This is a genomic window from Streptomyces sp. NPDC043896, from assembly GCF_056435605.1.
In genome coordinates this window covers 67,923-124,576 of record NZ_JBWKEE010000008.1, presented here as the reverse complement: position 1 = coordinate 124,576, position 56,654 = coordinate 67,923, and the positions used below count along the sequence as shown (strand labels likewise).

Annotated in this window: 52 protein-coding genes (1 of these 52 only partly in view); 27 read left to right on the top strand and 25 right to left on the bottom strand. The window is 73.6% G+C overall.

The window, feature by feature from the left end:
* The 4 genes in view from AC069X_RS14090 to AC069X_RS14075 are tightly spaced (each overlapping or abutting the next) and all read left to right on the top strand, a layout consistent with a single transcriptional unit that may run on beyond the window.
* Positions 1-110, top strand: the 3' portion of a protein-coding gene (locus AC069X_RS14090; protein WP_478728413.1) for a hypothetical protein. It extends 196 nt beyond the left edge of the window; only the last 110 of its 306 coding nucleotides appear in the window; the start codon falls outside the window, past its left edge; the stop codon is at positions 108-110.
* On the top strand, positions 110-1,282 hold the full coding sequence (locus tag AC069X_RS14085; RefSeq protein WP_478728411.1) for an arginase family protein: 1,173 nt from the start codon (positions 110-112) through the stop codon (positions 1,280-1,282). The genes AC069X_RS14090 and AC069X_RS14085 overlap by 1 nt, the downstream gene beginning before the upstream one ends.
* Positions 1,282-2,142, top strand: a complete 861-nt coding sequence (locus AC069X_RS14080; protein WP_478728409.1) for a thioesterase II family protein — start codon at positions 1,282-1,284, stop codon at positions 2,140-2,142. The genes AC069X_RS14085 and AC069X_RS14080 overlap by 1 nt, the downstream gene beginning before the upstream one ends.
* The gene (locus AC069X_RS14075; RefSeq protein ID WP_478728407.1) at positions 2,139-3,740 is read left to right on the top strand and encodes an MFS transporter; all 1,602 of its coding nucleotides are present in this window, start codon (positions 2,139-2,141) and stop codon (positions 3,738-3,740) included. The genes AC069X_RS14080 and AC069X_RS14075 overlap by 4 nt, the downstream gene beginning before the upstream one ends.
* Before the next feature lie 57 nt (positions 3,741-3,797).
* Here AC069X_RS14075 and AC069X_RS14070 read toward each other — a convergent pair whose 3' ends face one another.
* Complete coding sequence (locus AC069X_RS14070; protein WP_478728405.1) at positions 3,798-4,196, bottom strand: VOC family protein; 399 nt, start codon at positions 4,194-4,196, stop codon at positions 3,798-3,800.
* Positions 4,197-4,418: 222 nt separating this feature from the next.
* Between AC069X_RS14070 and AC069X_RS14065 the strand changes: the two genes are divergently transcribed.
* Positions 4,419-4,748 carry a VOC family protein gene (locus AC069X_RS14065; RefSeq protein ID WP_478728403.1) on the top strand — a complete coding sequence of 110 codons (330 nt, stop codon included), beginning with the start codon at positions 4,419-4,421 and terminating at the stop codon, positions 4,746-4,748.
* A gap of 55 nt (positions 4,749-4,803) precedes the next feature.
* Here AC069X_RS14065 and AC069X_RS14060 read toward each other — a convergent pair whose 3' ends face one another.
* The gene (locus AC069X_RS14060; RefSeq protein ID WP_478728401.1) at positions 4,804-5,394 is read right to left on the bottom strand and encodes a TetR/AcrR family transcriptional regulator; all 591 of its coding nucleotides are present in this window, start codon (positions 5,392-5,394) and stop codon (positions 4,804-4,806) included.
* Positions 5,395-5,754: 360 nt separating this feature from the next.
* On the opposite strand from AC069X_RS14060, the gene AC069X_RS14055 reads away from it, so the two are divergent.
* Positions 5,755-6,939: an alcohol dehydrogenase catalytic domain-containing protein gene (locus tag AC069X_RS14055; protein ID WP_478728399.1), complete on the top strand. Its 1,185-nt coding sequence runs from the start codon at positions 5,755-5,757 to the stop codon at positions 6,937-6,939.
* 17 nt (positions 6,940-6,956) lie between these two features.
* On the opposite strand, the gene AC069X_RS14050 is transcribed toward AC069X_RS14055, so the two are convergent.
* The 11 genes from AC069X_RS14050 to kdpF all read right to left on the bottom strand — a co-directional run bounded on the left by AC069X_RS14050 (position 6,957) and on the right by kdpF (position 19,591).
* Positions 6,957-8,147, bottom strand: coding sequence for a cytochrome P450 family protein (locus AC069X_RS14050; protein ID WP_478728397.1), 1,191 nt, complete (start codon positions 8,145-8,147; stop codon positions 6,957-6,959).
* A complete protein-coding gene (locus AC069X_RS14045; RefSeq protein ID WP_478728395.1) occupies positions 8,144-9,337 on the bottom strand; it encodes an MAB_1171c family putative transporter in 1,194 nt (397 codons plus the stop codon). Before AC069X_RS14045 ends, AC069X_RS14050 begins: the two co-directional genes overlap by 4 nt.
* Positions 9,334-9,861 carry a regulator component gene (locus AC069X_RS14040; protein WP_478728393.1) on the bottom strand — a complete coding sequence of 176 codons (528 nt, stop codon included), beginning with the start codon at positions 9,859-9,861 and terminating at the stop codon, positions 9,334-9,336. The genes AC069X_RS14045 and AC069X_RS14040 overlap by 4 nt, the downstream gene beginning before the upstream one ends.
* 280 nt (positions 9,862-10,141) lie before the next feature.
* Positions 10,142-10,597 (bottom strand): helix-turn-helix domain-containing protein, encoded by a 456-nt coding sequence (locus tag AC069X_RS14035; RefSeq protein ID WP_478728391.1) that lies wholly within the window; start codon positions 10,595-10,597, stop codon positions 10,142-10,144.
* A gap of 464 nt (positions 10,598-11,061) precedes the next feature.
* Positions 11,062-11,289, bottom strand: coding sequence for a CbtB domain-containing protein (locus AC069X_RS14030; RefSeq protein WP_478725071.1), 228 nt, complete (start codon positions 11,287-11,289; stop codon positions 11,062-11,064).
* A gap of 329 nt (positions 11,290-11,618) precedes the next feature.
* The gene (locus AC069X_RS14025) at positions 11,619-14,162 is read right to left on the bottom strand and encodes an ATP-binding protein (protein WP_478728389.1); all 2,544 of its coding nucleotides are present in this window, start codon (positions 14,160-14,162) and stop codon (positions 11,619-11,621) included.
* A 24-nt stretch (positions 14,163-14,186) separates the two neighbouring features.
* Positions 14,187-14,873, bottom strand: a complete 687-nt coding sequence (locus AC069X_RS14020) for a response regulator (RefSeq protein ID WP_478728387.1) — start codon at positions 14,871-14,873, stop codon at positions 14,187-14,189.
* Between the two features lie 136 nt (positions 14,874-15,009).
* Positions 15,010-15,687: a potassium-transporting ATPase subunit C gene (locus AC069X_RS14015; RefSeq protein WP_478728385.1), complete on the bottom strand. Its 678-nt coding sequence runs from the start codon at positions 15,685-15,687 to the stop codon at positions 15,010-15,012.
* A 6-nt stretch (positions 15,688-15,693) separates the two neighbouring features.
* Positions 15,694-17,832, bottom strand: coding sequence for a potassium-transporting ATPase subunit KdpB (kdpB, locus tag AC069X_RS14010; protein WP_478728383.1), 2,139 nt, complete (start codon positions 17,830-17,832; stop codon positions 15,694-15,696).
* Positions 17,829-19,493, bottom strand: coding sequence for a potassium-transporting ATPase subunit KdpA (kdpA, locus tag AC069X_RS14005; protein ID WP_478728381.1), 1,665 nt, complete (start codon positions 19,491-19,493; stop codon positions 17,829-17,831). Before kdpA ends, kdpB begins: the two co-directional genes overlap by 4 nt.
* An 8-nt stretch (positions 19,494-19,501) precedes the next feature.
* Positions 19,502-19,591, bottom strand: a complete 90-nt coding sequence (gene kdpF / locus AC069X_RS14000) for a K(+)-transporting ATPase subunit F (RefSeq protein ID WP_478728379.1) — start codon at positions 19,589-19,591, stop codon at positions 19,502-19,504.
* 425 nt (positions 19,592-20,016) lie between these two features.
* On the opposite strand from kdpF, the gene AC069X_RS13995 reads away from it, so the two are divergent.
* Positions 20,017-21,924, top strand: coding sequence for an APC family permease (locus AC069X_RS13995; protein WP_478728377.1), 1,908 nt, complete (start codon positions 20,017-20,019; stop codon positions 21,922-21,924).
* Between the two features lie 89 nt (positions 21,925-22,013).
* Here the strand turns inward: AC069X_RS13995 and lysA are convergent, their stop codons facing one another.
* A complete protein-coding gene (gene lysA / locus AC069X_RS13990; protein ID WP_478728375.1) occupies positions 22,014-23,351 on the bottom strand; it encodes a diaminopimelate decarboxylase in 1,338 nt (445 codons plus the stop codon).
* 16 nt (positions 23,352-23,367) lie between these two features.
* A complete protein-coding gene (locus AC069X_RS13985) occupies positions 23,368-23,754 on the bottom strand; it encodes an SAV_915 family protein (protein WP_478728373.1) in 387 nt (128 codons plus the stop codon).
* Positions 23,755-24,021: 267 nt separating this feature from the next.
* Here AC069X_RS13985 and AC069X_RS13980 point away from each other — a divergent pair, with 267 nt between their 5' ends.
* The 4 genes from AC069X_RS13980 (at position 24,022) to AC069X_RS13965 (ending at position 28,071) form a co-directional block, all read left to right on the top strand.
* Positions 24,022-24,516, top strand: coding sequence for a hypothetical protein (locus tag AC069X_RS13980; RefSeq protein ID WP_478728371.1), 495 nt, complete (start codon positions 24,022-24,024; stop codon positions 24,514-24,516).
* A gap of 99 nt (positions 24,517-24,615) precedes the next feature.
* A complete protein-coding gene (gene tsaD / locus AC069X_RS13975; protein ID WP_478728770.1) occupies positions 24,616-25,674 on the top strand; it encodes a tRNA (adenosine(37)-N6)-threonylcarbamoyltransferase complex transferase subunit TsaD in 1,059 nt (352 codons plus the stop codon).
* A 122-nt stretch (positions 25,675-25,796) separates the two neighbouring features.
* The gene (locus AC069X_RS13970) at positions 25,797-26,336 is read left to right on the top strand and encodes an EF-hand domain-containing protein (protein ID WP_478728369.1); all 540 of its coding nucleotides are present in this window, start codon (positions 25,797-25,799) and stop codon (positions 26,334-26,336) included.
* 106 nt (positions 26,337-26,442) lie between these two features.
* On the top strand, positions 26,443-28,071 hold the full coding sequence (locus AC069X_RS13965; RefSeq protein WP_478728367.1) for an NAD(P)/FAD-dependent oxidoreductase: 1,629 nt from the start codon (positions 26,443-26,445) through the stop codon (positions 28,069-28,071).
* 112 nt (positions 28,072-28,183) lie between these two features.
* Here AC069X_RS13965 and AC069X_RS13960 read toward each other — a convergent pair whose 3' ends face one another.
* From AC069X_RS13960 to AC069X_RS13930, 7 genes are all read right to left on the bottom strand, one after another.
* Positions 28,184-28,810 (bottom strand): TetR/AcrR family transcriptional regulator, encoded by a 627-nt coding sequence (locus tag AC069X_RS13960; protein WP_478728365.1) that lies wholly within the window; start codon positions 28,808-28,810, stop codon positions 28,184-28,186.
* A 78-nt stretch (positions 28,811-28,888) separates the two neighbouring features.
* The gene (locus tag AC069X_RS13955; protein WP_478728363.1) at positions 28,889-30,079 is read right to left on the bottom strand and encodes an acyl-CoA dehydrogenase family protein; all 1,191 of its coding nucleotides are present in this window, start codon (positions 30,077-30,079) and stop codon (positions 28,889-28,891) included.
* Between the two features lie 30 nt (positions 30,080-30,109).
* Positions 30,110-31,288 carry an acyl-CoA dehydrogenase family protein gene (locus tag AC069X_RS13950; protein WP_478728361.1) on the bottom strand — a complete coding sequence of 393 codons (1,179 nt, stop codon included), beginning with the start codon at positions 31,286-31,288 and terminating at the stop codon, positions 30,110-30,112.
* Positions 31,289-31,324: 36 nt separating this feature from the next.
* Positions 31,325-33,424, bottom strand: a complete 2,100-nt coding sequence (locus AC069X_RS13945) for an acetate--CoA ligase family protein (RefSeq protein WP_478728359.1) — start codon at positions 33,422-33,424, stop codon at positions 31,325-31,327.
* Position 33,425: 1 nt separating this feature from the next.
* Positions 33,426-33,617, bottom strand: a complete 192-nt coding sequence (locus AC069X_RS13940) for a ferredoxin (protein WP_478728357.1) — start codon at positions 33,615-33,617, stop codon at positions 33,426-33,428.
* Complete coding sequence (locus AC069X_RS13935) at positions 33,614-34,945, bottom strand: NADH-ubiquinone oxidoreductase-F iron-sulfur binding region domain-containing protein (RefSeq protein WP_478728355.1); 1,332 nt, start codon at positions 34,943-34,945, stop codon at positions 33,614-33,616. The genes AC069X_RS13940 and AC069X_RS13935 overlap by 4 nt, the downstream gene beginning before the upstream one ends.
* Positions 34,942-35,373 carry a hypothetical protein gene (locus tag AC069X_RS13930; protein ID WP_478728353.1) on the bottom strand — a complete coding sequence of 144 codons (432 nt, stop codon included), beginning with the start codon at positions 35,371-35,373 and terminating at the stop codon, positions 34,942-34,944. Before AC069X_RS13930 ends, AC069X_RS13935 begins: the two co-directional genes overlap by 4 nt.
* Positions 35,374-35,859: 486 nt before the next feature.
* On the opposite strand from AC069X_RS13930, the gene AC069X_RS13925 reads away from it, so the two are divergent.
* The 7 genes from AC069X_RS13925 to AC069X_RS13895 all read left to right on the top strand — a co-directional run bounded on the left by AC069X_RS13925 (position 35,860) and on the right by AC069X_RS13895 (position 43,841).
* Positions 35,860-37,026, top strand: a complete 1,167-nt coding sequence (locus AC069X_RS13925; protein ID WP_478728351.1) for an aromatic ring-hydroxylating oxygenase subunit alpha — start codon at positions 35,860-35,862, stop codon at positions 37,024-37,026.
* 94 nt (positions 37,027-37,120) lie between these two features.
* Positions 37,121-38,251: a polyamine ABC transporter substrate-binding protein gene (locus tag AC069X_RS13920; protein ID WP_478728349.1), complete on the top strand. Its 1,131-nt coding sequence runs from the start codon at positions 37,121-37,123 to the stop codon at positions 38,249-38,251.
* 1 nt (position 38,252) lies between these two features.
* Complete coding sequence (locus tag AC069X_RS13915; RefSeq protein WP_478728347.1) at positions 38,253-39,134, top strand: ABC transporter permease; 882 nt, start codon at positions 38,253-38,255, stop codon at positions 39,132-39,134.
* Positions 39,131-39,979: an ABC transporter permease gene (locus tag AC069X_RS13910; protein WP_478728345.1), complete on the top strand. Its 849-nt coding sequence runs from the start codon at positions 39,131-39,133 to the stop codon at positions 39,977-39,979. Before AC069X_RS13915 ends, AC069X_RS13910 begins: the two co-directional genes overlap by 4 nt.
* A gap of 5 nt (positions 39,980-39,984) precedes the next feature.
* Positions 39,985-41,094: an ABC transporter ATP-binding protein gene (locus AC069X_RS13905; protein ID WP_478728343.1), complete on the top strand. Its 1,110-nt coding sequence runs from the start codon at positions 39,985-39,987 to the stop codon at positions 41,092-41,094.
* A 25-nt stretch (positions 41,095-41,119) separates the two neighbouring features.
* Positions 41,120-42,448 (top strand): flavin monoamine oxidase family protein, encoded by a 1,329-nt coding sequence (locus tag AC069X_RS13900; RefSeq protein WP_478728341.1) that lies wholly within the window; start codon positions 41,120-41,122, stop codon positions 42,446-42,448.
* Entirely contained in the window at positions 42,441-43,841 is a 1,401-nt protein-coding gene (locus AC069X_RS13895) for an aminobutyraldehyde dehydrogenase (protein ID WP_478728339.1), read from the top strand. Before AC069X_RS13900 ends, AC069X_RS13895 begins: the two co-directional genes overlap by 8 nt.
* A 55-nt stretch (positions 43,842-43,896) precedes the next feature.
* Here the strand turns inward: AC069X_RS13895 and AC069X_RS13890 are convergent, their stop codons facing one another.
* Together AC069X_RS13890 and AC069X_RS13885 are read right to left on the bottom strand one after the other, a co-directional pair.
* Positions 43,897-45,063, bottom strand: coding sequence for an agmatine deiminase family protein (locus AC069X_RS13890; RefSeq protein WP_478728337.1), 1,167 nt, complete (start codon positions 45,061-45,063; stop codon positions 43,897-43,899).
* 176 nt (positions 45,064-45,239) lie between these two features.
* Positions 45,240-45,872 (bottom strand): TetR/AcrR family transcriptional regulator, encoded by a 633-nt coding sequence (locus AC069X_RS13885; RefSeq protein WP_478728335.1) that lies wholly within the window; start codon positions 45,870-45,872, stop codon positions 45,240-45,242.
* A gap of 217 nt (positions 45,873-46,089) precedes the next feature.
* Between AC069X_RS13885 and AC069X_RS13880 the strand changes: the two genes are divergently transcribed.
* From AC069X_RS13880 to AC069X_RS13845, 8 genes are all read left to right on the top strand, one after another.
* A complete protein-coding gene (locus tag AC069X_RS13880; RefSeq protein WP_478728333.1) occupies positions 46,090-46,668 on the top strand; it encodes a TetR/AcrR family transcriptional regulator in 579 nt (192 codons plus the stop codon).
* A gap of 289 nt (positions 46,669-46,957) precedes the next feature.
* A complete protein-coding gene (locus AC069X_RS13875; protein ID WP_478728331.1) occupies positions 46,958-47,974 on the top strand; it encodes an agmatine deiminase family protein in 1,017 nt (338 codons plus the stop codon).
* Positions 47,975-48,087: 113 nt separating this feature from the next.
* A complete protein-coding gene (locus AC069X_RS13870; RefSeq protein ID WP_478728329.1) occupies positions 48,088-49,758 on the top strand; it encodes an ABC transporter substrate-binding protein in 1,671 nt (556 codons plus the stop codon).
* Positions 49,755-50,714, top strand: coding sequence for an ABC transporter permease (locus tag AC069X_RS13865; RefSeq protein ID WP_478728327.1), 960 nt, complete (start codon positions 49,755-49,757; stop codon positions 50,712-50,714). The genes AC069X_RS13870 and AC069X_RS13865 overlap by 4 nt, the downstream gene beginning before the upstream one ends.
* Complete coding sequence (locus tag AC069X_RS13860) at positions 50,711-51,565, top strand: ABC transporter permease (RefSeq protein ID WP_478728325.1); 855 nt, start codon at positions 50,711-50,713, stop codon at positions 51,563-51,565. Before AC069X_RS13865 ends, AC069X_RS13860 begins: the two co-directional genes overlap by 4 nt.
* A complete protein-coding gene (locus AC069X_RS13855) occupies positions 51,562-52,638 on the top strand; it encodes an ABC transporter ATP-binding protein (protein WP_478728323.1) in 1,077 nt (358 codons plus the stop codon). Before AC069X_RS13860 ends, AC069X_RS13855 begins: the two co-directional genes overlap by 4 nt.
* Positions 52,628-53,443: an ABC transporter ATP-binding protein gene (locus AC069X_RS13850; RefSeq protein ID WP_478728322.1), complete on the top strand. Its 816-nt coding sequence runs from the start codon at positions 52,628-52,630 to the stop codon at positions 53,441-53,443. Before AC069X_RS13855 ends, AC069X_RS13850 begins: the two co-directional genes overlap by 11 nt.
* A 238-nt stretch (positions 53,444-53,681) precedes the next feature.
* A complete protein-coding gene (locus AC069X_RS13845; RefSeq protein WP_478728320.1) occupies positions 53,682-54,206 on the top strand; it encodes a DM13 domain-containing protein in 525 nt (174 codons plus the stop codon).
* 12 nt (positions 54,207-54,218) lie between these two features.
* Here AC069X_RS13845 and AC069X_RS13840 read toward each other — a convergent pair whose 3' ends face one another.
* Positions 54,219-54,977: a hypothetical protein gene (locus AC069X_RS13840; RefSeq protein WP_478728318.1), complete on the bottom strand. Its 759-nt coding sequence runs from the start codon at positions 54,975-54,977 to the stop codon at positions 54,219-54,221.
* Between the two features lie 232 nt (positions 54,978-55,209).
* Here AC069X_RS13840 and AC069X_RS13835 point away from each other — a divergent pair, with 232 nt between their 5' ends.
* Entirely contained in the window at positions 55,210-56,535 is a 1,326-nt protein-coding gene (locus AC069X_RS13835; protein WP_478728316.1) for a polysaccharide deacetylase family protein, read from the top strand.
* The last annotated feature ends 119 nt before the right edge of the window (positions 56,536-56,654 follow it).

Here is a 56,654-nt window from a genome sequence, read left to right as displayed (position 1 = left end):
AGACGACGCTGAGCACCAAGCGCACACCGGACGAGGAGCGCGAGTACTACCTGCGGTACATCGAGAAGGTCGCCGGGATCAGCCGGGCCTCGCTGGGCGTGTCCGTCTGATGAGCCCCTCCCGTCTCGCGTGGTACAGCCACGAGATCTGCTTCTGGCACGACCCCGGTCCCGGATCGGGGTACGTGCCGGTCGGACCGGGCATCGAGCCGCTGCGCCAGTTCGCGGTCGACCCCGACCTCCGGCGTGCCGAAGGACTGGTGAAGGCGTCCGGGGTGATGGACCGGTTTACCGCCCTCACCCCGGCGCCGGCCTCCGACGAGGAACTGCTGCTCGTGCACGTACCCGAACACATCGAGCGGGTCGAGGCGGCCTCGGCGGCCGGCGCGGGTGACGCGGGCGTCTACGCGTACGTCAACTACCACAGCGCACAGGCCGCACGGCTCGCCGCCGGCGCCTGCGTGCAGGCCGCCACGGGCGTCATGGAGGGCCGCTTCGACCGGGCGTACTGCCTCGTGCGGCCGCCCGGCCACCACGCGGAGCCGGACCGGGCGATGGCCCTGTGCCTGTACAACAACCTGGCGGTGGCCGCCCGCGCCGCCCAGCGCCGCGGGGCCCGCCGGGTGCTGATCCTGGACTGGGACGTCCACCACGGGAACGGCATCCAGCGGACGTTCTACGAGGACCCCGACGTGCTGTACGTATCGGTGCACCAGGACGGGCTGTTCCCGGCGGCGTCCGGCCGCGTCCTGGAAACCGGCTCGGGCGACGGAGCGGGCAGCACGCTCAACGTGCCGCTGCCCGCCGGCTCGGGCGAGGGCGCCTACCTCGCCGTGATGGACCGGATCGTGGAGCCGGCCGCCCGGGCGTTCCGCCCGGACCTGATCCTGGTGGCGGCGGGGGTCGACGCGAGCGGCCACGACCCCATGGGCCGGATGATGTGCACCAGCCGCACCTTCCACACCATGACCTCGGCGATGTGCCGGCTCGCGGACGAACTGACCGGGGGCAGGATCGTCTTCGCCCACGAAGGCGGCTACTCGGCGTGGTACCAGCCGATGCTGGTCCTGGGCACGGCGGCGGCGATCGCCGGTCTGCCGGCCCCGCAGGACCCGTTCCTGCACTCCCTGGAGCACCTTCCCGGCCAGCGCCTCCAGCGGCACCAGGAGCGGGTGATCACCCACCTGGAGGAGCACCACCCGCTGCTGGCGGGCTCCTCGTCCGGGGCCGTGCCGAGGGCCGCCGCGGCGCCTGCGGCCGTGCCCGCGAACGGGGGGCCCTGATGGGCGGCTGGTGGATGACGGTCGGCAGCGGTGCCCGCCGGGCGGCCGGTGCCGGCCCGGTGCCGGGCCCCCGGGCCCGCCCCCGGTTCCGGGTCGTGGCGCTCCCGCACGCCGGCGGGTGGCCCTCCGCGTTCCGCTCCTGGTGGCAGGTGCTGGCCGAGGACGTCGAGTGCGTGATCGCCCAGCTGCCCGGCCGGGGCGCCCGCATCAACGAGCCGCCCCTGACCCGCGTCGAGCCGCTGGTGGAGGCCCTCGCGCGGGACCTCGCGGAGCTGGAGCCGCTGCCTTACGCGGTCATCGGGCACAGCTTCGGCAGCGTGCTCGGATACGAACTCACCCGCGCCATGGAGCAGAAGGGACTGCCGCCCACCCTGCTGGCCGTCTCGGCCCGCCAGCCCCCCTGCTTCCCCAGCGAGCCCCCGTTCGCGCACCTGCGCGACGACTCGGAGCTGATGGGGCACCTGACGGACATCGGAGGGATGTCCCCGGGGCTGACGGAGCGCGCCGACCTGATGGGTCCGTCGCTCCGCGCGATCCGTGCCGACCTGGAGGCGATGGAGACCTACCGGCGCCCCCTGACCGGCACCCGCGTCCCCATCCTGGCGCTCAGCGCCGTCGACGATCCGGTGGTCATCGACGACCGGATGCACCTGTGGTCGCTGGAGACCTCGGGCGGATTCGGCCGGCAGACCTTCACCGGAGGCCACTTCTACCTCTACACACCCGCCAACGCGGCGACGGTCGCCGCGCGCCTCGTGCCCGCCCTCGACGACCCCCCGCCGAGGACGCCCCCCTCCGCACCCCCGCCGAGGACGCTCCCCTCCACACCCCCGCCCTATGACCGTGTCGGGCACCGATGAGCACCACCCCGAAAGGAACTACCGTGAGCACCCACGCTGAGACCCCCTTACTGGCCGGACCCCGGGAGTGGCTGGGCCTGGCCGTACTGGCGCTGCCCACCCTGCTGCTGTCCATCGATGTGAGCGTGCTGCACCTGGCGGTACCGCACATCAGCGAGGGCCTGAACCCCTCGGCCTCGCAGATGCTGTGGATCATCGACATCTACGGCTTCCTGATCGCCGGCTTCCTGGTGACGATGGGGACGCTCGGCGACCGCATCGGCCGCCGCAAGCTGCTCCTCATCGGCGCGGCCGCGTTCGGCCTCGCCTCCCTGGCCGCCGTCTTCGCCGACGGACCGGCCACGCTGATCGCGGCGCGGGCGGCGATGGGCATCGCCGGAGCCACGCTGATGCCCTCGACCCTCGCCCTGATCATCAACATGTTCGCCGACGCGCGGCAGCGCGGCGTGGCGATCGCGGTCTGGGTCACCATGTTCTCGGTGGGCATCGCCCTCGGCCCGGTGGTCGGCGGCGCCATGCTCGAGTACTTCTGGTGGGGTTCGGTCTTCCTGCTCGGGGTGCCCATCATGGCGCTGCTCCTGGTGGCGGGTCCCGCCCTGCTGCCGGAGTACCGTGACGAGGAGGCCGGCCGGCTCGACCTGGCCAGCGTGCTGCTGTCGCTCGCCGCGATCCTGCCGGTGATCTACGGCCTGAAGGAGATCGCCAACGAGGGGGTCGGTCCGGTCCCGCTCGGGGCGCTCGTCGTGGGGCTGGCCCTCGGCGTGGTGTTCGTCCGCCGGCAGCGCACGCTGGAGAGCCCGCTGCTGGACCTCGGCCTCTTCCGCAGCCGGACGTTCCGCACCGCGCTGGTGACGCTGCTGCTCAGCATGCTCGTGGCCGGCGGCACCTACCTGACGGTGACGCAGTTCCTCCAGCTCGTCGGCGGACTGTCCCCGATGACGGCCGGCCTGTACCTGCTGCCCGCGGCCTTCGCCCTGATCGTGACGGCGGTGGTGTCCCCGATGGCGGCGGCCAGGTACCGTCCCGCGTACGTCGTCGCCGCCGGCGTGGTCCTGTCCGGCATCGGTCACCTGGTGCTGGCCTTCGCCGACAGCTCCTCGGGCATCGCCCAGGTGGTGACCGGCTTCGCCCTCGTCTACGCCGGAGGCGGTCCGCTGATCGCCCTGGGCACGGACATCGTCGTCGGATCGGCCCGGCCCGAGCAGGCCGGATCGGCCGCGGCCCTCTCCGAGACGAGCACCGAACTCGGCATGGCGCTGGGCGTGGCCCTGCTCGGCAGTCTCGGGACCGCCGTGTACCGCAGCGGGGTGGACGTCCCCGCGGGTGCGCCGGAGGGCGCCGGTGAGACCCTCGCCGGAGCGGTCGAGGCGGCACGGGACCTCTCCGGCGACGCGGCGGCCACCCTGCTGGCCTCTGCCCGGGAGGCCTTCACCGACGGCCTGAACCTCATCGGCGGCATCGGGGCGCTCGTGGCGTTCGCCTCCGCCGTGCTGGTGGCGGTCGTCATCAAGCTGCCGGCCACCGGAGCGGGCGGGGACCCCGCCGCTTCCGACGGTGAGGCCGACGCCGCCGTCCCCGCGGTGAACGTGGAGGCCTGACGCGCCTCGCCCACGCTGCCGGTGCGGTCCGCGTCCCAGGACGCGGACCGCACCGGCCTAGGCCGTGGGGGCGATCGGCGTGATGACGTCGATCAGGACGCCGTCGGGGGCGGCCACTATGAAGTGCCTCTGGCCGAACGCCTCGCTGCGCAGCGGGAGTTCGGGCCGCAGCCCGGCCTCGCCCACGAGGCGCGCGTACTCGGCGTCCACGTCGGCCACCTCGAAGTTGAGGAGCAGCCCCCGCGCCGGCCGGCGGAAGGCCTCCGGCACGGACTCGTGCCCGGCGGCGACCAGGGCGAGTTCGTAGTGCGGCGGCTCGGGCCGCCGCAGGCTGACGTACCAGTCACTGGTGTAGGTCGTCTCGAATCCGAACAGCGAGGTGTAGAACGCCGCGGACTCGCCGAGCCGCTCGGTGCAGAGCACGGGATAGAAGCTGGTCAGGGCGGAGGAGGTCATCGCGGCACCGTTCTGGGGCGGGTAGGCGGTCGTCTCATCCCAACGACGCGGCCCGCCCGTGCGTCACGCCCGCCGGGGGACGGGCGGGTCATGTCCGGGACGTGGCCCGCCCGTTGAGGGGGCGGGCCGTGTTGACATGCCGACGGTACGTCACTAGCTTCAGTTCGCGTACTGTTGGTACGCGAACGGAGATGGCGTTCCATGCTGAGCAGCTTCTGTCCCGTGATCTGCACCTCGAGGCCGGAGGAATCCCGCAGTTTCTACAACAGACTGTTCGGTTTCACCGCCACCTACGTGACCCCGTGGCACGCCGGCCTGAGCCGGCCCGGCTCGCCGCGCCACGAGCTCACCCTGCTCGACCACACGCATCCGGACCTGCCCGAGGCCCTCCGTCGGCCGGTGCGCGCCGCACGGCTCGTCCTCACGGTGGAGGACCGGCCGCAGGAGTGGGCGCGGCTCGCGGCCCTGGGGGCGGTGGGACGCCCGGGCCGCAAACACCTGGTCGTCACGGATCCCAGCGGGGTCCGGATCGACATCGTCGCCGCGGCCTGACCGGACCGGACCGAGCTGTTCCGGATGCGGGCCCGGCGGCGGCGCGTGCGTGCGCTCACTCCGCCCGCAGCGCCTCCAGCATCCGCGCCAGCGCCCGCCGGGTGTCCTCCAGATCGGCGGGGTCCTCCGACGCCGCCAGCCACAGCGCCGCCTCGTTCATCGCCCCCGACAGGAGGTGGGTGAGCGGCGCCACCGGCTGGGCCGCGATGGTGCCCTCCGCGATCAGGACGGTGAGCGCCTCCGCCAGGTGCCGGCCCGAGGTGGCCTCGTTCATCGCCCGCCACTCCCGCCAGCCGAGCACCGCCGGCCCGTCGACGAGCATGATGCGCTGGAGCGCGGGGTCGGTGGAGGCGCTGAGGAACGCCTGGCACCCCGCGGCGAGCTGCTCCCAGGCGTGCTCCTGGGCGTCCGCCGTCGCCGCGACGTGCGCGGCGACCTCCTGCTGCACCTGCTCCAGCACCGCCCGGAACAGCTCCGCCTTGCTGCCGAAGTGGTGGTAGAGCGCCCCCTTGGTGACCCCGGCGGCCCGGACGATCTCCGACAGTCCCACGGAGGCGTAGCCCAGGGTCGAGAAGAGCCGCCGGCTTTCCAGGAGCAGGGTCTGCCGCGTCTGTTCGCGCTGCTGTGCCCTGACCCCGCTCGTCATCGTGGTACCCCCCGTCTCCGGCCCGTCCATGGCATCGGCACACCGTACTTCGCCGCCGCGGGCACGGGCGAGCCGCCCGGGCCCTGACCAGGACACCGCCGTCCCGGCCGTCCGCCTCGCCCGTTTCCCCGGCCCACCGCCGTGGGACACCTGCCCGCCCTCACCCGGCCCGGAGGCGGCCGGGCGTACCCCGCGCCCGGCCCGTGTCGCACCGAACGAACCGGGCGCGGGCCGCTTGAAGAGCCCGGCACCGGGCAGGCGTGCCGGTACGGGTGCCGACGACGCCGTTGCCCGGCGCACAGGTCGGTGAACTCCCCGGAGCCCTCTCCAGCCGACGTGTGACCGAGGAGGCGAGGTGCGATGAGAGCCGTGACCTGGCAGGGCCGCCGCAAGATCGAGGTGGTGACCGTCCCGGACCCGCGGATCGTCGATCCCACCGACGCCGTGATCGAAGTGACGACGACGGGCCTGTGCGGATCGGACCTGCACCTGTACGAGGTGCTCGGCCCGTTCCTGGACGCGGGGGACGTCCTCGGCCACGAGCCGATGGGAGTCGTCGCCGAGGTGGGGCCCGGGGCACGGGAACTGAAGGCCGGAGACCGGGTCGTCGTCCCGTTCAACGTGTCCTGCGGCAGGTGCTTCATGTGCGAGCGGGGCCTGCACTCGCAGTGCGAGACGACTCAGGTCCGCGAGCACGGCAGCGGCGCGAGCCTCTTCGGGTACACGAAGCTCTACGGTCAGGTGCCCGGCGGACAGGCCGAGTACCTGCGCGTCCCCTTCGCGGACACCCTCCCCATCCGGGTTCCCGAAGGGCCGCCGGACGAACGGTTCGTGTACCTGTCGGACGTCCTGCCGACCGCCTGGCAGGCCGTCGTCTACGCCGGAGTCCCGCCCGGAGGCAGCGTCGCCGTCCTGGGCCTCGGGCCGATCGGCGACATGTGCACCCGCGTCGCCGCCCATCGCGGGGCCGGCAAGGTGATCGGCGTCGACCTGGTGCCCGAACGCCTGGCCCGCGCCTCCGGCCACGGCGTACAGGTCTACGACCTGTCCCAGTACGGGGACCAGCTCGTCGACGCCGTCCGCGACGCGACCGGCGGCCGCGGCCCGGACGCCGTGATCGACGCCGTCGGCATGGAGGCCCACGGCGGCGTGGCCGCCAGGGCCGCGCAGACCGCCACCGGCCTGCTGCCGGACACCCTGGCGTCCGCCCTCATGAAGAAGGCCGGCGTGGACAGCCTGGCCGCCCTGAGGCTCGCCGTCGAACTCGTACGCCGCGGCGGCACCGTCTCCCTCTCCGGCGTCTACGGCGGAGCCGCCGATCCGCTGCCGCTGCTCACCATGTTCGACAAGCAGATCCAGCTGCGCATGGGCCAGGCCAACGTCCGCCGGTGGGTCGACGACCTGCTGCCCCTGCTGACCGACGCAGACCCCCTCGGCGTCGAGGGCTTCGCCACCCACCACCTGCCCCTGGACGACGCCCCACAGGCGTACGCAGACTTCCAGAAGAAGCGGGACAACATGGTGAAGGTCCTCTTCCACCCCTGACGCGTACGCGCTGTCGGTCAGCCGAGCACGAGGGGGAGGGCGGTCAGCCCGCGGGTCAGGCGGGTCCGGCTCCAGGTCAGGGCCTCCTCCGGGACGGCCAGGCGGGTGTCGGGGAAGCGGGTCAGCAGGGCGCGCAGGGCGATCTCCGCCTCGGCCCGGGCCAGGGGCGCGCCCGGGCAGCGGTGGATGCCGTGGCCGAAGGAGAGGTGGCCGCCGGCGTCGCGGTCCAGGTCGAGGCGGCCGGGGGCGGGGAACGCCGCCGGGTCGCGGTTCGCGGCGCCCGGGGCGATGAGCACCGGGCAGCCCGCCGGGATCCCGACGCCGCCGACGCTCAGGTCCTCCGTACTGTGGCGGAACGTGGCCACGCTGACGGGGGAGTCGAAGCGCAGCAGTTCGTCGAGGGCGCCGGGGATCAGGTCCGGGTCCCGGCGCAGCCGGTCGAGGGCCTCCGGGTGCCGGAGCAGGGCCAGGACGGCGTTGCCGATGAACCGCGTGGTGGTCTCGTGCCCGGCGACCAGGAGGAGGACGGCCAGGGACACGGCCTCCTCCCGGTCGAGGCCGCCCTCGTCGCAGGCGCGCAGGAGGGAGTGGAGTGGGCCGTCGCCGGGGTTCGCGCGGGCGGTGTCGGTCAGGTCGGTGAGGTAGTCGCCGATGCGGTGCGAGGCGGCGTCGATCAGCGCGGTGTCGGTCGCGTCGAAGAGGTCGTGGGACCAGCCGGCGAGCGTGGCGCGGTCGGCTTCGGGTACGCCCAGCAGCTCGCAGACGACGGTGACCGGCAGCGGTACCGCCAGCTCCGCCACCAGGTCGACCCGCGCGCCCGGCTGCCACGCCGCCGTGAGGCGGTCCACGACCGCGGTGATGAACGGGCGCAGCTCCCGGACGCGGCCGGTCGTGAACAGCGGGGTCGCCACCCGCCGGTGGCGCGTGTGTGCCGGAGGGTCGCTCGCCAGCATGTTGCGGGAGACCGCCGGGTGCAGGTTGCGGTCCGACGGGCGGCCGGCGAAGAAGCGGGCCGTGTCCTTGGACAGGCGGGGGTCGGTGAACGCCTCGCGGGCCTCGGCGTGACCGGTGATCAGGTACGCGTGGTGGCCGCCGGAGCCGGTGGGGACCCGCTGGACGGGGCAGCGTTCGCGCAGCCCGTCGTACGTGGGGTAGGGGTCGGTGAAGAAGCGCGGGTCGCGCAGCGGGTCCTGCCGCGGGGCGGTCACGAGGCCGCTCCGGCGTTCTCGGGTGCGGGGCGGCGCGCGTAGGCGGCGGCCACGAGCAGCAGCCACGCCGTCTCCGCCGGGAGGTCGCCCTTGCGGGAGCGGGTGCCGGCGGCGGGCGGGGCCTCGTCGCCGTCGAGGGGGAGTCCGGTGCGCTTCGCGTGGACGGCCGCGGCGATGACGGCCGCCTCCACCTCGGCGTCGCCCTCGGGGGTGCCGGCCGTGCCCCGGCGGGCGGCCTCGGCGGCCGCGGCGTCCTGTACCGACGCCTGACGGTGGCGGCGCAGGGCCAGCACGCAGTCGTTGATCTCGATGACCCGGCGGTGGAGGTGGAAGTCGAGGTCGTGGGCGTCGGCTCCGTCGCCGTCCGGGTCGAGCACCACTTCGGGCACCGCCGAGGTGACCTCGCGCCACAGGGGTTCCAGCGCGGCGAAGGACTTCCGTTCCCAGCGGCGGCGGCGCAGCTGGCCGAGCGGCCACAGCAGGGCGGGCAGGGTGAGCCCGACGGTGATGAGGAGCACGGCGACGGCGGGCGCGGTCACGCTGAACGCGCACCGGAAGGGGGTCAGCGGGGTCGAGCACCGGGCGCCGTCGGGCACGAGCCCCAGCCCGAGGCCGATGGAGACCAGGGCGAAGAGCTTGTACGCGGCGTAGACGAGGGCGAAGCCGCAGCCGACCGAGGTCGTGCGCAGGCCCCAGCGCTGACTGCGGCGCGTCGACCGCTTGGACTGGGCCCAGGTCTGCAGCAGGAAGTCCTTGGCCGTGTAGCCGAGGTAGGAGATGTAGATCAGTACGTAGCAGGCGTACAACGCCGGGTTGCGTCCGGTGAGTTGTTCGGCGGTGAAGAAGGCGGTCATGCCTGCGGCGCAGGCCGCGAGGGCGATGACGCGCAGCCGGATCTGCCGCCGGGCGCTCTCGCGGTCCAGGTTCAGCTGGAAGAGGAAGGCGAGCACCGAGGTGGCCGCCGTCAGGGTGAAGGTGTTGCTGAGGAGCCGGGCGACGTGCGGGACCACCGACTCGACGGCGTGTTCCACGGCGGGGGCGTACGAGGCGAAGGCGAGGGCGAACGAGGTCAGCAGGGCCGCCATCGCCCAGGTGCCCGTGGGGCGTCGTCCCCCGCGTCCCCGCGCCACCCAGTAGGCGGCGAAGCACAGCAGCACGACGGCCGTGCCCGTGAAGAGGATGTTGATCATTTCCGGTGGCGCTTCTTCCTGTGTGGCTTGGCGAACAGCGCGTCCCAGCTCTCGGCGCCGCTGGCGGGCCGGCTCGGCGGGCCTTCGCGTCCCCGGTACATGAGCTGCCGGATCACGCTGGCCATCACCTCGGCCTCGCGTTCGTCCTCGCTGGTGTAGCTGGTCCGGCCGGACATGCGCTGGACGAGGGTCGGGTTGAACCCGATCGCGCGCAGGGTGTCCTGGTCCAGTTCCAGACTGCCGGGGTGGTCGCAGATGATGTGGCTGATCTCGTGGGCGAGGATGTGGTTCTGGTGGAGGGGGGAGGTGGCCTCCTCGTAGAACAACAGGTCGGCGTCCGGGGTCTCCAGACGGATGCCGCACGGGGCGTCCAGGGCGCCCAGCGTGCTCAGCGGACGCAGGATGATGGGGCGTCCGCGTTGTTCGGCCACGGCGTCGCGGAGGTCGCGGGTGCTGAAGCGGTGCGGGAGCCGAAGGGCCTCGACGCGCGCCTCACACGAGGCGCGGAGCTGCTCGAAGTCCATGTCCTCACTCTGGTGAAGCCGGTCGGGGGTGGTCGGCCGGGGCGAACCCCTCCCTGGAATCCCTGGAATCCCGCGGATCCCTGGAAGTCCGGTTGCGCGCCCCATGCTGACATGTTCGCGACTTCGCTTCGAGCGCGGGGTGCCGCCGAGTCCGGCCCGCGCGGCGCGGGATGCCGGGCTTGTGCCGGGAAACGCCGGATGCCCCCCTGCGGTCGGGCGGTCGCAGGGGGGTGTGCCGTACCGGGGCGGGGGGCCGAACAGAAGCCGCCCGGCGCGCGGTTCAGTCGTCCAGGTCGAGGTCCTGCGGGAAGTCGTCGGTGGTGAGCCCTTCGAGCTTGCGGGCCTGCTCGATCACGGTGGACAGCATCTTCAGGCTGTCGACGCTCAGGCCGTTGGCGCGCAGGGCCACCTTGCGGACGTCCTGGTCGCGCATGGCGGCGAGGAGGTCGATCTCCGCCCGGGTGCGTTCGGCCGCCGCGCTGTCGACGAAGTAGCCCGCCGGTACGCCGAAGAAGTCGGCCAGGGCCTTGATGGTGTGCCGTGTCGGGTTCTTCTTGGCCCCGGTGCGCAGCTGCTGGATCGCGCTCGCGGTCACCCCGCGCCCCTCGCCGGTCGCGGCCTTGCGGATTCCTTCCGCGACCTCCGCGTACGTGTAGGGCCCCCGGGACGGGGGGTGCACCTCGCGGAAGAGGTGGTCCAGGAGTTGGGCGAAGCTGGGCGGCTGTTCGTTCTCCACGTACACGACCTCCTTGCGTGATGCCGAGCTCTTGCCCACCACAGTGTTTCTCGAAGCCCGTCGGGCCGGCACCGGCAACACTTTGGTTGACGCCGGATAGTCACTCTGGTGTACGTTACCAATGCTTCGTCACCACTGAAGTGTTGCGCGGGAAGTGGGTGGCGTGGCCGGACGGGTCGCGGTCGAGCTTCACGGGGGTGAGCTCGGCCCGCGGCCCGGTACGCGGTGGCCGCGATCCGTCGTGGCCCGTGCGCCGGACTGCCCTCGCGCGGGGCCCGGAGCGGGCTATGGTGGGGGCGAGGCCCCGCGTCATCCCCCGTGCGCGGGGCCTCACTTGCCGCCCGGAAACGGCCAGAGCCCCGGCGTCCCGGATGTACGGGAGGCCAGGGCTCTGCGGACGGCCGTGACGGGCCCGTATCGGGGCCTGTCGGGCCGGGGTGCTGCGGGTGCCTCTCGGCGGCCCCTCAGTGGCAGGGGAAGCCGAGGAGGTGGCGCCCGTCGTGGACCCACTCGTGGACGGCCTCGCCGGAGAACACTGCGGTGGCGCCCTGTTCGGCGCCGACGAAGTAGAGGGCGACGAGCATCAGCAGGCCGGTGAAGAGCGCCCAGGGCAGGACGGCCTTGACGGGCAGGGGGGCCGACGGGGAGACGGCGGGGGCGGGGATGGCTGCGGAAGCGAGTGCCTCGGCCATGGTGGAACCTCCTCGGGGAACGACGCGTCCCCTGTGGTGGCGCGGAACGACGGCTCCGAGGGTCTGACTCACCGCGGCACCACCCGGGGGTGCTGCCGCAGCACACAGTGGCGCGACCATGCCGGATTCGCACCGGACTTCCGTCTCGCCGTCGTCGCTATGGGTGGATGTCGCCGTGACGGTACCGCCCCGCACGCGGTCCGACCAAGCGGATGAGTCGCTGATCACACACGCCGCCCAGGCCGTGAGACGGCATGCGGCCCCCGGGGGTGAACACCGGGCGGCCCGGGCGGCGTTCGGTCCCGTTCCGGCCGGGCGGCGACGGCCCGTCAGCTGACCGCCGAGCTCGGCAGCTCCGCCGCCACCGGAGGACCGTCCCCCGCCCTGGGGAGGGTGAGGACCATGGTGAGCCCCCCGCCCGGGGTGTCCTCCGCCGTGAGCGTCCCCGCCATCGCCTCGGTGAAGCCGCGCGCCACCGCGAGACCCAGTCCGACGCCGGCTCCGCGCGGGGCGTCACCGTGGCGCTGGAAGGGCTCGAAGATGCGGTCCTTGGCCTCGTCCGGGACCCCGGGGCCCCGGTCCACCACGCGGACTTCGACCCGGTCGTGCAGGGCGCTCGCGGTGACGAGGACCGGCCGGCCGGCGGGGCTGTACTTCACGGCGTTCTCGACGATGTTGGCCACGGCCCGCTCCAGCAGGCCCCGGTCCACGGCGACCATGGGCAGCGTCTCCGGGATGTCCAGCCCGACACTGTCCTCCGGTACGCCTCCCAGCGCCATCGGCACCACCTCGTCGAGGTCGGTCTCCCGGATCAGCGGGACGACGGTCCCGGTGTTGAGCCGGGACATGTCCAGCAGGTTCCCGATCAGCGCGGCGAGCCGGTCGGCGCCCTCCTCGATCCCCTCCAGCAGCTCCGCCCGGTCCGCGTCCGACCACTCCACGTCCTCGGAGCGCAGGGAGGTGACGGAGGCCTTGATACCGGCGAGCGGGGTCCGCAGGTCGTGGCTGACGGCGGCGAGCAGCGCCGTGCGGATGCGGTTGCCCTCGGCGAGCCTGCGGGCCTCCCCGGCCTCGTCGACCAGCCGCTGGCGGTCGAGGACGCCGGCGGCCTGGGCGGCGAAGGCGCCGAGCACGCGCCGGTCCTCGGCGGGCAGCACCCGGCCGGACAGGGCCAGGGTCATGTTCTCGCCGACCGGCATGTCGACGTCGGCGTTCTCGGGGCGGGTGACCGGACGGGGGCCGACGGCCGCCGCCGTGGTCCAGGAGCCGACCTCGCCGGGGCGCTCCAGCAGGGCCACGGAATCCATCGCGAAGGTCTCCCGGAGGCGCTCCAGGAGGGCGTCGAGGGAGTTCTCGCCGCGCAGGACGCTGCCCGCGAGGAAGGAGAGGATCTCGGACTCGGCCCGCAGCCGGGCGGCCTGGTGGGTGCGGCGGGCCGCGAGGTCGACCACGGACGCCACGGAGACCGCCACGCCCACGAAGATCGCGATGGCGACGATGTTCTTCGGGTCGGAGACGGTCAGCCGGTGCAGCGGCGGAGCGAAGTAGTAGTTCAGCAGCAGCGAGCCGAAGGCGGCCGAGCCGAGTGCGGGCAGCAGCCCGCCCAGCAGGGCCGCCGCGACCGTGCAGGCGAGGAAGAGCAGCATGTCGTTGGCCAGCCCGAGGTCCGGGACGGCCTGGCTGAGCAGCAGGGTCAGCAGGGCCGGCCCGGCGACGGCGGTCAGCCAGCCCCAGATGGTCCGGGACCGGCCCAGCCGGGCCCGCCGGGCGATCGGCAGGCCCCGCCCCTTGGCCGCCGCGTCGTGGGTGACGATGTGCACGTCCAGGTCCGGCCCGGACTCGCGGGCGACGACGGCGCTGACCCCGGGACCGAGCAGGTACTGCCAGGAGCGCCTGCGGCTCACGCCGAGCACGATCTGGGTGGCGTTGACCCCCCGGGAGAACTCCAGCAGGGCGTCGGAGACGTCGTCGCCGATGACGTGGTGGAAGGTGCCGCCCAGGTCCTCGACCAGGGTGCGCTGGACGGCCAGCTCCTTGGGCGACGCGGACGACAGGCCGTCGCCGGCCGCGATGTAGACGGCCAGCACCTCCCCGCCGGCGCCCTTCTCCGCCAGGCGGGCGGCGCGGCGGATGAGCGTACGGCCCTCGGGGCCGCCGGTGAGGCCGACGACGATGCGCTCGCGGGCCTGCCAGGTGGTGCGGATGTCGTGCTCGCCGCGGTACTCCCTCAGGTACTCGTCGACCCGGTCGGCCGTCCACAGCAGCGCGAGCTCCCGCAGCGCGGTCAGGTTCCCGGGGCGGAAGTAGTTGGAGAGGGCCGCGTCGACCTTGTCGGCCTTGTAGACGTTGCCGTGGGCCATCCGCCTGCGCAGCGCCTGCGGGGACATGTCGACCAGCTCGATCTGGTCGGCACGCCGCACCACCTCGTCGGGGACCGTCTCGCGCTGGCGGACGCTGGTTATGGTCTCGACGACGTCGCCCAGGGACTCCAGGTGCTGGATGTTGACGGTGGAGACCACGTCGATCCCGGCCCGGAGCAGCTCCTCGACGTCCTGCCAGCGCTTGGTGTTGCGGGAGCCGGGGACGTTGGTGTGGGCGAGCTCGTCCACCAGCGCGACCGCCGGACGTCGGGCGAGGACCGCGTCCACGTCCATCTCGGCGAAGCTCGTGCCCCGGTACTCCAGGTCCCGCCCCGCGACCGTTTCCAGCCCGTGGAGCATCACCTCGGTGCGCGGCCGGCCGTGGTGCTCGACGAAGGCGACGACGACGTCGGTGCCCCGCTCCATCCGGCGGTGGGCCTCGGAGAGCATCGCATAGGTCTTGCCGACGCCCGGTGCCGCGCCGAGGTAGATACGGAGCTTTCCGCGTCCCATGATCGTAACTCTTCTTCTGTCGGGTCAGGGTTCGAAGCGGTAGCCCATGCCCGGTTCCGTGATCAGGTACCGGGGGTGGGAGGGGTCGGCTTCGAGCTTGCGTCTCAACTGGGCCATGTAGACGCGCAGGTAGTTGGTGTTCTCGCTGTAGGTGGGGCCCCAGACCTCCAGGAGCAGCCTGCTCTGCGACACCAGGTGGCCCGGGTGGGTGACCAGGATCTCCAGCAGGTGCCACTCCGTCGGGGTCAGCCGTACGGTGCGGTCGCCGCGCAGCACCTTCTTCGCGAGCAGGTCGATGGTGAACCCGTCGGTCGTGACCGTGGTGACGTCGCCGGTCCGCCGCGCCGGCTCCGCCTGGCGGCGGCTGGCCGCCCGGAGGCGGGCCAGGAGCTCGTCCATGCTGAACGGTTTGGTGACGTAGTCGTCGGCGCCGGCGTCCAGCGCCCGGATCTTGTCCTCCGAGGTGTGCCGGGCGGACAGCACCAGGATCGGCACCCGGCTCCAGCCGCGCACCCCCTTGATGACGTCGATGCCGTCCATGTCGGGGAGTCCCAGGTCGAGGACGATGACGTCGGGCTTCCGGGCGGCGGCGAGCCGCAGGGCCGAGCCGCCGTCGGAGGCCTCTTCGACGTCGAACTTCCGCGCCTGGAGGTTGATCTTGAGTGCGCGGACGAGCTGGGGATCGTCCTCCACCACCAGCACCCGGGTCATCGATGGGCAGCCTTTCCTTCGGTGTGAGCGGAACGCCGGGGAGCCGGCGAGGGCGGGGGCACCTCCCGGCGGTGGCCGGGGGAGGCGCGCACCCCGCCGGCTCCCGGTTCGTACGAGGCGGGCGGCCGGCTCCGCGTCAGCTCCTGGCCAGGTCCTTCAGCGCGGTGTTGAGCTCCAGGACGTTGACGCGGGGCTCGCCCATGAAGCCGAGGGTGCGGCCGGCGGTGTGGGCGGAGACGAGCTCCTCGACCCGCTTGACGTCGAGCCCGTTGCGCTCGGCGACCCGGTGGACCTGGAGCTCCGCGTACGCGGGGGAGATGTGCGGGTCGAGGCCGGAGCCGGAGGAGGTGACGGCGTCGGCCGGCACGTCCTCGGGCCTGACCCGGTAGGTCGCGGTCGAGTTGTCGGCGACCACGGCCTCCTTGGCCTCGGTGACCAGCTTGACGAGGTCCGGGTTGTCGCCGGCCTTGTTGGTGGCGCCGGACAGGATCAGTGAGTACCGGGTGTTGACGCTGTTGGTGCCGAGGCCGTTGGAGGGACGCGGCTGGAACCACCTGAGGTCCGGCTCGGCGGCCTCGTCGGGGTCGCCCGGGTCCTTCTTGGGCAGGTCGTAGCGCTGCCCCACGAGGGAGGAACCGACGACGTCTCCGCTCCTGTCCCTGATCTCGGAGCCGTTGGCCTTGTCGTTGAAGAGGGCCTGGGCGACGCCGGTGACGGCGAGCGGGTAGACGACCCCGCAGATCACGGTCAGGACGAGCAGGGCCCGCAGGCCGGCCCCGATCAGCCGTGCTGTGCTGCCTACAGAGGTGTTCATAGCCGATCAGCCGATTCCGGGGATGAGGGAGATGAGGAGGTCGATGAGCTTGATGCCGATGAACGGGGCGACGAGACCGCCGAGTCCGTAGAGGCCCAGGTTGCGGCGGAGCATCCTGTCGGCGCTGGTGGGCCGGTACTGGACGCCCCTGAGGGCCAGCGGGACGAGCGCGATGATGATCAGCGCGTTGAAGATGACGGCGGACAGGATCGCGGACTCGGGAGAGGCCAGGCCCATGATGTTGAGCTTGTCCAGGCCCGGGTAGACCACCGCGAACATCGCGGGGATGATCGCGAAGTACTTGGCGACGTCGTTGGCGATCGAGAAGGTCGTCAGCGCGCCGCGGGTGATGAGGAGCTGCTTGCCGATCTCGACGATCTCGATGAGCTTGGTCGGGTTGGAGTCCAGGTCCACCATGTTCCCGGCCTCCTTGGCGGCCGAGGTGCCGGTGTTCATGGCCACGCCGACGTCGGCCTGGGCCAGGGCGGGCGCGTCGTTCGTCCCGTCACCGGTCATCGCGACGAGCTTGCCGCCCGCCTGCTCCCGCTTGATCAGCGCCATCTTGTCCTCGGGAGTCGCCTCCGCGAGGAAGTCGTCGACTCCGGCCTCTTCGGCGATGGCCCGGGCCGTCAGCGGGTTGTCGCCGGTGATCATGACGGTCTTGATGCCCATGCGCCGCAGTTCGCCGAACCGCTCGCGCATGCCCTCCTTCACCACGTCCTTGAGGTGGATGACGCCGAGGACGCGGGCGCCCCCGTCGTCGTCCACGGCGACGAGCAGCGGGGTGCCGCCCGCCTGCGCGATCGTGTCCGTGAGCGCCTGGGCGTCGTCCGAGACGGCGCCGCCGCGCTCGTGCACCCAGGCGACGACCGAACCGGTCGCGCCCTTGCGGACCTTGCGCCCGTCGACGTCGACGCCGGACATGCGGGTCTGGGCGGTGAAGGTGACCCACTCGGCGTGGGAGAGCTCGCCCTGGTGGCGCTCGCGCAGGCCGTACTTCTCCTTCGCGAGGACCACGATCGAGCGGCCCTCGGGGGTCTCGTCGGCCAGTGAGGACAGCTGGGCCGCGTCGGCGAGCTCGGCGGCGGTGACGCCCTTGACCGGAACGAACTCCGAGGCCTGGCGGTTGCCGAGGGTGATCGTGCCCGTCTTGTCGAGCAGCAGCGTCGAGACGTCGCCGGCGGCCTCGACCGCGCGGCCGGACATGGCGAGGACGTTGCGCTGGACGAGGCGGTCCATGCCGGCGATGCCGATCGCGGACAGCAGCGCGCCGATGGTGGTCGGGATCAGGCAGACGAGGAGCGCGGTGAGCACGATCAGCGACTGCTCGGCCCCGGCGTAGACCGCGAAGGGCTGGAGGGTGACGACGGCCAGCAGGAAGACGATCGTGAGGGACGCGAGGAGGATGTTCAGCGCGATCTCGTTGGGCGTCTTCTGCCGGGCTGCGCCCTCGACCAGGTTGATCATGCGGTCGATGAAGGTGTCGCCGGGCTTCGTGGTGATCTTGATGACGACCCGGTCCGAGAGGACCTTCGTGCCGCCGGTGACCGCCGAGCGGTCGCCGCCGGACTCGCGGATGACCGGGGCGGACTCGCCGGTGATCGCCGACTCGTCCACGGACGCGACGCCCTCGACGACGTCACCGTCGCCGGGGATGACGTCACCGGCCTCGCAGACCACCAGGTCGCCGATGCGCAGACCGGTCCCGGGGACCTGTTCCTCGGTCCTGCCGTCCGCCGTCAGACGGCGGGCGACCGTATCGGTCTTGGCCTTGCGCAGGGTGTCGGCCTGCGCCTTGCCGCGGCCTTCGGCGACGGCCTCGGCGAGGTTGGCGAAGATCGTGGTGAGCCAGAGCCAGGCCGTGATGGCCCAGCCGAACCAGTCGGTGGGGTCCATCACGGCCAGCACGGTGGTGACCACCGAGCCGACCAGCACCACGAACATGACCGGAGACTTGATCATGACGCGCGGGTCGAGCTTGCGCACCGCGTCCGGGAAGGACTTCAGCAGCGCCTTCGGGTCGAACAGCCCCCCGCCGACGCGGCCGCCGTCCGGCTTGTGGCCGGTGGGCACGTCCTGGTGCGGAGCGCGGGTCGCGGTCACGGTCGACATGACGTCCTCTTGCTTCCTGGTGTCGGAGGTCATGACGCCAGCCCTTCGGCGAGCGGCCCCAGCGCGAGCGCGGGGAAGTAGGTCAGACCCGTGATGATGATGATCGTGCCGACGAGGAGGCCGGCGTAGAGGGGTTTGTCCGTGCGCAGGGTGCCCGCCGTCTCCGGGACGGGCTGCTGCTCGGCGAGCGAGCCGGCGAGCGCGAGGACGAACACCATGGGCAGGAAGCGGCCCAGCAGCATCGCGATGCCGATGGTGCTGTTGAACCACTGGGTGTCGGCGTTCAGGCCGGCGAAGGCGGAGCCGTTGTTGTTGGCGCCGGAGGTGTAGGCGTAGAGGATCTCGGAGAAGCCGTGCGCGCCCGGGTTGGCCATCGAGTGGGCCGGGGTGTCCAGGGCCATCGCCGCGGCGGTGAAGCACAGCACCAGCGCCGGGGTGACGAGGATGTAGCACGCCGCGAACTTGATCTCGCGGGTGCCGATCTTCTTGCCGAGGTACTCGGGGGTGCGGCCGACCATCAGGCCGGCGATGAACACCGCGATGACCGCCATGACGAGCATGCCGTAGAGGCCGGAGCCCACGCCCCCGGGGGCGATCTCGCCGAGCTGCATGCCCAGCATGGCGATGCCGCCCCCGAACCCGGTGTAGGAGGAGTGGAAGGAGTTGACGGCGCCGGTCGAGGTCAGCGTGGTGGCGACCGCGAAGATCGAGGAGCCGCCGATGCCGAAGCGGGTCTCCTTGCCCTCCATCGCCCCGCCCGCGACGTCGAAGGCCGGGCCGTGGTGGGCGAACTCGGTCCACATCATCAGGGCGGTGAACCCGACCCAGATGACCGCCATCGTCGCCAGGATCGCGTAGCCCTGCTTCACCGAGCCGACCATCCGGCCGAAGGTGCGGGTCAGCGCGAAGGGGATGACGAGGATCAGGAAGATCTCGAAGAGGTTCGAGAACGGGGTGGGGTTCTCGAAGGGGTGGGCGGAGTTGGCGTTGAAGTAGCCGCCCCCGTTGGTGCCCAGCTCCTTGATGACCTCCTGGGAGGCGACCGCGCCGCCGTTCCACTGCTGGGAGCCGCCGGCGAACTGACCCACCTCGTGGATGCCGGAGAAGTTCTGGATCGCACCGCAGGCGACCAGGACCAGGGCGCCGACGACGGAGATCGGGATCAGGATGCGGACGGTGCCGCGGACCAGGTCGGCCCAGAAGTTGCCGAGCTCACCGGTGCGCGAGCGCGCGAAGCCGCGGACCAGGGCGACCGCGACGGCCATGCCGACGGCGGCGGAGACGAAGTTCTGCACCGCCAGGCCGCCCGTCTGCACGACGTGGCCCATGGCCTGCTCGCCCGCGTACGACTGCCAGTTGGTGTTCGCGACGAACGACGCGGCGGTGTTGAAGGCCTGGTCCGGGTCGATCGCCCGGAAGCCGAGCGACCCGGGCAGGACGCCCTGGGCGCGCTGCAGGGCGTAGAGGAACAGGACGCTCGCGACGGAGAAGGCCAGGACGCCGCGCAGGTAGGCGGGCCAGCGCATCTCCGCCGTCGGGTCGGCGCCGATGGCCTTGTAGATCCACTTCTCCGGTTTGCAGTGCTTCTCGGAGGAGTAGACCCGGGCCATGTACTCGCCGAGCGGACGGTAGGCCAGCGCGAGCGCGGCGATCAGCGCGAGCAGCTGGAGCACACCAGCGGTTACGGGGCTCATGTCAGTGCTCAGAACCTCTCCGGGTACACGAGGGCGAGGACGAGGTATCCGAGCAGGGAGACGGCCACGAGCAGGCCGACGATGCTTTCGACGCTCACAGCTTGGTCACCCCCCGGGCGATGAGAGCCACCAGCGCGAAAACCGCGACCGTGGTGACGACGAAGGCCAGATCGGCCATCGCGAGCTCCTGATGAAGTGATGAGACGGGAATCGGCCGGACTGGCCGAGACCGAGCAAACCCCGGCCCGGACCCCGCGTTAAGCCACCTTGACGGCCTCCATACGGGCACGGGGGAACCTTTAACGCGGCCCATACGCCGGCCGCCGCGACGGCCGCCGCGCCCGCCCCGGCGCCCGCCGCCGCGCCCGCCGCCGCGCCCCCTCCCGACCGCTCCGGCGGGCTCCGCGTATGGAGTGCGTGAAGAGAGGGCCGGACGGCGTATGGAACGCGCCAAGGTGGCCGGCGGCCCCGCCCGGAGGCTTCGACGCTGTCCTCACTGAGACCCTTCGGAGGAAACGGCGACATGGCCATGCACACAGGAGAACCCACCGCCGCAGGACGGGGCCCGGGCCAGGAGGAGCCCCCCGACACCGGAGACCGGGCGGCCGCGGAGACCGGTGACCGGCACAGGCTGACCGCCCTCCAGGGACTCGCCGCGCTCTCGCTCGACGCGATGGCGTCCGTCGCCTACGGCCCCGAGTCGATCGTGCTCGTGCTGGCCGCGGCCGGCGCGTACGGCCTCGGCTTCACCCTCCCGGTGACCCTCGCGATCGCCGCGCTGCTGGCCGTACTCGTCGCCTCGTACCGGCAGGTCATCGCCGCCTTCCCGGACGGCGGCGGCTCCTACGCCGTGGCCCGCCGCCACCTCGGCCGGCGCACCAGCCTGGTCGCGGCGGCCTCGCTGATCCTGGACTACGTCCTCAACGTGGCGGTCTCCGTCACGGCGGGTGTGGCCGCCCTGACCTCGGCCTTCCCCTCCCTGTACGGGGAGCGGGTGTGGATCTGCCTCGGCGTTCTCGTGCTCGTCACCGCCGTGAACCTGCGCGGGGTCGTGGACTCGGCCAAGGCCTTCCTCGTCCCCACCGCCGTCTTCGTCGGCTCGATCCTGGCCATGGTCGCCGTCGGCCTCTTCCGGGACGCGCCGGTCTCCACCGAGACCGCCGCCGGACACGCCTCCGCCCTCGGCGACGGCGCCACCACCGTCGGCGCGCTGCTGCTGCTCAAGGCCTTCGCCGCCGGCTGCTCCGCCCTCACCGGCGTCGAGGCCGTCGCCAACGCCGTACCGTCCTTCCGGGCCCCCGCCGCCCGCCGCGCCCAGCGCACCGAGGTCGCCCTCGGCGCCCTGCTCGGCGTGATGCTGATCGGCCTGTCCGTCCTCATCGGCCGCTTCCACCTCCAGCCGGTGGAGGGGGTGACCGTCCTCGCCCAGCTCGCGGACGCCTCCTTCGGCCACAACGCCGCCTTCTACGTCGTCCAGTTCGCCACCGTGGTGCTGCTGGCCCTCGCCGCCAACACCTCCTTCGGCGGCCTCCCGGTCCTGATGGGCCTGCTCGCCCGGGACAACTACCTGCCGCACGTGTTCGCCCTCAAGGCCGACCGCCAGGTCCACCGGCACGGCGTGGTCTGGCTGGCCCTCGTCTCGGCCGCGCTGCTGGTGTTCTCCGGCGGCGACGCCAACACCCTCGTCCCCCTGTTCGCGATCGGGGTGTTCATCGGCTTCACCGTCTGCCAGGTCGGCATGGTCCGCCACTGGTCGCTGGAGCGCCCCGGGGGCTGGCGGGCGAAGGCCGTGCTGAACGGCTTCGGCGCACTGCTCACCGGCGCCTGCGCCCTCGTGGTCACCGCCACCAAGTTCACCGAGGGCGCCTGGCTGATCGTGGTGGCCCTGCCCCTCCTCGTCCTCGCCTTCGAGACCGTGCACCGCGCCTACGGGCGCATCGGCGAACGCCTGGAACTGGGCCGCGTCCCGCAGCCCCCGCGGCGCTCCCGCTCGCTGGTCGTCGTCCCCGTGTCCGGACTGTCCCTGCTGACCTGCCGGGCGCTGACCGCCGCGCGCTCCCTCGGCGACGAGGTCCTCGCCGTCACCGTCACCCACCCGGCCCCCGAGGACCGGCGGGCCGCCGAAGCCCTGCGCCGCGACTGGGAACTGTGGAACCCCGGTGTCGAACTCGTCGAACTCCCCTCCCCGACCCGCTCGCTGGGCCGGCCGGTGTCGGGCTACGTCCGCGGGCTGACGGAGCGGCAGCCGGGCGCCCAGGTGACCGTCCTGATCCCGGAGACCGAGCCGGAGCGCCTCTGGCAGCGGATGCTCCAGAACCAGCGCGGCTCGGTGGTCGCCCACGCGGTGCGCCGCGACACCGACGCCGTGATCTGCCGACTGCGGTTTCGCATCGGCGCCGACACCCGCCGGCCCCCGCTGACGCGCCCTTGACGACGGAGGACGCCCTCCGAGCGCCCGTCGGCGCCCGCCGTCAAGATGCCGCCCGTTCCCCGCCGCGCACCGGCGGACCCGGACACCCCCTAGTAGGCGCAGACGTCCCTGCTGCGCAGGTCCTCCAGGGTTTCGCGGCGTACCAGGAGGCGGGCGGTGCCCTCGTGGACCGCGGCCACGGGAGGCCGCCCCACCATGTTGTAGCCGGAGGCCATGGACACCTGGTACGCCCCCGCCACCGGTACGGCGAGCAGGTCGCCGGGCCGGATGTCACCGGGGAGTTCCACGTCGGCGGCGAGCACGTCCCCCGCCTCGCAGTGCCGCCCGACGACCGTGGCCGTACGGGGGGCCGCGGCCGGGGCCCGGCCGATCATCCGGGGCGCGTAGCGGACCCCGTACAGGGCGGGCCGGGGGTTGTCGCTCATACCGCCGTCGACGGCGACGAACACGGTGTCCCCGGTGTGCTTGACGGCCAGCACCCGGTACAGGGCGACCCCGGCCGGCCCCACGACGGCCCGGCCCGGCTCGACGGCCAGGCGCGGGACGGGCAGCCCGGCGGCGGCGCAGCTCTCCGCGAGCCGGGCCCGTATCCTCCCGGCGAGCACCGCGACGTCGAGGGCGGGTTCGCCGGGCCGGTAGGCGATCCCGTGGCCACCGCCCAGGTCGAGTTCGGGCAGGACGCGGCCGTGCGCGTCGCGGATGCGGGCCATCAGCCCGACCATCCGGCGGACCGCCGTGAGGTAGGGCTTCGCCTCGGTGATCTGCGAGCCGATGTGGCAGTGCAGCCCGGTCAGTTCCAGCCGTGGCTGGGACAGGACGCGGGCCACCGCGTGCATCGCGGACCCGTCGGTGAGGGACAGCCCGAACTTCTGCCCGTCCGTCCCCGTGCGGATCTTGTCGTGGCCGCCGGCGGAGATGCCCGGCACCACGCGCACCATCACCCTCTGGTGCCCGTCCGGGCCGACGGCGGCGGCGATGCGGGCGATCTCCGACGGGCTGTCGATGACGATCCGCCCGACTCCGAGCCGCAGCGCCGTGTCGAGGTCGCGCGGCGACTTGGCGTTGCCGTGCAGCACGATCCGCTCGGCCGGGAATCCGGCCATGACGGCCAGCTCCAGCTCACCCGCCGAGCAGACGTCCAGTCCCAGCCCCTCCTCCCGGACCCAGCGGACCATCGCGCGGGAGAGGAAGGCCTTGGCCGCGTAGAGGACCTCCGCCCCGGGGAACGCCTCCCGGTAGGTCCGGCAGCGCTCGCGCACCTCCCCCTCGTCCAGGACGTAGGCGGGGGTGCCGAACCGGTCCGCCAGCTCCGCGAGGTCCACCCCGCCGACGGCCAGGCCGCCGTGCGCGAGCCGCGTCGTGGACGCCGGCCAGACGGAGAGGTCCTCCGTACCGGATTCGGACGCCGGTACGACCGCAGTGGTCATCGTGTCGTCCCCTCGCTCAGGCGGCCGGGGCCGAGGAAGGCCGCCGTGCGGCCGGGGCGGGACGGGAGCCGGGGGTGCCGGGAGAGCCAGGAGAGCCGGACGGTACGGACCCGGTGACCGCGGGGGCGGTGAAGGTCGGGTCGACGGTCAGCAGCCCGGCTCCGAGAGGCTCGGACATCGCCCGGAGCGCCGCCTCGGAGAGCCTGATCCACGGGTGCTCCGCGCCGAGCGTGGCGGCCAGCCGGCCGGGGTCGGTGAAGCCGACCGCGGTGCGCGCCCCCAGGGGCGTGCGGAACAGGCGGACCACCACCTCGGCGGTTCCCGGCCGGACGGGGACGTAGAGGAGTCCGGCCGGGACCCGTTCCTCGGGTTCGGGGTCGTCGTCGTACTGGAAGAGGCACATGGGCCCTCCTTGAGGAGCCTCGGACGGGATGCGGGCCCCGGACCGCGGGGAAGCGGTCCGGGGCGCACCCGAAAGCTATGCCCGCCCCCGCGGTCTCGTGGCCCGTCCCTGACGGGATCCTGACGGCCGCCGGGGGAGTCCATACGGATCGCTGACGACGGGGCGGCGGCCCGTGCGGCGGGGTGGGCGTTCCGGTTCCGCCAGGGAGGCGTAGGCATCGCGTCAGGACCGGCGGCACGGCCCGCGTCCGCTCCTACCGTCCTGGGCATGGACAACGGATTCACCGGCGAACGCCGTACGGCCGCCCTCGTGGCCGGGCTCCTCTTCGCGGGCCTGCTGGCCGTCGACGCGATCGCCGGCTCGGTCAGCCGGCCCCGGGCGGCGCTGTGGGCCGGTCTCGGCCTGCTGCTCTTCGCCGTCCTGCTGCCGCCCCAGGTCCGGGTGGAGCCGGGCCGCCTGACCGTCAGCCGGCTGTTCACCCGGCGGACCGTACGCACCGACGCGCTCTGCTCGCTGCTCTGGTGTGACGGCGTGGCCCAGCGCCTGGTCCTGCGTGACGGCGACGGCCGCCAGGCGGAGATCGACCCGGGCGTACTGGTGCGCGACCCCGCGCTGTGGCACCGGTTCCGGGCGGACGCCCGGGCCTCGGTGAGGCGCGGCACGCTGAGGTGCGGAGCCGCCGCGCTGGAGGAACTCGCCGAGCGCGTCGACCGGGAGGCGGCCCGGTCCGTGTTCCGGGTCTCCGGCCTCGACCTCGGCTGACCCCTCGCGTGGCGGGCCGCGGCTCCCCGGCCCGGTACCTTGTTGCACATCTGTTGCAAGTGCAGGGTGTATGCGAAAGGGGCCGGTGTGGCTGCTCCGGTGGTGTTGGGCATCGAGTCGTCCTGCGACGAGACGGGTGCCGGGATCGTGTCCGGCGGGCGGCTCCTCGCCCACGTCGTGGCGTCCAGCATGGACGAGCACGCCCGGTTCGGCGGGGTCGTGCCCGAGATCGCGGCCCGCGCCCACCTCCAGGCGTTCACGCCCGTGGTCCAGGAGGCCCTCGACCGGGCCGGGCTGCGCCCGCGCGACCTCGACGCCGTCGCCGTCACCACCGGCCCCGGCCTCTCCGGCGCCCTCCAGGTCGGGCTGGCCGGGGCGAAGTCGCTCGCCTACGCGGCCGGGGTGCCGCTCTACGGGGTGCACCACCTGGCCGGACACGTCGCCGCCGACACCCTGGAGCACGGGCCGCTGCCCGATCCGTGCGTGGTGCTGATCGTCTCCGGCGGGCACACCTCGCTGCTGCTCGTACGGGACCTCGTGCGCGACCCGATCCTGCACCTCGGCGACACCGTCGACGACGCGGCCGGCGAGTGCTTCGACAAGGCGGCCCGGGTGTTCGGGCTGCCCTACCCGGGCGGCCCCGCGATCGACCGGGCCGCCCGAACGGGCGACCCCCGCGCGGTGGCCTTCCCGCGCCCGCTGACCGGCCCGCGCGACGACCCGTACGCCTTCTCCTTCTCCGGCCTGAAGACCGCCGCCGCCCGCTGGGCCGAGCGGCACCGGCTGTCCGGCGGGGAACTCCCGCTGGCCGACGGCGCCGCCTCGCTCCAGGAGGCCGTCGCCGACGTGCTGACCCGCAAGGCGCTGGCCGCCTGCCGGGAGTACGGCGTACGGACGCTGGTCGTGGTCGGCGGGGTCGCGGCCAACTCGCGGGTGCGGGCCCTCGCCGAGGAGCGCTGCGCGGCGGCCGGCGTCGAACTGCGGGTACCGCCGCTGACGCTGTGCACCGACAACGGGGCGATGATCGCGGCCGTCGGCGACCTGCTGGTGCGCGCCGGCGCCGATCCGGCGCGGCTCGACCTGTCCGTCGACCCGTCCGCACCCCTGGAGTACGCGGCCCTGCACCCCACCGCGGGCCGCACGGCCGGCCCCGCCTGACGGGATCCGGCGCCCCGCCCCGCCGCGCCGGGACGTCCGACGGGCGTCGCGGGAGGACCTATGATGCCTCGCGCAGACGCACGGTGGTCGTCCGTGTGCGCAGAGTGAAGGAGTGGGTTGGCGTGAGCCTGCTGGACATGAAGCTGGACCGGTCGTTCGAGGTCTTCGACGCGGACCGGGACGGCCGCCTGGAGCGGTCGGACCTCCTGGCGGTCTCTGACCGGCTCGCCGAATCGCTGGGCGTGGAAGCGGAGTCCGTGGCCGGGCTCCGCGACTCCCTGGCCGGACTCTGGGACACCGTCTTCGAGAAGATGGACCGCGACGGCGACGGCGGCGTCGACCGCGACGAGTACCGGGCCGCGTTCCGGGCGCGGATCGTCACCGACCAGAACCGGATCTGGGAGCGGATCAGGAACCTGAGCAACGCCTGGACGGAGCTCGGTGACCGCGACGGCGACGGGATGCTCAGCCGGGACGAGTACACCTCCCTGCTGCACGGCATGTTCCGGCTGCCCCGCCAGACCTGCGAGGAGGCCTTCAACGCACTCGACCACGACGGCGACGGACAGCTGAGCCGTGAGGAGATCAGCTCCGCGATGAAGGAGTACTACACCAGCCGGGACCACACCGCGCGCGGCAACCAGTTCTTCGGCCGGCTCTGACGGCTTCTCCGGAGTCGTTCCCTCCGCACCGGCCACCACGCAACGGGCCCCGGCTCGTTGAGCGGAGGGGACGACCCGCCGACCGACACACCCAGGAGGACTGTTCATGGCCGAGACCGCGCTGCCGGTGATCCTGCTCGCGGACGCCGATCCGCTCCGCCGGCACGAGACAGCCGAGCTGGTACGGGCGTGGTACCGGGGATCCTTCCGCGTCCTCCAGGTCGGCGGACTGCCCGAGGCGGGACGGGTGCTGCACTCCCTGGCCGGACAGGGCGTCCCCGTCGCCGCCGCCGTCACGGACGAGGACCCCGAGCCCTACGCCGTACGGCACCCGGCCACGCACTGGCTCAGGCTCACCGAGGGCGGCGGCTCCGCCCCCTGCGGCGCCCGCGTCACCGTCGTCGACCGGGTCCCCGGCACGGACGGCAGCGGCACGGACGGCCTGCCCGAACGGCTCCGCACGGCCCTCGACGACTCCCTCTGCACCTGGAACGCCGCCCACCACGGCGGTCTGCCCACGGCAGAGGTGCGCGGGTACCGCTTCTCGCCCTCCGCCTACGCCGTCCGCGACTTCCTCGGCCGCAGCGGCGTCCTCTTCCGCTGGGTGCCGGAAGACGGCAGCCCGGACGCGCCGGTCACCGTCCGGCTCGGGGACGGCACCGAGCTCGTCGGCCCGGCGGTCAGCGAACTCGCCGACCGTCTCGGCCTCATCCGCCCCGCCGGGCACGAGCACTACGACGTCGCCGTCATCGGCGGCGGTCCCGGCGGGCTGTCCACGGCCGTGTACGCCGCCGCGGAGGGCATGAGTGTGGTCGTGATCGAGGACGACGCCCCCGGCGGCCAGGCCGGATCGACCTCCCGGATCGAGAACTACCTCGGCTTCCCCGTCGGACTCACCGGCGGCGACCTCGCCCAGCGCGCACTCCAGCAGGCCCGCCGGGCCCGCGTCGAATGGCAGCCCACCCGGGTGGCCACCGGGCTCGCCCCGACGGGAACCGGCGACCACACGGTCGCGTTCGTCAAGGCGGGCACGGACGAAGCCGCGTCCGTCTCGGCCACCGCCGTGGTGGTGGCCACGGGCGTCGAATGGAACCGCCTGGCCGCCCCGGGGGTCGACCGGCTGCTCAACTCCGGCGTGTACTACGGCGCTTCCCTGTCCGACGCGCCGTCGACCGCCGGAGAGGACGTCTACATGGTGGGCGCGGGTAACTCCGCCGGTCAGGCCGCCCTCTACTTCGCCCGCCACGCCCGCTCCGTCACCCTCCTCGTCCGGGGCGACGACCTCGGCGCCTCCATGTCGAACTACCTGGTCCAGCGCATCGAGCAGACACCGGGGCTGCGCGTCCTGCTCGGCACCGAAGTGGCCGAATGCCTCGGCGAGACCACCCTCACCGGGCTCCGGCTGCGCGAGCGCGCCGACGGCGTCGAGCGCACGGTGCCCGCGCGGTGCCTGTACGTCCTGATCGGCGGCCGCCCCTCCACGGACTGGCTCGGCGGCGCCCTGGAGCTCGACGGACGCGGCTACGTGCTCACCGGCGGCGCCGCCGGCCCCGGAGCCCTGCCGATGGAGACCAGCCTGCCGGGCGTCTTCGCCGTCGGCGACGTGCGGTCGGGCTCGGTCAAGCGGGTCGGCGCCGCGGTGGGCGAGGGCGCCGCCGTGGCGCACTGCCTGATCGAGTACCGGCGCCGGAACCCCGGGCGGTTCCGGGACGCCGGCGCCGCCGACGGGTTCTGAGCCCCGCGACGGCACGCCCCGGGGCCGGCCGTACGACCGGTGACCGGTGCCACGCCCCGGGGACGGCCGTACGCCCGTCCCCGGGGCGTGGCACCGACCGTTCCCGCGCCGGTCAGACCCCCGGGACGTCCTCCGGGAAGTCCTCCGGGACGCCCAGCGCGGGGGCGATCGCCCGCCAGATCACCGACCGGGCCATGGCCAGGTCCACCCGGGGGTCGTCCAGCATCAGCCGGATGCCGAGGCCGTCGCACAGGGCCAGGACCAGGGTGCTCACCGCCGCGACGTCACAGTCGGCGAACTCCCCGGACTCCACGCCCCGTTCCACGGCCCCGCCGACCCACGCGTGCAGCTGGTCGTACAGGTCGACCGCCAGGTGCCGGGCCGCCGCGTCGCGCTGGGCGCGCACCCACAGCTCCTGCCAGAGCTTCCAGTCCTGGCGCAGCTCCGCGTCCGTCGGCAGCATGCTGCGCAGGATGCGGGCGAGGGCGACCGGCGCCGGGACCGGGTCCGGCCCGCCCTCCGTCGTGTCCTTGCCGGTCTGCGCGAAGGAATGCGTCATCGCCTCCGCGAACAGCTTCTCCCGCGTGTCGAAGTGGTAGTGCAGCAGCGCCTTCGAGACCCCCGCGTGCTCGGCGACCTTGCGCATGCTGATGCTCTCGAAACCGATGTCCGCGATGACTTCGCACGCGGCCGTGAGGATCCGCTCACGTGTCTCCAGTGCGCGCTCGGCCTTGGTCACGTCGGCTGCTCCCCGTTTCGGCGCCCGTGGACCCGGCTCCCGGCCCGGCTGCCGGGACCGGCACACCCCCATCCTCGCTCATCGGCCGCCCCCGGGCCCGCCGGCCGACGGCATCCCGAGGACGCCCGTGCCGCGCTTGACGAGTTCACCCGCGATGATCAGGCGCTGGATCTCGGAGGTCCCCTCCCAGATCCGGTCGACCCGCAGCTCCCGGTAGAGGCGTTCCACCGGGTACGAGCGGTCGTAGCCGCGCCCGCCGAAGATCTGCACGCACCGGTCGACCACCCGGCCCGAGGCCTCGCTGGCCGCCAGCTTGGCGATGGCCGCCTTCGCGTGCAGCGTCTTGCGGCCGGCCGTCCCCTCGTCGGCCTCCCACGCGACCTGGTGGGTGTAGGCGCGGTTGACGGCGATGTCGACGGCGCAGTCGGCGAGCATGCCCTGGACCAGCTGGAAGTCGGCGATGGGGGAGCCGAACTGGCGGCGTTCCACCGCCCAGTCCCGGGCCAGCTCCAGGGCCCGTTCCGCCGCCCCGATGGTCCGGGCGGCGATCATCAGCCGTTCCTCCGTGAACCACGAGCGGGTGATGTCGTAGCCCTGGCCCACCTCGCCGAGCACCGCCGCGTCCGGCACGAAGACCTCGGTGAAGGTGAACTCGGGGTGCTCGTAGACGAAGGTGTGCATCCAGCGCGGCACCCGCGTCATCTCGACGCCCGCCGTGTCCTTGTCGACGAGGAACAGGGTCGGCGCGCGCTCCTCCCCGGCGGCGGCCAGCACGATCATGAAGTCGGCGTGGTCGCCGACGGTGACGAACCACTTCTCCCCGTTGATCACCCAGCCGCCGTCGGCGCGGGCGGCCGTCGTCCGCAGGTTCTGCGGATCGGAGCCCGCCCCGGGCTCCGACACGGCGTAGCAGTCCCGGCGCTGCCCCCGGATCACGGGCACGAGGTAGCGCTCGCGCTGTCCGGGCGTGCAGAAGGACAGGGCGTTGGCCGGGCGCCACACCGTGTCCCACAGCGCCCCGGTGAGCCGGCCGAGCTCCGCCTGGACGATGACCTGCTCCAGGACCGGGAGACCGGCACCGCCCCACTCCACGGGCATGTTGACCGCCTGGAGCCCGCTGGCGAGCACGGCGTCGCGGATCTCGGCGTGGGCGTGCGGCGGCAGGCCGTTGTTCTCCTCGCAGTCGGTCTCGTACTTCATGAGGAAGCCGGTGAGCTCGCGCGCCGCGCTCCGGAGCTCTTCCTGACGGGTGGTGAGGCGGAAGTCCATGTCTGTCCCTTGGGGTCGTCGGAGCGGTCGTCAGGAAGAGGAGCGGGGGAAGGCGAGGGCCCGGGTGCCGCGCTTGACCAGCTCGTTGGCGATGATCAGGCGCTGGATCTCGGAGGTGCCCTCCCAGATCCGGTCGACGCGCAGCTCCCGGTACATGCGCTCGACGGGGTACGAGCGGTCGTAGCCGCGCCCGCCGAAGACCTGCACGCACCGGTCGATCACCCGGCCCGCGGCCTCGCTCGCCGCGAGCTTCGCCGTCGACGCCTTGGCGTGCAGCGTCTTGCGGTCGGTCTCGGGCAGGCCGGCCTCCCACGCGACCTGGTGGGTGTAGGCGCGGTTGACGGCGATGTCGACGGCGCAGTCGGCGAGCATGCCCTGGACCAGCTGGAAGTCGGCGATGGGGGAGCCGAACTGGCGGCGTTCCACCGCCCAGTCCCGGGCCAGCTCCAGGGCGCGCTCGGCCGCGCCGACCGTCCGGGCGGCGATCATCAGCCGCTCGTCCGTGAACCACTCCTTCGTCAGCTCGTAGCCGTTGCCGACACCGCCGAGCACGTCCTCGTCGGGGACGAAGACGCCGGTGAAGGTGAACTCGGGGTGCCCGTTCACGGCGGAATGCATGAACCGGGGGACCCGGGTCATCTCCACCCCGGGCGCCTGCTTGTCGACGAAGAACAGGGTCGGCGCCCGCTCCGGTCCGGCGTCGGCCTGCACCAGCAGGAAGTCCGCGATGTCCCCGCAGGTCACGAACCACTTCTCGCCGTTCAGCAGCCAGCCGCCTCCGGTGCGGGTGGCGGTGCTCGTACCCGAGGCGGGATCAGAGCCCGCCCCGGGCTCGGTCACCGCGAACGCGTCGAACCGCTCGCCCCGGATCACCGGCAGCAGGTACTTCTCCCGCTGCGCGGCGGTGCCGTGCGCCAGCACGTTCGCGGGCCGCCAGGGGATGTCCCACAGGCAGTTGGTGACCTTGCCGAACTCCTCCTCGACGATGACCTGGTCGAGCAGGGACAGGCCCGCGCCGCCCCATTCGGCCGGCATGTTGATCGCGTAGACCCCGGCGTCGACGGCCGCGCGGGTCAGCTCCCGGACCGTGTCGGCGGGCAGCGGGCCGCCGGCCTCCTCGGACTGGTCCTCGTACCGCATCAGGAGCCGCGCGTAGCCGGCGGCGCGGGCTTTCAGGGCGGCCTGTTCGGGGGTGTAGCGGAAGTCCATGTGTCCTCCGGGGCACAGGTGACGGGCGGGTTCGGCTCAGTGGTCCGTACGGGGGGCGGTCCGCGCGGCCGGGACGGCCCGCGCGTCCAGGGCGAGGGCGCCGTCCGGGCGCACCAGCAGCGGATTCACCTCCAGCTCGGCGATCTCGGGGTGCGCGGCGGCGACGGTGGTGATCCGCTCGATGACGTCGGCCGCCGCGGCCACGTCCACGGCCGGCCGCCCGCGCACCCCGTCCAGCAGGGGGGCACCGCGCAGACCCCGCAGCAGGGCCTCGGCCCGCCGGGCGGGCACGGGGGCGAGCGCGAAGGCGACGTCGCGGAGCGTCTCGGTGAACACCCCGCCGAACCCGACCAGCGCGACCGGCCCGAACCGGGGGTCCTGGTGCACGCCGACGATCAGCTCGACGCCGTCCGTGAGGTCGGCCATCGCCTCCACCGAGTGGGCGGCGGCGCCGAGCCGGGCGCGCATCTCGCGGTACGCGGCCACGAGCGCGGCCCGGTCGGGCAGGCGCAGCGCCACCCCGCCGGCGTCGGACTTGTGCAGCAGGTGCAGCGCCTTGAGGACGTACGGCCCCTCGATGCCGGCCGCCGCTTCGAGGAGTTCCGCCTCGTCCGTGACCTCCCGGGCCGCCGGGAACGGCACCCCGGCGGAGGCCAGCAGCGCCCGGACCCCGTGGTAGCCCGGATCCCGCAGCGGGGCGGCGGCCGGCGGCAGCGCGGGCACGCCGTCCGGGCCGGCCCCGGTGCGGCGGCCGGTGACGGCCGCCAGCGCCCGGGCGGCGTCCTCGGTCGCGGCGAACACCGGCACCCCGGCCCCGGCCAGCACCCGGCAGCTCGGCGAGCCCGGGTACATCGACTGCACCACGAGGGGCTTCGGCGCGGCCGCGAGGTGCGCGACGATCTCCTTGGCGGCCCGCGTCTCGCCCTCCGCCAGGACCGAACCCCCGGCCGGCCCGCCGCCGAGACCGCCCTCGGCGGCCGCGTAGCCGCCGAAGTACCCGGTCATCAGCACGGCGTCGACCTCATCGGCGGCCAGCAGCTCCCCGACCGCGTCCGCGTACGACATCGGCCGCCGCTCGCCCATCCCCGCCAGGTCCACCGGGTTGCCGGTGGAGGACTGCTCCCACAGCACGGCCCCCAGCCGCTCCCGGGCGGGCGCCCCGAGCTCCGGTACGCGCAGCCCGGCGTCCTCGGCCGCGTCGGCGGCGATCGCGCCGTGGCCGCCGCCGTCGGTCAGGACCGCGGTGCGCCGGCCGCCCGTACGGGCCCCCGCGCCCAGGGCCGCGAGGACGACCGTCATCTCCCTCGGCGTGCGGACGAGTTCGACCCCCGCGTCCCGGCAGGCGGCGGCGACCACGTCGGCCGAGGTGGTCAGCGCCCCGGTGTGCGAACGGGCGCTGCGCGCGGAGGCCGCGCCCCGGCCGGCGGTGAGCAGCACCACCGGCTTGCCGGCCGCGGCGGCGGCCGCCGCGAAGGCCCGGCCGTCGCCGAAGTCCTCGGCGTACACGGCGATGGCGGAGGTGGCGTCGTGGCGGGCGCAGTCGGTGACGAGGTCGACGAGGGTGACGTCGGCCTGGTTGCCGAGGGAGACGAACCGGGAGAAGCCCAGGCCGTGGGGTCCGCCGCGCAGCTGGAGTTCGAGGGCCAGGTTGCCGCTCTGGCTGAGCAGGGCGACGCCCCCGGGTGCGAACCGGTCGGAGGCGAGGTACAGCTCGGTGGTGTTGTCGGCGATGCCCAGGCAGTTCGGGCCGACGAGGACCGCCCCGGCGGCCCGGACGCGGGCGGCGACCGCCCGCTGGCGGGCGAGGCCGGCGGGTCCCGCCTCGGCGAAGCCGGCGGTGATGGCGACGATGGCCTTCGCCCCGCAGGCCAGGGCCTCGTCGACGGCGGCCTCGAAGCCGGCGCCGGGCACGGAGAGGACCACCAGCTCGACGGGTTCGCCGATCGCGGTGAGGGAGGTGGCGGCGCTCCGGCCGAGGACGGTTCCGCCGCGCCGGTTGACCAGGTGCACGGGCCGCCGGCCCGGGGCCCGCAGCGCCTGGGCGGCGACGGCGTGGCCGTACTTGGCCGGGTCGTCGCTGGCGCCGACGACGGCCACGGAGCGCGGGTCGAAGAGGGCGGTCAGATCGCGCGCCATGTCATCCCTCCACGCGGAGGGCGGAGTTGGGGCAGGCGTCGGCGCAGGCGCGGGCGGTTTCCTCGGCACCGGCCGGGACGAGGACGGCGATGACCCGCGCGTAGCCCCATTCGTCGAGTGCGACCAGGTCGGGTGCCGGTTCCTGGCACAGTCCGTACCCCTGGCAGCGGGTGGAGTCCAGCAGGAGTTTCACGGCGTCGTTCCTTTCAGGGCGGGCGGTTGGGCGGGGCCTGGGGCCCCGGCGGGGGAGGCGCGCACCCGCGTCCGGACGGGGTGGGCGGTGAGCGCCGGCACGGCCACGGTGAGGCGGCCGCCGTCCGCGGGCGGGGCGGCCGCGCAGACCGGGCAGGGGCCGGCGAGGTGGGAGCGGACGGCGCCGGGGAAGGAGCGGAGCAGGCTGCCCGCGATGCCGGCGGCGGCGTCGAGCAGTCCGCAGGCGCCGCGTCCGGGCAGCCCCCGCGACCAGCGGCGCAGGCCGTCCTCGGTGTCGGGGCCGGCGGCGGCGGAGGCGAGGGCGCGCAGGGCGCCCGCGACGGCCGCGGTGCCGGAGACGCAGACCCCGCACTGCCGGGCGCTCTCGGCGGCGAGGTGGGCGGCCGCGTCGGCGGCGGTGCCCACGGGGCAGTCCCCGGCGCCGAGGAAGCGGATCGCCCCGCATCCCAGGGCGGTGCCCGCGGCGGCGAGGGTGCCGGGTTCGAGGGGGAGGTCCAGGGCGGGGGCGCCGACGAGCCCGCCGAAGAGCCCGCCCATCAGTGCGCCGGCCGGTTCGGGGGCGCCGCCGAGCTCCGCCAGCGCGCGCAGGGGGGTTCCGTACGGGACCTCGGCGAGTACGGGCTCGCGGCCCGCGCCGGAGAGGGTGACCAGGGTGGTGCGGGCGACGGCGCGGCGCAGGCCCGGCCGGGCGGCGGTGAGCGCGATCCGGGCCAGTGTCTCGACGTTGGAGACCAGGGTCGGCGCGCCGCCGACGCCCCGCTCGAACGGGCGGGGCGGTTTGGCGGTGGGCAGGGCCGGTCCGCCGTCGATCCTGCGGACCACCGCCGTCTCCTCGCCGGCGACGTACGCGTGGCCGGTCTCCACCACCTCGACGGGCAGCGGGGGCGGGTGTTCGGCGAGGGCCCGGCGTACGCTGCCGGCCGCGACCGGGTCGGAGAGGTACACGTAGCCGCGCACGGCGCCGGTGACGGCCGCGGCCCGGGTGAGGCCGTCGAGCACCAGGTGGGGCCGGGCGCGCAGCAGCCAGCGGTCCTTGGCCGAGCCCGGCTCGCCCTCCTCGCCGTTCGCCACGACCACCGGGCGGCCGCCGGCGTCGCGTACGGAGCGCATCTTGACGGCGGCCGGGAAGCCGGCGCCGCCCCGGCCGCGCAGTCCGGAACCGGCGAGGTGGGCGAGCAGTTCCTCCGGGCCGCCGGCGGTGCCGTAGCCGCCGGCGGCCCGGTAGGCGTCGGCGTCCTCGGCCTGCTGGGGGGCGGCTCCGAGGACGCCGGCGGGGTCCGGCGTCGCCGGGAGGCGGATCGTGGTCACGGACCGGCTCCTTCCGGGGTGCGGGTGTGGGTACGGGTGCGGGTGCGGAGGGTCCGGACGGCGTCCTCCAGGGCGGTGCGATGGCGCGCGGTGCGGCCGTATCCCGGTCCCGGGAGGCCGATGAGCATGCGGTGGTGGTCGAGGACGACCTCGCCGGCGAGCAGGGCGGCGGCGGGGTCGCCCGCCCGGGCTCCGGCGGCCACGCCGGTCACCAGGTCGGTGACCTCGGCGAGGTAGCGCAGCCAGCCGCGCCGGGTGCCGCGCAGGACCAGGCGCTCGACGCGGCGCCGCTCGGCCGCGGCCAGCTCCTGCGGCCGGGCGGGGACCGTACCGGGGGAGGAGGCGCGCAGGGCCGCGACAGCGGCGGGGAGTTCCCGTTCCGGCTCGGGGGTGAGCCCGAGCCAGTCCAGACGGCGACGACCGCTCATGCGTGCCTCCGGGAGGTGGGGTGCCGCCCGCTGCCCGGCAGGCCGGCGGGTGCGAGCCGCGGTGCGGGGAGGCCGACGGCGCGCCGCGTGGACGCCGGGGGCGTGCGGCGGGATCGGGGACGGGGAGACCGCCGGTCGGGGAGATCGACGGGCCGGGATCAGGCATCGGGGGTGCGGGCCGGGCGGGCCGCGCGGCGGCCTCCGCACCCCGGTGACCAGGGCAAATACGGAGTAAAGCCCGCGAGGCGACAGAAAAGCGCGTTTGCTGACCGATCGGTCAGGCAAGAATCACGCTAGCTGACCGATCGGTCAGTGAACAAGTCTTGACCCGGCGGAAACGAGCCAGCAGTCTGACTGTCCCATCGGTCAGCCAGGCCCCGGCTCCCCGCCCCGGCCGCCTGCCCGCAACCGGCTCGCCCGCCTCCAGCACCCCCCGCCATCGAACGCCGACACCCATCGCCGCACGCCGGCACGGAGGAGTCACCGATGCACTCCAGAGCCCCCGACACCCGCATCCCGCACACCCCGGCCGCCGACGGCATTCCCGGCCCCGCGCTCCCGGCGCGCTACTACACCGACCCCGCCACCGCCGCGGCCGAGACGCGCCGCGTCTTCGCCCGTTCCTGGCAGCTCGTCTGCCACGAGTCCGACCTGCCCGCCCCCGGAGCCCGCCTGGCCGCCGCCGTCGCGGACCGTGAGGTCGTCGTGGTCCGGACCGAGGGCGGCGGCCTCGCCGCCCACCTCAACGTCTGCCGCCACCGCGGCACCCGCCTGGTCACCGCTCCCGAACCGGCCGGCAAGGCCATCCGCTGCCCCTACCACGGCTGGACGTACCGCCTCGACGGAAGCCTGGTCGGCGCCCCGGAGGCCCGGCAGATCCCCTGCCTGGACAAGCCGGCGCTCGGCCTGTTCCCGGCGGCCGTCGAATCCTTCCTCGGCTTCGTCTTCGTCAACCTCGACCTCGACGCCGTGCCCCTGGCCCAGAGCTGCGCGGGGCTCGCGGAGGCCGTCGGCCACTACGCCGGAGCCGACCTGGTACCGGTCGGCCGCGCCCGCATCCACGACCTGGCCGGAGCCGAAGTGCAGCGGGCCAACTGGAAGGTGGCGGTCGACAACTACCTGGAGGGCTACCACGTCCCGGTCGCCCACCCCGGCCTGATGCGGCTGCTCGACTACCAGGGCTACACCTGCGAGACCGCCCAGGACTATGCCCTCTTCGCCTCGCCGCTGCGCGACAAGCCCTCCTCGAACTGGGCCGAGCGCCTCTACCAGCGCGTCGCCGCCCCGATGCCCGGCCTCGCCGACGCCGACCGCCGCGTCTGGCGGTACGCGGTCATCTATCCCAACACCCTCATCGACTTCTACCCCGACCACGTCCTCGCCTGGACCGCGATCCCCACGGCCGTCGACCGCGTGGCCGTCCCCGGCGGCTTCTACACCCGGCGCGGCACCGGCCTGCGGACCCGTCTCGCCCGCCGCCTCAACATCCACATCGGCTGGATCACCAACGACGAGGACGCCGAGCTGGTGGCGCGGGTCCAGAAGGGCCTCTCCACCCCCGGCTTCGAACCCGGACCCCTCTCGCGCCGCGAAGCGGCGGTCGCCTGGTTCGCCGGCCGCATCCGGGCCGACCTCGACGCCGCGGACACCTGAGCCGCCCCCACCCGACGACCGAGCACCACGACCGAGCCCCCCACGGACCGACGCTCGCTCCCGCCGTCCCCCGCGGCCCTACGGAGAGGACCCCATGTCCCCCGAGGCACACCCCACGTCCAGACGCTCGTTCCTCCGCGCCGGCACCGCCGCCGCCCTCTCCCTCGCCGCCCCGGGCTGCGGTTTCTCCTCCGCCGACGACCCGGCCGGCCAGGAGGCCGCCCGGGCACCCATCGACGTCAAGGTCGACGGCGACCTCGTCTACTTCAACTGGGCGGACTTCGTCGACCCCGCCGTCTTCGAGGGCTTCCAGCAGGAGTACGGCGTCAAGGTCGTCCAGTCGAACTACGACTCCATGGAAGGCATGGCCGCCAAACTCAACGCAGGCAACCGCTACGACGTCATCTTCCCCACCGCCAAATGGGCCCAGCGGCTCGCGGCCGGCGGCCGGCTCCGCACCATCGACCACTCGCGGCTGCGCGGCGCCGACGCCGTCTTCGGCGCCTACGGCTACTTCAACGACCCCTGGTACGACCCCCGTTCCGCCCACACCGTCCCCTTCACCATGTACAAGACGGGCATCGGCTGGCGCCGCGACCGGCTCGGCGACCTCACCGGCTCCTGGGACGACCTGTGGACCGAGCGGGCCAAGGGCAAGGTCTTCGTCCTCGACGACCGCGACGAGGTCCTCGGCCTGGGCGCGCTCAAGCTCGGACTGCCCCTCACCACCGGCGACCGCGGCGAGCTGGCCCGCGTCACCGACACCCTGCGCTCCCTCCGCCCCCACCTGCGCGGCTTCTCCAGCGACAGCTACAACAACCTGCTCAACGGCAACGCCGACATGACGCAGGCCTGGAGCGGCGACATGGCCGCCATGCTCGCCCAGGCCGAGGACCCCGCCGTCTTCGGCTTCGAGGTCGCCCGCGAGGGCGCCCCCGTCAACTCCGACTGCTACGCCATCCCCGCCAACGCCCGGCACCCCGGCACCGCGATGCTCTTCATCGACTACATGCTCCGCCCGGAGAACGTGAAGAAGAACATCGAGTACATCGGCTACCCGATGCCGGTCCGCGGCACGGAGGACACCTACGCGGCGCTCGTCGAACCCTTCCCCCAGTGCCTGGTCACCACCGACGACCTCACGGCGGACCTCTTCTTCCGCAACGGCGACGCGCCCGGCGAACGGGCCCGCGACGCCGCCTGGACCGAGGTGAAGGCCGGCTGACATGGCACGAAGCGACCGAACCGGGACCGCCCGTCCCCAGCCGCGCCTGTGGACCTGGCTGCTGCTCCCCGGCACCCTCTGGATGACCGGCTTCCTCCTCGCCTCCCTCCTCCTCGTCGCCGCCCTCGCGCTCGGCACCACCGACCCGCTCGGCAACCCCCGCTTCGGTTTCAACCCCGGCAACCTCACCGCCCTGGCCGACCCCGCCTACCGCACCGTCCTGCTGCGCTCCCTCGGCTACGCCCTGGTCACCTGCCTCGTCTGCCTCGCCGTGGCCTACCCGGTCGCGTACGCCATCGCCCTGCACGGCGGCCGCTTCAAGAACCTGCTGATCGCCGCGATCGTCGTCCCGTTCTTCGCCAACTACCTGGTACGGATGTACGGCTGGTCCGTCGTCCTCTCCGACGACGGACCCCTCCTCAAGGCGCTGCGCGCGGCCGGACTCGCCGACGACGGCACCAGGATCCTCCAGACCGGCGCGGGCGTCGTCGCCGGACTCGTCTACGGCTTCGTCGTCTTCATGGTCATCCCGCTGTACGCGGCGATGGAGCGCATGGACACCTCGCTCATCGAGGCCGGCCGCGACCTCTACGGCGGCCCCCTGCGCACCTTCCTCTTCGTCACCGTCCCCGCCACCCGCCAGGGCGCCGCAGCCGGCTGCGTGCTCGTCTTCCTGCCCGCCATGGGCGACTTCGTCAGCGCCCAGCTCATGGGAGGCCCCGACCAGATCATGATCGGCAACCTGATCCAGGACAAGTTCTTCCAGGGACAGAACTGGCCCCTCGGCTCCGCCCTCACCATGCTGCTGATGGCGGTCCTGCTCCTCGGCATGCTCGGCTACCTGCGGCGCGCCCGCAAGGACGAGGCGGAGGCCGCCCGATGAGCACCGTGAAACCCCGCCGCCGGCGGGGCCGGCGCGGCGCCGGGCGCCGGCCCCGCTTCGCCGTCGCCGCCACCGCGCTCTTCTTCGCCCTCCTCTACCTCCCCGTCGGCGTCGTCGTCCTGTTCTCCTTCAACGCGCAGAAGTCCCTCACCGTCTTCGACGGCACGAGCCTGCGCTGGTACGCGGCCCTCGCCCACGACCACGCGCTCCTCGACTCCCTCGGCATGAGCCTGCGGGTGTCCCTCGTCGCCATGGCCGGCTCGCTCGTCCTCGGCGTCGCGCTGGCCCTCGGCCTCGTACGCAGCCGCAGCCGGCTCGGCTCCCTCGCGGGACTGGTCATGCTCGTCCCGCTGGTCACCCCGGAGATCGTCACCGGCGTCGCGGCGATGCTCCTCTTCAAGGGCCTCGGCATCACCCTGTCCACCACCACGGTGATGCTCGCCGAGATCACCTTCTCGATCTCCTACGTGACGGTCATCCTCCGCTCCCGCGTCGCCGCCCTCAACCCCGAGGTCGAAGAGGCCGCCATGGACCTCGGCGCCACCCGCCGGCAGGCCCTGCGCCTGGTGACCCTGCCCGCCCTGCTGCCCGCCGTCCTCGCCTCCGCGGTCCTGGTCTTCGCCCTCGTCTTCGACGACTTCGTCCTCGCCTACTTCACCACCGGCGTCGACCCGCAGCCGCTGTCCGTGCGCATCTACTCGGCGATCCGCTTCGGGGTGCAGCCCACCATCAACGCCGTCGGCACCCTGATGCTCGCCGGATCCATCGGCCTCATCGCCCTCGCCCTCGCCATCCCGCGCCTCTTCGGGCGCCGCGGCGGCCTCGACCTGCTCTCCGGGAAGTGATCCCCATGCACCCGACCCCCATACCCCCGACACCCGTACCGCCCACCCCCGCCGTCCGGCTCGACCGGGTGAGCAAGCGGTACGCCGCAGGCCAGGGCGCCTACGCCGTCCACGAGGTCGAACTCGACATGGCCCAGGGGGAGTTCTTCTCCCTCCTCGGCCCGTCCGGCTGCGGCAAGACCACCCTCCTGCGGATGATCGGCGGCTTCACCGACCCCACCGACGGCGGCGTCCTGCTCGACGGCCGGGACGTCACCGGCCTCCCGCCCCACAAGCGCGACGTCAACACCGTCTTCCAGAGCTATGCCCTCTTCGACCACCTCGACCTCGCCGGCAACGTGGCCTTCGGCCTCAAGCGCAAGGGCGTCGACCGCGCCGAGATCCGCAGGCGCGTCGCCGACATGCTGGACCTCGTACGGCTCGGACACCTCGCGGGCCGCAAGCCCGCCACCCTCTCCGGCGGCCAGAAGCAGCGCGTCGCGCTCGCCCGCGCCCTCGTCAACCGGCCCCAGGTCCTGCTGCTCGACGAACCGCTCGCCGCCCTCGACCTCGGGCTGCGCCGCCACATGCAGGTCGAACTCAAGCAGATCCAGCGCGAGGTCGGCATCACCTTCGTCTTCGTCACCCACGACCAGGACGAGGCGCTGAGCATGTCCGACCGCCTCGCCGTCATGAACGAGGGCCGCGTCGAGCAGTGCGGAACCCCCGAGGACGTCTACGAGCGCCCCGCCACCCGCTTCACCGCCTCCTTCATGGGCACCTCCAACCTCGTCGCCGGCACCTACCGCGCCGGCCGCGTCACCCTCGACGAAGGCCCCGAACTGCCCGTCGGACACCGTGCGTCCATCTCCGACGGCAGCCGCGTCAGCCTGTCGATCCGCCCCGAGAAGATCTGGCTGTCCGACCTGGAACCGGGCATGGCCCGCGTCGGCGGAGTCGTCCGCGAGACCGTCTACTGCGGCGCCACCACCACCTACCTCATCGAACTGGCACCCGGGGTCACCATGTCCGTCCTGGAGCAGAACACCGTCCGCTCCCGCAGGGAGGACCGCTGGAGCGGCGGCGAACGCGTCGAGATCGGCTGGAAGCCCGAACACTGCCTGGTCCTCGACTGAACCGGCCCCGACCCAAGGACACCCCATGAACCACGACGTCATCGTGCTCGGGGCCGGCCTGGCCGGCCTCGCCGCCGCACGCGACCTCGCCGCGGCCGGGACCGACGTCCTCGTCGTCGAGGCCCGCGACCGGGCCGGCGGACGCGTCGAGCAGACCGCACTCCCCGACGGCCGCCTCGTCCAGCTCGGCGGAGAGGTCGTCGGCAGCGCCCACACCGCCTACACCGGACTCGTCGCCGAGCTCGGCCTCACCCTGGTGCCCAGCTACGTCGCCGAACCGGGCACCCTCACCCGCGCCACCCCCGAAGGCGTCTCCGCGGGCGAACCGCCCCACTGGTTCGGCCCCGGCGACGAGGCCCTCCACCGGAAGGCCGCCGCCGCCTTCCACGCCCTCGCCCGCACCGTCGACCCCGACGACCCCTGGGCCCACCCCGACGCCGCCGCCCTCGACCGGACGTCCGTGGCCGGCTGGCTCCGTGCCCAGGGCGCCGGCCCGGCCGTCGTCCGGCTCTGGGAGATCGGACAGCTCGCCCTCGCCGACGGGTCCTGCGAGCGCTGCTCGCTCCTCGCCGCCCTGCGCAAGCACGCCGCCGTACCGGCCGGCGGCACCGGGCCCGAGCCCTACGACCACCAGGCCTGGGAAGGGCTGCGGGTCGCCGAGGGCTCCGCCACCGTCGCCCTGCGCATGGCCGCCGAGCTCGGCGGACGCGTCCGCACCGGCTCACCCGTCGCGGCCGTCACCGTACGCCGCCCCGGCCGATGCACCGTCCGGCTGGCCGGCGGCGAGACCCTCACCGCCGCGGCCGTCGTCAGCGCCCTGCCCGTCGGCCCGTTCCGCTCCGTCGCCGTCAGCGGGGTCTCCGAGGAACGCCTCGCCTCCCTGCACCGGCAACGCCAGGCCCTCGCCGCCAAGTTCACCGCCGCGTACGACCGGCCGTTCTGGCGCGACACCGGCCGCAGCGGGCTCTCCGAATGCGAAGGGGTCCTCGGCAGCACCTGGCCGCAGAGCGAGGGAGTCCTCTCCGCCCTCGTACCGCCCGAGCGGTTCGGCGTCCTCCTCGGCACCCCCGCCGCGCTGCGCACCCGCGAGCTCCTCGCCGAGATCGCCCGCCTCTACGGCGAAGAGGCGCACCGCCCGCTCGCCACCCACATCCGGCTGTGGGGCACCGACCCGTGGACCCAGGGCTACGTCACCCAGTGGACCCCCGGCGACGTCATGGCCGTCGGCCCGCGCCACGGCACCCACGAACCGCCCTTCTACGTCTGCGGATCCGACCAGTGGGCGGCCGGCTACATGGAGGGCGCCGTCCGCACCGGACGCGGAGCCGCGAAGGAGGCACTGCGCCGTGGCTGAGACCCTGTCCAACCACATCGGGGGTGCCGAAGTGGCCGCCGCCTCCGGGGAGACGAGCGAACTGACGAACCCGGCCACCGGGCGGATCCACCGCCGCGCCCCCCGCTCCGGGCCCGCCGACGTCGACGCCGCCTGCGCGGCGGCCGCGGCCGCGTACGAGCACTGGTCCACGACCACCCCGGCCGTCCGCCAGCGCGCCCTGCTCGGCATCGCCGACGCCGTCGAGGCGCACGCGGAGGCCTTCGAGGCCGCCGAGACCGGCGACACCGGCAAACCCGGCCACCAGTTCCGCACGGAGGAGCTGCCCGCGATCACCGACGCGCTCCGCTTCTTCGCCGGGGCGGCCCGCACCCTGCCGGGCCCCGTCGCCGCCGAGTACACCGAGGGCCGTACGTCGCTGCTGCGCCGCGAGCCGGTCGGGGTCTGCGCCCAGATCACCCCGTGGAACTACCCCCTGATGACGGCCGTGTGGAAGCTCGCCCCGGCCCTCGCCGCGGGCAACACCACCGTCCTGAAACCCGCCGACACCACCCCCGCCTCGACCGTCCTGCTGGCCCGCGTCGCGGCCGGCCACCTGCCGCCCGGCGTGCTCAACGTGCTCTGCGGCGACCGGGACACCGGCCGGGCCCTCACCGCCCACCCCGACGTCGCCCTCGTCGCGGTCACCGGGAGCGTCCGGGCGGGCCGCCAGGTCGCGGCGGCCGCCGCCGACGGCCTCAAACGCGTCCACCTGGAACTCGGCGGCAACGCCCCGGTCATCGTCCACGAGGACGCGGACGTCCGGGCCACCGCCGCCGCACTGGCCGGCGTCGCGTACTACAACGCCGGCCAGGACTGCACCGCCCCCACCCGGCTCCTGGTCCACCACCGGATCCACGACGCGTTCCTCGACGCCTTCGCGGCCGAGGCCGGGGCGCTGTCCGCGGGCACCGACTTCGGCCCCCTCAACAGCGCCGCCCAGCTGGCCTCGGTACGGGGCTTCCTCGAACGGCTGCCCGGGCACGCCGGGATCGTGACCGGCGGCCGCCGCCTGCCGGGCCCGGGCTTCTTCCACGAGCCCACCGTCGTCGCGCGGGCGCGCCAGGACGACGAGATCGTCCAGGAGGAGGTCTTCGGGCCCGTCGTGACCGTGCAGTCCTTCACCGACGAGAAGGAGGCCCTGCACCTCGCCAACGGCGTCCGGCACGGCCTGGCCGCGAGCGTGTGGACGGCCGACCACGACCGGGCCATGCGCGCGACCCGGGCCCTGCGCACCGGCATCGTCTGGGTGAACACCCACGGCACCACCGTCTCCGAGATGCCCCACGGCGGGGTCGGGCACTCCGGCTACGGCAGCGACCTCTCCATGGCGGGCCTCCTGGACTACACCCAGGCCAAACACGTCATGCTCTGAGCCGGGGCGGACCGTGACCGGACGGACCGGACGGACCGGGCCCGTACGGCCCCGGTCAGGCCGCGGGCCTGCCCGGCTGGTCGTGGGTGGAGCAGTGGATGCCGCCGCCGCCCGAGGCGATCGTGTCGATGGGGACCGGGACGATGTCGCGCTTGGGGAAGTGCTCCCGGAGGATGCCCCGGGCACGGTCGTCGGCCGCGCGGTCGCCGAATCTGGGCATGAACACGGCGTCGTTGGCGATGTAGAAGTTGGCGTAGGTGGAGACGAAGTCGTCGCCGTGGCCCGTGATGCGGTTCAGGTCCGGCTGCGGCAGGTCGACGACCTCGAAGCGCCGGCCCCGGGCGTCCGTGGCCTTCGACAGGACGGACTTCGCCTGGTCCGCGGAGCGGGACCAGGAGTCCTTCGGGGTGCTGGGGTGCGCGCGGTCCAGCAGGACGACCCCGGGCTCGGTGAACCGTACGAGGCTGTCCACGTGGGCGTCGGTGATGTCCTCGCCGCGCACCCCGGCCAGCCAGATGACCTTCTCCACCCCGAGGGTCCGCTTGAGCTCGGCCTCGATGGTGTCGCGCGACTTCCCGCGGTTGCGGTTGTCGTTGACGATCGAGCTCTCGGTGATCAGCAGCGTGCCCTCGCCGTCGGGCTCGAAGGAGCCGCCCTCGGCGACCAGCGGTGCCTGCACGCGGGGGATCTTGTACTTCTGCAGCAGGGCACGCCCGACCTGGGCGTCGTTGGGGTGCTCCTGCTTGTTGCCCCAGCCGTTGAAGTTGAAGTCGACGCCGACGGCCTTGCCGCCCTCCTCGACGAAGACGGGGACGGTGTCACGGGCCCAGAGGTCGTCGACGGCCAGCGGGATGACCTCCACCTGGGAGCCGACGGCCCGCTGGGCGGCCGCGACCTGCTCCGGGCGGGCCATCATGACCACGGCCTCGTACTCCCCGATCGCGCGGGCGATCCGCGCGATGTCCTCGCGGACGTAGCGCAGGTCCTCCTCCCACACCCCCGCGGCCAGGGCCGGCCAGGACATGAAGGTGCGGGTGTGGCTCTCCCACTCGGCGCCCAGACGGCGCTTCGGGGCTGCGGCGGACGACTGGGCCGAGCCGGCGGGGGTACCGGACCGCAGGGCGGTCTCGGCAGGCCCGCAGGCCGCGGCGCCGAAGGCGAGGGCACCGAGCCCGGACAGGGTGCGCAGGACGGTCCGGCGAGCAGGGGGCGGGTTCGACACGGGAGACTCCGATCGTGGACCGGCGGGACAGGTTCGTCCTGCCGGGACGGACGCGGGGCGCGACCAGGGGCGCGGGCCCCGGGCTCCTACGACAAGGGTGCGCGGCAACCCCGCGGTCGGCCGTTCGGCAAGAAGGCGGAACGGCCCGTGTCGGTACTGTGTCACTGACTGGATTTTCAGTCAAACCGTGAGGGCTGCGGCGACGCCGACGTGGGCGCGTCCCGCGGCGCCAGCCGGTCGGCCTCCACCCGGACCGCCGCCCGCAGCAGCTCCCGGGCGTGGGCCGGTGGCGTCAGCCCGCTGAGCCAGCGCACGCTGAGCCCCTCCAGCAGTGCGGTCAGCCGGGCGGCGGCCGCCCCGGCCGCACCGGCCGGCGCCCGCGGGTGCACGGCGGCCAGCAGCTCCGCGACCTCGGCGGCCCAGGCGGCGCCCGCGGCGGCGAGATCCTCCCGCAGCTCCGGATCGAACACCGCGTGGGCCCGCAGCTCGCCCCAGGCCGCGCTGTTCTCGCGTACCTCGGGCAGGTCCTGGACCTCCAGCAGCAGCATTCGTTCCAGCCGCTCCCGGGGGTCGGCCGGGTGGGCGGACGGGGGATCGTCGCGCTCGGACCCGGTATAGCGGCCGGCCCGGTCCCCGATGAAGGCGAGGGCGTGGCGCAGGATGCCGGTCCGGTCCCGGAAGTGGTAGTAGACCAGGGCCGTGGACACCCCTGCCTCCGCCGCCAGCTCGGTCACCCGGAGCCCCCGGACGCCTTGGCGGGCGATGACCCTGGCCGCGCTTTCGAGGATGACGCGTCTGCGGTCCGTCACGGTGTGATCCTTCCTGGCGATGTCGCGTCTCGCATTGTCACACATTGACTGAAAATCCAGTTAGGGCGACGATGCGGTCCGGTCACTTCCGCATCTTGAAAGAGCCCCCGCATGTCCGTTCGGCGCGCGGGCCGGGGGGCGGGCCGCACCCGGGACCCGGACTGCCGGTGACGGGCCGCTTACGCCCGGCCCGGAGCACCCCGGTAAGGTGCGGGACATGGCGTCTCGCAGCACTCAGATCCTGGAAGCGGCCGCCCGGGTGATCGCCCGGCGCGGGGTCCGCGGGCTGCGCGTGGAAGAACTCGCGGCCGAGGCCGGGGTGTCCACCGCCCTGATCTACTACCACTTCAAGGACCGCACCGGGGTCCTGCGCCAGACCCTGGAGTTCATCAACGACCGCGCCGAGCGGTACACCACCGACCGCGATCCCTCCGAGCCCCCGCTCTCGCCCCGCGAAGAGCTGGAGGAGACCCTGCTGCTCGAACTCCAGGACACCGTCGAGGTGCGGGAGAACAGCGCGGCCTGGGGCGAACTGCGGGCCAGCGCCGTCTTCGACGAGGTGCTGCGCGAGGACCTCGCCCGGGCCACCCTCGTGTGGGTGCAGGAGGTGGCCGCGCTGCTGGGCCAGGTCCAGCCGATGGTGCCGGCCTCGGCGCTCGCCGCGGCCGCCGAACGGCTCACCGCCCTGCTGGAAGGGCTCAGCATGCGCTGGCTCAGCGGTGGCATCAGGATCGGCCACGCCCGCGAGCTGATGCTCGGCGCCATCGACGCCGAACTGTCCGGCCTCCGCCACTGACGCGCCGCCCCCGCGTTCCTTGCCCTGCGGGGCGGGGAGGTTTCCACGCCGCATCTCTTGACTGAATTTTCAGTCAGTGCCAGAGTGAAGCCCCGACCGGCCCCGGGCGTATCCCCTCGCGGTTCCGCGCCGCGCCTACGAGGCGCCCCGATCCCCGAGCCCGTACGCAGCCCCGCCGCCGCGTGACCTCGACGCATCCGGTCGGCCTCCTCTCCCGCCCCATTCCCTTCTCTTGACTGAAATTTCAGTCCGGTGACAGACTCCGCTCACGCACGAAATGAGACTCCAGATGGCTGAATACCGCATGCCCGCCGAGTGGTCCGCCCACGAGGGCTGCCTGATGGCCTGGCCCACCCGCGAGGACCTGTGGGGCAGCGTCCTGGCCGCCGTGAAGGAGGAGTACGCCGACGTGGCCCGCGCCATCGCCGCCTTCGAGCCCGTCACCATGGTCGCCCCGCCCGGACACGGCGAGGACGCCCGTACCCACTGCGGGGACGCCGTCACCGTCCTGGAGCTGCCGCTCGACGACTCCTGGTTCCGCGACTCCGCCCCGCTCTTCGTCCTCGACGCGGACGGCAACCGGGCCGGCGTGGACTTCCGCTTCAACGCCTGGGGCGGCAAGCACCACCCGTGGGACGCCGACGACCGGATCAGCGCCCTGGTGCTGGAGCACGTCGGAGCCCCGCGCATCCCGTCCCGGATGGTCCTCGAAGGCGGCGCGATCACCGTCGACGGCGAGGGCACCCTGATCACCACCGAACAGTGCCTGCTGCACCCCAACCGCAACCCCGGGATGAGCCGCGAGGAGATCGAGGCAGAGCTGAAGGTCCGGCTCGGAGTCACGAAGATCATCTGGCTGCCGTACGGCGGTCTGCTCGACACCGAGACCGACGGCCACGTCGACGGAGTCTGCGCCTTCGCCGCGCCCGGCACCGTCGTCGTCTCCCTCCCCGCCGACCCGGCCCACCCGGACCACGCCCGGATGCGTGCCAACCGCGCCGTGCTGGAGGCCGTCACCGACGCCCGGGGCCGCCGCCTGGAGGTCATCGAGGTACCGCAGACCGCCTTCGCCGACCTCGCGGGCGGCGAGATCGAGGTGTCCTACCTCAACTACTACATCGCCAACGGCGGCGTCGTCGTCCCGGTGGCCGGCCTGCCCCAGGACGAAGAGGCCCTCGCCGTCATCGCCTCCGCCCACCCCGGCCGCAAGGTCGTCGGCGTCCGCGCGCTCGCCATCGCCTTCGGCGGCGGCGGGGTCCACTGCATCACCCAGCAGATCCCGGCCGCCCGCCCCGCCACCGGCTGACCGGACCGGACCCCCTGGCCGGACCACCTGGGCGGACCCAGCCGTTCCCGGCGGACCGCCCGCGCGGTCCGCCCGCTCCTCCCCGCATCCCTCACGGAAAAGAGAGCGCGACGATGACCACCTCACCACCCCGCACCGGCAGACGCCCCCGCCGCCGGACCGCGGCCCGGCGCACCGCGGCCGCCGCCACCGCCGCCCTGTCCTCCCTCGCCCTCCTCGCGGCCTGTGCGGGCCCGTCCAAGGACAGGTCCGGCGGAGTCGCCGACGTCCGTCTTTCCGCCTCCACCCCGCAGGCCAGGGGCGAGATCGACTCCTTCACCTGGGCCGTCTACGCCGAACCGCCCACCCTCGACTACACGGTGGCGTTCGACTACCCCCAGAACACCGTCCTGTCCAACGTGTGCGAGAGCCTCATGCGCTGGAACCCGGACCTCACCACCGAGCCCGGACTCGCCCGGAAGGCCTCCAACCCCGACCCCACCACCTGGGTCTACGACCTGCGGCCCGGCGTCCGCTTCCACGGCGGCGGCGAGATGACCGCCGACGACGTGGTCTTCAGCCTCGGCCGCCAGACCGACCCCGCGAACGCCGCCGCCTGGGCCCAGGTCTTCCAGAACGTCGCCTCCGTCACCAAGACCGGCCCGCTCCAGGTCACCGTCAAACTCGCCAAGCCCGACTCCCAGTTCCCCCAGTACATGGCCACCGCCGCCGGGGTCGTCGCCTCCAAGGCCACGGTCGAGGCCGCAGGCAAGGACTACGGCACCGCCGGCGGCCTCGGCTGCACCGGCCCGTTCGCACTCGGCACCTGGAACAAGGGCCAGTCCATCGAACTGGACCGCTTCGACGGCTACTGGGGCACCAAGGCCAAGGCGAAGAAGGCCGTCTTCCGCGTCCTGACCGACCCCTCCGCCCGCACCAACGCCATGCTCAGCGGCGAGGCCGACGGCGGCTACCTCATCCCCACCGAGAGCTACGGCCGGCTGCGCGGCAGCGGCGCCGGCACCCTCTACTTCGGCGAGGGCCTCAGCACCGTCAACGTCAACGTCACCAACACCCAGGGCCCCCTCGGCGACGTCCGCGTCCGCCGCGCCCTCTCCCTGGCCCTGGACCGCACCGGCTTCGTCAAGGCCGGCCTCGGCGGGGCCGGTACCGTCACCGGCTCCCTCACCACCCGCGCCGCCTGGGCGGCCGCCCCCGAGCAGACCCTCAGGACCGCCTTCGACGCCCTGCCGCCCACCGGACGCGACATCGAACGGGCCAAGGCCCTGATCAAGGAGGCCGGCGCCACCGGCAAGACCCTGACCGTCGCCACCAGCGCCATCGGCCAGGACGTCTCCCTCCTCGCCACCGCCGTCCAGGCCGCCGGCACCACGATCGGCCTCGACATCCGGCTGAAGACCATCGCCCCCAACGCCTTCACCGCCCTGTTCACCGACCCGCAGGCGCGCGAGGGCATCGACATGTTCCCGCTCACCTACTACGACTCGATCACCGACCCGCTCGACCTGCTGACGAACTTCAAGACCGGCGCCTCCATGAACTTCGCCGGCCACAGCGACCCCGAGTACGACAAGCTCGTCGACGAGGCCACCGCCGCCTACGACCCGGCCGAGCGCCTCGGCATCGTCGCCGGGCTCCAGCGCCGGGCGGGCGAACAACTGCTGTGGATCCCCGTCGCCGAGTGGCCCACCGCGGTCTTCCTGAACAAGCGGATCACCGGCGCCCCGACCACCATCTCGTACATGTACCACCCGTGGGCCGCCGCCGTGGGGGCCGCACAGTGAGCTTCGCCCGATTCGCGGTACGGCGGCTGGCGGAGATGGCCGCCACCCTGCTCGCCGCCTCGTTCGTCGTGTTCGGGGCCATGTACGCGGCCCCGGGCGACCCGGCCGCCTTCCTCCTCGCAGGCCGATCCGCCTCGCCGGAGGCACTCGCCTCCGTCAGGGCCCAGTACCACCTGGACGATCCCTTCCTCGTCCGTTACGGCCGCTGGCTCGGCGACGTCCTCCAGGGCGACTTCGGCCGCTCGCTCACCTACCGCACCGACGTCTCCCGCCTGCTGGCCGACCGGCTGCCCACCACCCTGCTCCTCGTCGCGATGGCGCTCACCGTGGTGGTCGCCGTCGGCCTGTTCCTCGGCAGGCTCGCCGCCGTCCGCGGCGGAGCCACCGACTCGGCCGTCCTCGTCACCACCACCTTCGCCGTCGGCACCCCCTCCTTCGTCGCGGCCGTCCTGCTCCAGGGCCTGTTCGCCGTCGAGCTCGGCTGGTTCCCCAGCAGCGGCGCCGGCGAAGGCCTCACCGACAAGCTCTGGCACCTGGTGCTCCCCGCGACCGCCCTCTCCCTCTACCTGATCGGCATGCTCGCCCGGGTCACCCGCTCCGCCATGGCCGAAGCCCTCGACAGCGACCACGTCACCGTCGCCCGCAGCCGCGGCGTACCGGAACGCCAGGTCATCAGCCGCCACGTGTTCCGCAATTCCCTCGGCACCATCCTGACCACCGGCGGCCTGATCGTCTCCACCCTGCTCGTCTGCACCGTCCTGGTGGAGACCGCCTTCAGCGTCGGCGGCATCGGCCAGCTCCTCGAACTGTCCACCAGCACCAGGGACTTCCCCACCGTCCAGGCCATCTCGCTGATCGTCGTCGCCCTCTTCATGGCCGTGAACCTCGTGGTGGACCTGCTGCTCCCGCTCGTCGACCCCCGGGTCGCCCTCGGAACCAGGGGGGCCGCCGTATGACCGCCGTACTGACCCGCCGGCCCGGACTGTCCGGGATCCGCGCCGCCCGCTCCCCGCTCCACCTCGTCTGCCTGGGCTTCGTCGGCCTGGTCGTCCTCGCCGCGCTGTCCGCACCCTGGCTGGTCCCCCACGACCCCAACGCCGTCGACCTGGGCAATGCCCTGGCCGGTCCCGGCGCCGGGCACCCGCTCGGAGCCGACGCCGCGGGCCGCGACACCCTCTCCCGGCTGCTGCTCGGCGCGCGGACCTCCCTGCTCGGCCCGCTCGGCGTCGTCGTGTTCTCCACCCTCGCCGGAGTGGCCGTCGGCACCGCCGCCGCCTGGCGCGGCGGCCGGCTCGACTCCGTCCTGTCCCGCAGCACCGAGCTGGTCTTCGCCTTCCCCGGCATGCTGCTGGCCATCCTGATCATCTCCGTGTACGGCGAGGGACTGCTCGCCCCGGTCATCGCCCTCGCCGTCGCCTACCTGCCCTACGTCAGCCGCCTCACCCGCTCCCTCGTCCTCGCCGAAGCGGCCCGCCCCTACGTCAGCGCCTACCGGGTCCAGGGCCACTCCGCCCTGCAGATCTGCCTGCGCCACGTCCTGCCCAACATCGCCCCCGTCGTCCTCGCCCAGTCCACCATCAACTTCGGCTACGCCCTGATGGACCTCGCCGGGCTGTCCTTCCTCGGACTCGGCGTCCCCGCCCTGACCCCCGACTGGGGCCGCATGGTCTTCGACGGGCAGACCGCGATCCAGCACGGCTATCCGCTGTCCGCGGTCCTGCCCTGCGCCGTCATCGTGCTGACCGTCGTCGCCTTCAACGTGGTGGGCGAACGCTGGGCCGACCGTGTCGCCAGGAGAGACCGATGAACAAGCCCACCACCACGCCCGGAAACCCCGCCACGCCCGGCACCGGCACCACGCCCGGAACCGGAGACGGGTCCGGACGTGCGGACGCCCCCGGCGCCGCACTCGTCGTCCGGGGGCTGCGGGTCACCCTCCCCGGCACCGCCCGGCCCGTCCTCGACGGCGTCGACCTCACCGTCGCGCGCGGCGAGACCGTCGCCCTCGTCGGCGAGTCCGGCTCCGGCAAGAGCATCACCTCCCGCAGCGCACTGGGCCTCCTGCCGCCCGGCGCCCGCTCCGAGGGGGAGGTACGGGTCTGCGGCCGCGACGTGCTCGCCCTGCCGCCGGCCGAGCTGGCATCCGTACGCGCCGGCACCGTCGCCATGGTCTTCCAGGACCCGCGCGCGGCCGTCAACCCCCTGCGCCGCATCGGCGACTTCCTCACCGAGAGCGTCCTCCTGAACGGGACGCCGAACCGCACGGACGCCACCGCCCGCGCGACCGAACTGCTGCGGGCCGTCGGCCTGGACGCGTCCGTGCTGCGCAAGTACCCCGGCCAGGTCTCCGGCGGCATGCTCCAGCGGGTGGTGATCGCGGCCGCCCTCATGGGAGACCCCGCCCTCCTGCTCGCCGACGAACCCACCACCGCGCTCGACGTCACCAGCCAGGCCGAGGTGGTCTCCCTGCTCGCGGGGCTGCGCGCCCGCTTCGGCACGGGACTGCTGTTCGTCACGCACGACCTCGACCTCGCCGCCGCCATCAGCGACCGGGTCTACGTCATGTACGCCGGACGGATCGCCGAGACCGCGCCCGCCGAGGCCCTCTTCGCCCGTCCGCGCCACCCGTACACGGCCGCCCTGCTCGCCTCCACCCCCCGGATGGACGGCCCCCGCGGCCGGCTCGCCGCCATCGACGGCCGCCCGCCCGACCTCCGCGAGGAACTGTCCGGCTGCGCCTTCGCCGCCCGCTGCCCGCTCGCCACGGAGATCTGCGACCAGCGGGCGCCCCGCCCGTCGGCCGGCCCCGGCCGGCCGGACCACCTGGCCGCCTGCCACCACACCGACCGGCTCGAAGGGAGCACCGCCGATGTCCGCTAGCACCACGGAGACCCCGTACCTCCTGGAAGCCAGGGGGCTGCGCCGCGCCTTCGGCAGCGTGCGGGCCGTCGACGACGTGTCCTTCGCCCTGCCCGAGGGCGGATCGCTGGGCGTCGTCGGCGAATCGGGTTCCGGCAAGACCACCACCGCCCGCATCGTCGTCGGCCTGGAACGGGCCGACGCCGGAGAAGTCCTGGTGCGCGGCCTGCCCCGGCCCGGCCGCACCCGGGGCAGGGCCGCCCGGCTGGCCCGGGCCCGGCAGGTCCAGATGGTCTTCCAGGACCCCTACCTCTCCCTCGACCCGCGCACCCCGGTCGATGCCGCCCTGCGCGAGACCCTGACCCTGCACTTCCCCGGACGCGACCACACCGCACGGCTGCGGGAACTGCTCGACCAGGTGGGCCTGGGCGCCCGGGCCGCCGGGGCCAGGCCCCGGGAGCTCTCCGGCGGCCAGCGCCAGCGCGTGGCCATCGCTCGCGCCCTCGCCGTCGAGCCGGCCGTGCTCGTCCTGGACGAGGCCGTCGCCGCCCTCGACGTCTCCGTCCAGGCGCAGATCCTCAACCTGCTGGCCGACATCAGGGAGGAGACCGGGATCGGGTACCTGTTCATCACCCATGACCTCGGCGTCGTCCGGTCCGTCACCGAGGAGATCGTGGTGATGCGCCACGGAGCCGTCGTCGAGCACGGCCCGACGCAGCGGGTCCTCGCCGCGCCCCGGCACCCGTACACCCGGCTGCTGCTGGACTCGGTGCCCCGCCCGGGCTGGGACCCGGACGCGATCGCCGAGGCCCGGCGGGCCCTCTGAACGCGGCTGCCGGACCGGTGCGGAGTACGGGGCCGCACCGGCCGAGGGGGTGCCCGCGAGGCAGCGCCGCCGCCCGGAGGGCGTCCCCTGCGGCCCCGCACCAGCAGACCGGCAGCCCGCCCCACCCCCTCCGGGGCGGTCCCCACCCGGGCGGGCTGCCGGTGGCGGGCGTCGGATCCCCACACGACGCTCCGCATCCAGTTCAATGGGTACGCAACGACGACGGAGGGGCAGGCACATGGGACGAGCGGGCGGGCGGCGCAAGCCGCTGCTGATCGCGGCGGTGGCGGTGACGGCCGTACTGGTGGCGGCGGGACTGTACTGGTTCGAGCCGTGGAAGCTCTGGCAGGACCGGACGATCAGGGAGGCACTGCCGAGCGCCTCGGCGTCCGGCCCCGCCCAGGCGGCTCCCCGGACCCTGGCCCGGGGGACGCTGATCAGCCACGAGCACACCACCACGGGAACGGTCCGGACGGTCCTCCTGCCGGACGGTTCCCGCGTGCTGCGCATCGAGGGCCTGGACACCAGCGACGGGCCGGACCTCCGGGTCTGGCTGACCGACGCCCCGGTGAAGGAGGGCACGGCCGGCTGGCGCGTCTTCGACGACGGCAAGCACGTCAGCCTGGGCGAGCTCAAGGCCAACAAGGGGGACCAGAACTACCCGATCCCGGCGGACGTGGACCTGTCCCAGTACACGAGCGTGTCCATCTGGTGCGACCGCTTCGACGTCTCCTTCGGCGCCGCCGCCCTGAACCCGGCCTGAACCGGCCGGCGCTCAGGCCGGCAGGTCGCGGGCGAGGGCGGTCATCACGATCCGGGTCTTGGTGTCACCGATCGCCGGCGGCGTGAGGCCGCGACCGCGCAGGGCCGCCCCGAGGCGGTCCTGGGCCTCCGCCGCGTCGCCCCGGCCGGCGCGCACCGACACCTCGACGAACCGCAGGCCGCCCCCGGTGGTCCACTCCTCGACCGCCACGCTGCGCGGCAGCTCCTCCCACTCCTGCTTCCACTTGACGGCGTGCACCGGGCCCAGCGCCGTCAGGCCGTCGAGCCCGCCGTCTGCCAGGCGGGCCGCGCCGAGCAGTTCGAGCTGCTCAGCCAGGAGCAGCCGGCCGGGGGAGCCGGGGTCGAGGGAGGACGCGAAGCCCACCTCGGCCTGGAGCGAGGCGGCCAGAACGGGCGTGAACGCGGGACCCGCCCGGTCCTCCTCGATCCGGTACTCCCACTCGTCGCCCTCGCGCTCCCGGAGCCAGGGCTCCGGGAGCGGGGGGCACGGCCGCAGCTTGACGGTCACGTCCGCCTCGTCCTTCGAGCCGCGCCCCTCGCGGTCCCGGCGCAGACGCAGGATGATTCCCCGCGTCAGGAGGGGCAGCGAGATCTCCGGACCGGCGGTCCTCGTCGGCCTGTCCCAGAAGTGGACGGACCGGCGGCGGCCGTCGTCGCGGTCGAGCCCCAGGGCGTCGAAGGCCGCCGCGGCCTCCGTCCCGGCGAAGCTGACCTTGATCTCGGCGGCCTCGGCCGCGGGGGACTGCGTCATGGAGCCGTTATCGCCCGGGCGGGCCGCCGGGCGGCGGCGTTCCCGGAAGGCGGTCCGCAGGGTTCACCCGAGCGCCACGCCGGATTGCCACGAATGGTCGCGGTCTGTGGATCGGCTGTGAAAGGGTCGATGTGTGGGGGGTGTGGTACAGGGGTTGTGCCCACAAGTTCTATATTCGTACGAAGCATCCACGCGCGGCCCTGCTGCGGAGATTCAGGGGGGTACGACCGCGATGGCCGACACCGACACCGCCGCCGGGGCCCGGGCGCAGTCCCGGACGGCCCGCAAGGCGCGCCGCAAGACGCGCAACCGCAAGCGCCTGGGCATAGCCGGCGCGGTGATCGTGACCGGTGGCGCCGCCACCGCCTTCGCGGTCGCCTTCACGGGCTCCTCCGACGCCCGGCACGACGCGCGCCTGGCGGCCCCGGCGGGAGCGGGCGGGGTGACCGGCGGGCCCGGCTTCGGCAAGGGCCCGAAGCCGAACTGGGACGGCAAGGTCGAGGTCCTCGGTGACGGCTCCACCTCGTACACCGGCCCCCAGCCCGGACAGCTGAAGCCCGAGAAGCTGAAGCCCGGAGAGAAGCCGCCGCAGTTCGTGGTCTTCTCCTGGGACGGCGCGCTGGAGGGGGACGACCGCCTCTTCTCGCACTTCCGCCAGGTGGCCAAGCAGAACAAGGCCCACATGACCTTCTTCCTCACGGGCATCTACCTGCTGCCCGAGAGCAAGAAGTCGCTCTACCGCCCGCCGCAGCACGGCCAGGGCGCGGCCGCCATCTCGTACCCGACCGTCCCGCACGTGAAGTCCACGGTCCAGCAGCTGCGCGGCGCCTGGAACGACGGCCACGAGATCGGGTCCCACTTCAACGGCCACTTCTGCGGCCCCAAGGGCGGCGGCGACTGGAGCCCCGAGGAGTGGAAGAGCGAGATCGACCAGACGTACGCCTTCATGAAGAACTGGAAGACCAACACCGGCTTCACCAAGGAGGCGCCCCTGCCCTTCGACCCGGACCGCGAGGTGGTCGGCGGCCGCGCACCCTGCCTGGAGGGCCAGAAGAACCTGCTGACGGCGATCAAGCCGTACGGGTGGCGGTACGACGCGAGCTCGTCGGGCGACTTCCAGATGTGGCCGTCCAAGATCGACGGCATCTGGAACTTCCCCCTCCAGCTCGTGCCGCTCCAGGGCAAGGAGGTGCAGGTCCTCTCCATGGACTTCAACTTCCTCTACAACCAGTCCGGCGACAGCACCCAGGGCGACCCGGCGAAGTTCCCCGCGTGGCGGGACCAGGTCCGCGGCTCCTACATGAACGGCTTCAACCGCGTCTACAACGGGAGCCGGGCGCCGATGTTCATCGGCAACCACTTCGAGGACTGGAACGGCGGCATCTACATGAAGGCCGTCGAGGACGTGATGAAGGACGTCTGCAACCGCGAGGACGTCCGGTGCGCGTCGTTCCGGGAGGTCGCGGACTGGATGGACGCCCAGGACCCGAAGGTCCTGGCCCAGCTGCGGATGCTCGACCCCGCCCAGGCGCCGGACTGGAAGGCGGTCGTCAAGTAGCGCGGGACCCGGGGGGGAGGGGGGGGGGGGGGAGGGACATCGGGCCTTCCTCCCCCCCTTGCCTAGTCTCCCTCATCCTTGGTGACCGAGGCTCCTTGTTCACATACCTGTGCTCTGGT

Bases quoted from the DNA above. Each gene is read 5' to 3' on its own strand.
- kdpA (WP_478728381.1), bottom strand. From the start codon at position 19,493: ATGAGCCCCGTAACCGCTGGTGTGCTCCAGCTGCTCGCGCTGATCGCC.
- AC069X_RS13850 (WP_478728322.1), top strand. From the start codon at position 52,628: ATGTCCGCTAGCACCACGGAGACCCCGTACCTCCTGGAAGCCAGGGGG.
- AC069X_RS14055 (WP_478728399.1), top strand. From the start codon at position 5,755: ATGAGAGCCGTGACCTGGCAGGGCCGCCGCAAGATCGAGGTGGTGACC.
- AC069X_RS13920 (WP_478728349.1), top strand. From the start codon at position 37,121: ATGTCCCCCGAGGCACACCCCACGTCCAGACGCTCGTTCCTCCGCGCC.
- AC069X_RS13985 (WP_478728373.1), bottom strand. From the start codon at position 23,754: ATGTGCCTCTTCCAGTACGACGACGACCCCGAACCCGAGGAACGGGTC.
- AC069X_RS13840 (WP_478728318.1), bottom strand. From the start codon at position 54,977: ATGACGCAGTCCCCCGCGGCCGAGGCCGCCGAGATCAAGGTCAGCTTC.
- AC069X_RS13860 (WP_478728325.1), top strand. From the start codon at position 50,711: ATGACCGCCGTACTGACCCGCCGGCCCGGACTGTCCGGGATCCGCGCC.
- AC069X_RS13855 (WP_478728323.1), top strand. From the start codon at position 51,562: ATGAACAAGCCCACCACCACGCCCGGAAACCCCGCCACGCCCGGCACC.
- AC069X_RS13845 (WP_478728320.1), top strand. From the start codon at position 53,682: ATGGGACGAGCGGGCGGGCGGCGCAAGCCGCTGCTGATCGCGGCGGTG.
- AC069X_RS13875 (WP_478728331.1), top strand. From the start codon at position 46,958: ATGGCTGAATACCGCATGCCCGCCGAGTGGTCCGCCCACGAGGGCTGC.
- AC069X_RS13955 (WP_478728363.1), bottom strand. From the start codon at position 30,079: ATGGACTTCCGCCTCACCACCCGTCAGGAAGAGCTCCGGAGCGCGGCG.
- AC069X_RS14015 (WP_478728385.1), bottom strand. From the start codon at position 15,687: ATGAACACCTCTGTAGGCAGCACAGCACGGCTGATCGGGGCCGGCCTG.
- AC069X_RS14030 (WP_478725071.1), bottom strand. From the start codon at position 11,289: ATGGCCGAGGCACTCGCTTCCGCAGCCATCCCCGCCCCCGCCGTCTCC.
- lysA (WP_478728375.1), bottom strand. From the start codon at position 23,351: ATGACCACTGCGGTCGTACCGGCGTCCGAATCCGGTACGGAGGACCTC.
- AC069X_RS14060 (WP_478728401.1), bottom strand. From the start codon at position 5,394: ATGACGAGCGGGGTCAGGGCACAGCAGCGCGAACAGACGCGGCAGACC.
- AC069X_RS13980 (WP_478728371.1), top strand. From the start codon at position 24,022: ATGGACAACGGATTCACCGGCGAACGCCGTACGGCCGCCCTCGTGGCC.
- AC069X_RS13900 (WP_478728341.1), top strand. From the start codon at position 41,120: ATGAACCACGACGTCATCGTGCTCGGGGCCGGCCTGGCCGGCCTCGCC.
- AC069X_RS14040 (WP_478728393.1), bottom strand. From the start codon at position 9,861: ATGGACTTCGAGCAGCTCCGCGCCTCGTGTGAGGCGCGCGTCGAGGCC.
- AC069X_RS13995 (WP_478728377.1), top strand. From the start codon at position 20,017: ATGGCCATGCACACAGGAGAACCCACCGCCGCAGGACGGGGCCCGGGC.
- AC069X_RS14025 (WP_478728389.1), bottom strand. From the start codon at position 14,162: ATGGGACGCGGAAAGCTCCGTATCTACCTCGGCGCGGCACCGGGCGTC.
- AC069X_RS13925 (WP_478728351.1), top strand. From the start codon at position 35,860: ATGCACTCCAGAGCCCCCGACACCCGCATCCCGCACACCCCGGCCGCC.
- AC069X_RS13905 (WP_478728343.1), top strand. From the start codon at position 39,985: ATGCACCCGACCCCCATACCCCCGACACCCGTACCGCCCACCCCCGCC.
- AC069X_RS13835 (WP_478728316.1), top strand. From the start codon at position 55,210: ATGGCCGACACCGACACCGCCGCCGGGGCCCGGGCGCAGTCCCGGACG.
- AC069X_RS13915 (WP_478728347.1), top strand. From the start codon at position 38,253: ATGGCACGAAGCGACCGAACCGGGACCGCCCGTCCCCAGCCGCGCCTG.
- AC069X_RS14020 (WP_478728387.1), bottom strand. From the start codon at position 14,873: ATGACCCGGGTGCTGGTGGTGGAGGACGATCCCCAGCTCGTCCGCGCA.
- AC069X_RS14045 (WP_478728395.1), bottom strand. From the start codon at position 9,337: ATGATCAACATCCTCTTCACGGGCACGGCCGTCGTGCTGCTGTGCTTC.
- AC069X_RS13880 (WP_478728333.1), top strand. From the start codon at position 46,090: ATGGCGTCTCGCAGCACTCAGATCCTGGAAGCGGCCGCCCGGGTGATC.
- kdpB (WP_478728383.1), bottom strand. From the start codon at position 17,832: ATGACCTCCGACACCAGGAAGCAAGAGGACGTCATGTCGACCGTGACC.
- AC069X_RS13965 (WP_478728367.1), top strand. From the start codon at position 26,443: ATGGCCGAGACCGCGCTGCCGGTGATCCTGCTCGCGGACGCCGATCCG.
- AC069X_RS13945 (WP_478728359.1), bottom strand. From the start codon at position 33,424: ATGGCGCGCGATCTGACCGCCCTCTTCGACCCGCGCTCCGTGGCCGTC.
- AC069X_RS13930 (WP_478728353.1), bottom strand. From the start codon at position 35,373: ATGAGCGGTCGTCGCCGTCTGGACTGGCTCGGGCTCACCCCCGAGCCG.
- AC069X_RS14080 (WP_478728409.1), top strand. From the start codon at position 1,282: ATGGGCGGCTGGTGGATGACGGTCGGCAGCGGTGCCCGCCGGGCGGCC.
- AC069X_RS14070 (WP_478728405.1), bottom strand. From the start codon at position 4,196: ATGACCTCCTCCGCCCTGACCAGCTTCTATCCCGTGCTCTGCACCGAG.
- AC069X_RS13910 (WP_478728345.1), top strand. From the start codon at position 39,131: ATGAGCACCGTGAAACCCCGCCGCCGGCGGGGCCGGCGCGGCGCCGGG.
- AC069X_RS14075 (WP_478728407.1), top strand. From the start codon at position 2,139: ATGAGCACCACCCCGAAAGGAACTACCGTGAGCACCCACGCTGAGACC.
- AC069X_RS14085 (WP_478728411.1), top strand. From the start codon at position 110: ATGAGCCCCTCCCGTCTCGCGTGGTACAGCCACGAGATCTGCTTCTGG.
- AC069X_RS13870 (WP_478728329.1), top strand. From the start codon at position 48,088: ATGACCACCTCACCACCCCGCACCGGCAGACGCCCCCGCCGCCGGACC.
- AC069X_RS13950 (WP_478728361.1), bottom strand. From the start codon at position 31,288: ATGGACTTCCGCTACACCCCCGAACAGGCCGCCCTGAAAGCCCGCGCC.